We start from the raw sequence: 56648 nt of genomic DNA, 5'->3' as shown, positions 1-56648 counted from the left end.
CCGTCTTTCGCTTCACAATGGCCTAAATTGGATATCATGAAATGTTCGTATATTTTATATTAAAGTGTATACCATTACCAAAAACTACTAATAATAATTTTATTTACAATTATTATCCTGTATAATTTGGCTATACAATTCTCTAAATTGATTTTGTGAGTCTACAGCAATGTAAATAATTACAGTATAGGTTTAATATAAAAATGAATTTAGGAGTTGATTGTATGAATAAAAATGATCACGATAAAAACCTAGATCCATACAACCCGTTGCAGGATGAACAAAGGACAATGGGGCAACCTGAATCAATTAAAAGTTGGAATCTAAATAATCAGCCATTTGGTATTCGAATAATGGGATATATTATTCTGTTGTTTATTTTTTTCTCATTAGTATTTGTCATAGTGAATTTTATTGAAAATTAGAAAGTAATACTATAAAGAGGATTGAACTCAAGGTTCGATCCTTTTTCATTTAAAATGCTTGTAGTGTTTTAATGGCTTAATAATTATCTGATAAAATAGAAGTTTAAAAGGTGTTATTTGGAAATTTAATAGTGTTAGCGTCTAAATGAATATGGAGGTGAAAATTTATGAAGCGAATAGTATTAATATTTTCTATATTGTCGTTTTTGGTAATAGGTAGTTGTAATAACATTTCAGAGCCAAAAATCTCTGAAGAACAAGCAAAATCAATTGTGTTAAAAAATCACATTAAAAACATTGGTGAAGTTAAAATAATATCAGTTAGCCTCAAGGGTAATGAATATATTGTTAAATGGGAATATAAAGAAAACTGCGAGAACGGAACTGACTATGTTGATATCGGAAATGGCGAAATAACAAAAAGTGAAACATCTATATGTTAGTTTGTATTTATCACTTGAAATCGACCTCTTATTTTGAGGCCTTTTATTATGTTCTTCTTAATTTTAGGGAAGGAATAACTATCCATCTCCATTATTTCAATGTAGTTCACCCACTTTACAGGATACCGAGAACCTGAAAATGAAGCGTCATATTGATATACTTGATGATAGGTGAAAAAAACTAATGCCATTATGTCAAAAATAAAATTTGACTGGACACTATTTGGTGTCCTATAATAAAGGCACCAATTGGTGTCCAATTAATAAGGGGAGGTTGATTTTGAACGAGAATAATCAAGAGCGTGATGTTTATGTAGCCATTGCTGACCCAACAAGACGTAAATTGCTAGGTTTGTTGTCAGAAGCAGATGAGTTACCTCTTCACGAATTAACTTCACAATTTCAAATGGGGCGTACAGCAGTTTCTAAACATTTGGCTATCCTTAAAGATGCTGATCTTGTAATTGCTCGAAGGGTTGGTAGGGAAACGAGGTATCGGTTAAATGCCAATCCGTTGAAAGAAGTTCAAGATTGGGTATCTTTTTACGAAGGATTCTGGAAAGAAAGAATTGCTAAATTAAATCTTTTATTGGAGGAAGAAAAATGAAACCAGATGTAACATTAGATTTTCAATTTACAAGTTCAATTGAGCAAGTGTGGAACGCTTTAACAGATTCGGATACTCTTGCGAAATGGATATGGGAAAATGATTTTAAACCAGTCGTTGGACATAAATGTCAGTTTCGGGCAAAGCCTTCCGACTGGTGGGATGGAATTGTAAATTGTGAGGTGCTCGTAGTAGATGCGCCTCATACATTATCTTACACTTGGGAAAGTGCTGGAGAAAACACTACTGTTACATGGACAGTGAAAGAAGGTTCAGATGGAATAATCCATTTACATCTAGATCAAACTGGATTTAGCGAAGAAACAAAAGCCCGCGAAGGAGCTATCGAGGGAGCTAAATATGGTTGGACGAATATGGGTAATCAGCTCGAAAAAGTGTTAGCATAAATGGAAAAATAATTACTTCATTCTCAAGGATGCATTTGTTATGCAAGTGGCATCAAAGATGAAGGCCGAAAGGAAATTGTCGAAGGCATAGACGTGCAATCATGGATATCTGGCAAAGTGAGTGATGCTATTACAGAAAGTTTAAATCTTGAAGCTGTTTCAGATATTCCGATTTTCAATCGTATTCGTGAGTTGAATAAACAAAAAATGATGGCAGTTTACCAATTCCTTGAGGAAAATAATTAAATTAGAAATATTAAAATAAGCGATGGAAAGAAAATCCTAAATATATGTTCGGGTGCTTTAATGAAGTAATGGAAAAGCCCATTTTCTCTATTTTAATTTGCAGAGAAGATGGGCTATTTTATTTTCCTGACGATGCCCCTAATAGGCCGAATAATGTTATGACCTATCAAATTTATTACAAATAGACTAAAATTATTTTTTAATTATATAATTTTATTATGTAAACTAATTGTGTAACAGTATGTAATTAGTCATTGATACTTTTCTTTTCTTTATTAAATAAGTAAAATAGAACAGTATTCGATTTATTTGAAGGGGAGTAATTATGAACGATAAGCGTTTTAAAGTAGCTAATCGTGAAGCAATAATTGGTATTGTATTAGTTATTATTAACTTTGCAATCTGGTTTGGCTTTGCATATGGGCTTGGCTCAGGGGATCCGAAAGATTATACATATGTTTTCGGCTTTCCAGCATGGTTCTTTTATAGCTGTATAGCTGGAACACTTTTTATGATTGTATTAATTTTTGTTGTCATCAAATTCTTCTTTAAGGATGTACCGTTTGATGAAGAAGAGGATGGTGAACGCAAATGATACACTGGCATGTCATTATACCGCTAGTCATTTTTCTAGTTATTATCTTTGTAATAGGATTTTGGGCTAATAAACATGTTATGAATTCCAACTCATTCTTACAAGAGTATTTTTTAGGCGGACGAAATATGGGCGGTTTCCTTTTAGCTATGACAATGATGGCTACTTATGGTAGTGCGTCAAGCTTTATCGGAGGACCTGGTGTTGCCTATAATAAAGGCCTTGGATGGGTACTATTATCGATGGCACAGTTACCTGCTGGTTATTATGTGTTAATGGTGTTAGGTAAGAAATTTGCAATTATTTCACGAAAATTAAAAGCGATTACATTAATTGACTTTCTCCGTGAACGTTATCGTAGTAATGTAGTTGTCATAGTTTCTGCAATAAGTATTATCATTTTTCTATTCTCATCTATGGCTGCACAATGGATTGGTGGTGCGCGATTAGTTGAATCATTGACAGGCTGGCACTATTCGACTGCACTCTTTGTCTTCGCAATCGTAGTACTAATATACGTAATTATTGGAGGTTTCCGTGCTGTTGCACTTACGGATGCAGTGCAAGGTACTGTAATGTTGCTTGGAAGTATTATCATATTAGTAGGTACGATTATTGCAGGTGGCGGTATTTCGAACATAATGGCAGATCTTGTTGCTGAAAATCCAAAACTTGTTTCTCCATTTGGTGCTGATGATTCATTAACACCACTTTATGTATCAACATTTTGGATATTAATTGGTATTGGTGTTATAGGCTTACCACAAATCGCCGTACGTGCTATGGCATATAAAAACTCTAAAAGTATGCACACAGCGATTATTATTGGAACAATAGCAATTGGTACGGTGATGTTCGGAATGCATTTGACAGGTGTATTAGCAAGACCTGTAATCCCAGGTATTGAAATCGGCGATAAAGTAATGCCAATGCTAACATTAAAAGTTTTACCACCATTCTTGGCTGGTATTGTACTTGCTGCTCCAATGGCTGCCATTATATCAACAGTAAATGCCTTGTTAATGCTTGTAAGTTCTACTATTGTAAAAGACATTTACTTAAACTTTATCAAACCAAATGCGAAAGATAATGAAATCAAAAAAATTAGTTTCATGGTTACAGCTATCATAGGTGTTATTGTTATCATTGTTTCACTTAGACCACCTGATTTACTTGTTTGGCTAAACTTATTCTCATTTGGTGGATTAGAATCTGTATTTGTATGGCCTGTTGTTTTCGGACTTTATTGGAAAAAGGGCAACAAATACGGGGCGATTACTTCCATGATTATTGGCTTAACAAGCTATATCTTAATTGATCAGCTTTGGCCAAATGTATTCGGTATGCATACTGTAACATTACCGATTTTATTCTCACTCCTCACTTATGTATTAGTAAGTCTTTCGACACATAAAAAATTTAAGGATTTTGAACATATTATTTAAAGAAAAACCCAAACTTCTGAAAAGTGAAGTTTGGGTTTTATGTTTATATAACTCTGCTAAATTTATATTTTGCATTACATTCTTCATATCCGCTTTTTATATAAACTCATTGCAAAGATATAAGCTACTATCATAATCCCAACACACCACGCAAGAGCAATCCATATATCATTACCCACTGGCTGACTTGTCAACAACGCACGAATGGATTCCACTATTGAGGTTACCGGTTGATTTTCGGCAAAGGCGCGAACTGCGGAAGGCATAGAATCGGTTGGTACAAACGCTGAACTGATAAACGGCAGGAAGATTAACGGATAGGAAAAGGCGCTTGCACCTTCCACCGATTTTGCAGACAGTCCAGCAATCGCCGCAATCCAAGTCAGGGCGAGCGTAAACAGCACGAGTATACCGGCTACGGCGAGCCATGACAGCACCCCCGCCGATGATCGAAAGCCCATAATAAGCCCAACGAGAATGATAACGACAATAGAAATGGCGTTGGATACAAGCGAGGTTAGCACATGCCCCCACAGCACGGTGGAACGCGAAATCGGCATGGAGTGAAACCTCTCAAATATACCCCTTTGCTTATCTAAAAATAGGCGGTATGCCGTATAAGAAATACCACTTGCAATCGCTATTAGCAATATGCCGGGCATCAGGTAGTTCACATAGTTATCTGTACCGATTTCGATTGCACCACCAAACACATAGACGAACAGTAGCATAAGTGCAATCGGCATGATAGTAACCGTAATGATAGTGTCCATGCTTCGCATAATATGGCGCATGGAACGTCCAAGCATAACGCACATGTCACTGAAAAAATGTTTATTCATTGTTACTTTTCCTCCTTTTTATTTATGATTGCGAGGAATATCTCCTCCAATGAAGGTTGTTTTTCCACATACTCCACCTTTGCAGGTGGAAATAGTTTTTTCAGTTCCTCAAGAGTGCCGTTGGCAATAATCCTACCCTCATGCAGAATGGCAATTCTATCAGCAAGCTGTTCAGCCTCCTCCAAATACTGAGTGGTCAAGAATACCGTTGTGCCGCTGTCAGCAAGTTCTTTGACTACCTTCCAAACCTCGATTCGAGCCTCGGGGTCTAACCCGGTAGTCGGTTCGTCGAGGAAAATGAGTTGCGGTTTTCCCACAAGACTCATGGCGATATCAAGCCTGCGGCGCATACCGCCAGAATAAGTAGACGTCCTGCGGTCAGCGGCCTCGATCAAACCGAAGCGTTTTAGCAACCCATCTGCAACTTGGCGTGGATGTTTAAGGTGCCGTAGCTTGGCAATCATTATAAGATTTTCCCGCCCAGTCAAAACCTCATCTACGGCGGCGAATTGTCCGGTGAGGCTGATCGACTCTCGCACATTATCGTCCTTTGACACAACCTCGAATCCGTTTACGAAGGCAGTCCCTCCATCCGGTTTCAGCAATGTGGTGAGGATTTTGACAATCGTTGTCTTACCGGCACCGTTTGAGCCAAGCAGAGCAAAAATATTTCCCTTTTTCACCTCAAAATCTACACCCTTTAGAACCTGAAGCTTCTTGTAGGACTTTTGCAAACCTTTTACTTCAATTGACTTGTGTTGCATATTCTTCTCCTCCTTATATAACTGTAACCTTTGATAAATCTACTTCCATGCCTCTTAGCGCAGCGTAGGTCAGTTTATCCATCATTGCGCCATCAAAACAGATGGATTTAATAGCACGGTAATATTTCTTAGACAAGGTAAACCCTGAAATGAATGACACATTTTTGAGTGTTGCGCCTCTAAACGAAACTTCTTTTAGCGCCGCCTTGTCAAACTTTACGCCGATAAAGGTCTGACCATCTAAACACAACCCTGTCAGGTCGGAATATTTGAAGTCCACACCGTCAAAGATACAATTTTCAAAGATTGTTTTTCTAAGGTCGGTCATGGTTAACTTGACGTCGGTCAGTTTTACATCTATAAATTTTGTTCCGGCCATCCACGACTTGCTAAAGTCGGTACGTACAAGAATGGATTTGTTGAAGCTCGAATCCGCAAGGTCAATAGCAGATAGGTTGCAGTCAGTCAGATTTGCATTGTCAAAATTGGCTTCACGCACATCGCTTGAATTAAATAAGCTGCCGGTCAGGTCTGCGCCGGAAAAGTCGGAGCCGTGCAATGCGCTCGCCACAAATTTTCCTTTATGTGCGGTAACACCCACGAAGTCACTATTTGTTAAATTGCTTGCGCTGAAGTTTGTTAGTACCTGACGCTCAAGTGAGCGGGAGAGGTTGGCAACCTCCTGTACCGTTTGTTCGATGTCCCCGATGCTATAAATAGTCATCTCAAAGGCTGTTTCATCGTCCTTACCTTCTTTTTTTAGTTCACTGAACCGCTCCTGTAAATCGGAGAGCAGATCAACTTTTAGTTCGTCAACACTTTTTACCCCATTATATGGCGCAAAAACGCCATTCACATATTGAGTTAATTTCTCTTTCATAACATCACATCTCCTTATAATAATTTTTCTAATACGCGCTTTGCATACTCCCAATTGCTTTTGTTGTTGGCGTAAATAGATTTACCTTTTTCGGTAATCTTAAAATACTTACGCCGCCCTCCCTGAGATTCATCGCCCCAATACCACTCGATATCGCCATCTGCTTCAAGTCGCCGAACGCTTGAGTACATCGTGGCTTCCTTTAACTCATACTTGCCGCCAGAGCGTTCGGCAATCAGCTTAACAATCTCATATCCATAGCGATCAGCTTCAGATAAGAGCCGTAAAATCATTGTATCGGTATGGCCACGCAGCAGGTCGGATGTGATTTTGTTTTCTCTCATTTAATCACCTCCATATCGTATAATATGCAACACAGCATACTACTGTGACTGTCAAGGTAATATGATAATTATAATAATTTGATTAAAGAGCCATAAAATCATCGTATCAGTATGGCCACGAAACAGATCGGATGTGATTTTGATCTTGCTCATATAACCACCTCCATTCATACAATATGCAACACAGCACACTACTGTGACTGTCAAGGTAATATGATAATTTGATTAAGAAGTTTAGTATTTGCTAATGAAAACTAAATCTAATTTTGGTAATCATCCTCAAAAGGGCTGTTGTTATAAGATTATTTAGACATAAAAAAAAGGCCCCAAATCCTTTAACAGGGCATGCCATGAACCAATACACGAATATCCAAGGAAATATGAATTTTGTTACCCATTCAATTAATTGTGAAAGAATGAATGATTGAAATTCAAAAAAATCTAGAACAAATAGAAGTATTAAAAAGAATGTGGCATCACCTCTGTTGTAAACAAAAAATCATGCGACAATCATTTAATTTATAAATAATTTTCAGATAATTCAGTTGACACGGACCTCTTTCTGTTATATATTATTATCAATAAATTAATTTGTTATATAACAGGAGGAGATAAAATGGAAATGTATCGAGAAAGCTACGAACGATATTGTAACGCTTGCAAAGAATTTGGATTAGAATCGAAAGACTATTTCTTTTTTATTAACAATTTAACGGAAGAACAACTCAATGCATTTAAAGAGCATACAAAAAGGAGAGAAGAAATAAATGCCTGATGTCGCCGCGAGTCACTTATAAAACCCCTGCTAATCAAATCAATGATTGGTAGGGGTTTTATAGCATTTAAATCAATATATTTTTGAAAAGTGAAAAAATCATTTACATGTTTAGTTGATTATGAAATACTAAATAATATGACAATTACATAATAAAAAGATAGAAGTGCCTAAGATTTGCTTGGGATAATAGGGAAATCGGTGTGAATCCGATGCAGCCCCGCTACTGTAAATGTGTTGAAATCGCGTAAACCACTGGCTGAAATGAAGTGCTGGGAAGGTGAGAGAGTAATAGATCACATAAGCCAGGAGACCTGCTTTTATCAATCGTTTCTGATCTTCGAGGGGGAGGTGTGGAAAACTGAAATGCATTACATATGATTTACTTACATTTCACGTCCAAACACTCTTTACATATCACTTATGTAAAGATTTTTTTATGGCTAATTTCGATTGCCTCCATTCCTACAAGACAGTATTTCAATGATTGTCCAAAAGAATGGAGGCTTTTTCATGTATTCAAAAAAATCAATCAAAAAATGGGTAGCACCAGTCTCATTAGCAAGCTTGTTAGTATCATCACAACTACCAGCATCACTTGTAGCACATGCGGAGGAAAGTACTCAAGTTACAACAACTAATGATACAAATGTTGTTGGTAAAGATGTTAGCTATAAAAACGCTCTTAAAAACTCAAGTGCTTTCTTGCTAAGTATTACACCAAATCCTAATTTAGGCGATGAATATGTCGTTACAAACTTAGCTCGTTCTAATTATCCAGTAGCGAAGGATTATTATGCGCAATATTACAATAACATCGTAAAAAACACCAAAGAAAAAAACGGGAATATTGGAAAATCGTATTCCGATTATGCCAATATTATTATAGCTTTAAGCTCTATTGGTAAAGATCCAACGAATGTTGCTGGAGTCAATCTAGTTGATAAAATGCTAGACTCTTATAATGAAACAAAAGCGGATTATCGTACTTTTACTCAAACATCTACTATTTTATTAGCTCTAGATGCAAATAATTATACAATTGATCAAGAAAAATATAAGAATTTAAATAGAGATTCCATTATTGATGAACTATTAACTGCTCAAACAAAAGATAATGGTTACGGGTGGGCTGTTGGTGCGGATGCAGATCCAGATACAACAGCAATGGTGGTGACTGCTTTAGCTCCATACATGAATCAAGATAAAGTATCAATATCTGTTAATAAAGCACTTTCATATTTACAAAAACAATTAAACGGTAAAGCAGGTATTTATTCGGATTGGTTAAAAGGTGATAATGCTGCTTCAATTTCTCAAGTTGTAATGAGTCTTCTAGCATTGAAAATTGACCCAAAAACAGAAGCTGGATTTGTGAAAACTGATGGTTATTGGACTATCCAAAACTTACTTACTGCAGTTGATTCAAAAACTGGTGGTTTAAAGATGAGTTCAAATCAAAAAGCCGTTGATCCTTCTTATGCTACACCTCAAGGTAATAGAGCATTAACAATGTATGATCGATTCGAACAAAAAGAAAAAGTATCACCATTTTATAACATGTCTGAAGTTAAGGCTGAAAACCTTGCCTATGACACAAAAGCACCTGAAAAACCATCTGTAAAAACAGTGGCTGACAACACGACTACGATTACTGGTAAGACAGAATCATACGCTACAGTTACAGTTAAAAACGGTTCTAAAGTAATCGGTACTGCTAAAGCAGATTTTAAAGGTGCATATTCTATCAAAATTAAAAAACAAAAAGCTGGTACAACATTAAAAATCGTTGCAACAGACTTAGGTAAAAACAACAGCAAAACTGTATCTGTAAAAGTAGTTGATAAAACAGCTCCGAAAGTACCAACAATTAATAAAGTAACAAAAAATTCTACAAAAGTAGTTGGTACTGCTGAAGCTAAGGCTACCGTTTACATTGTAAAAGATAAAAAAGTCATAAAAACAGGAAAAGTATCAACTAAAGGGAAATATTCATTATCTATCAAAAAACAAAAAGTTGGTACAAAACTAACAGTTTATGTGAAAGATGCCGCAAAAAACAAAAGCGCTTCTAAAACGATTACTGTTAAATCTAAATAATTCTACAAAAATATAGATTTTACCCAAGGGTGTTAGAGCCAATTTCTAACGCCCTATTGCCATCTATACGGAGGTGTCATCAATGAAAAAAGTACATTTTTATATTCTTTCTTTAATTATTGCGGTTTTGTGCCTTGCTGGTTGCAAAATCCAAACAGTCGAACAATACAACAATCAAAATGCAGACGAAAAAAGCATTAATGCCTCAAATGAAAACGTTATTCCTGTAAATGGGAAGAATCAAGATCAACAGTCTAAAAAGACCATTGATAATTCAGATAAACCAACCGAAAAAAAACAGAATACAAAAGATAGTACGAAAAAAGCGGATGAAACAAAACAAATAGATATAAATTCAGAAAATTCAACCTTAAATAATGAGAAAAAAGAAGTAAAATCATCTGTTAAAGAAACAAAAACAATTGCTTTAAAAAAGAATGCAAACCAAGAAAAACAACAAACACAGCCATCTGAAAAAAAATCTACAAACAATAAAACAAACCAAGCAAAGAAAGAAACAATAGCATCTAAGAATAATGACTTAAATAAATCGAATTCTACATCAAAAGCAACAGATAAAAAAATAGTTAAAAAAAAGAAAAAATACGTTACGATTTCAGTACGAGTAGATACACTTTTGAAAGCTGAAAATTACGCTAAACTTGAAAAACCATTACAGAACGAAAAATACGTACCAAAAAATGGAGCAATTGTTACAACCTCGAAATATGAAATATTAAGTGATGATGATACAGCTTGGAGTATTACCTTAAGGGCTTTAAAAGAGCATAATGTTCAATTTGAATATGAAGGTGCTGGAGTTAACAAATATGGTATGGTCTATATTCAAGGAATCAACCACTTATATGAAAAAAATGCAGGACCATTATCTGGTTGGATGTATAGTGTAAACGGTAAAAAACCTGGCGTTGGATGTGACGGGTATAATGTAAAAGATGGTGATCAAATCGTTTGGCAATATACGGTGAACCAAGGGAAGGACATCGGTTGGTATTAAAGGAGGAAAAACATTGAAAGCTTTTGCAAACTATCATCCGATTGTTCTTTTTTGTTATTTTATATTGGTAGTAGGATTCACAATGTTTTATATGCATCCAGTCTATTTAATTATTTCACTTATACTATCTACTATTTTAAGTATTCAAGTAAATAAGGAATCATTTTTAAATGGACTAAAATGGATGATTCCACTGTTTCTAATTGCAGCATTAATTAATCCTCTTATTACACATGATGGGGAAAAAATTATTTTATATATTGATAATAACCCGATTACAATTGAAGCAATTGCTTATGGGTTTGCGATGTCTATTATGATTTGCTCCGTTATTTTTTGGTTCGGGTGTTATAGTGCAGTTATGACTTCAGATAAGTTTCTTTATCTATTTGGAAAGATCTCACCAGCATTTGCATTGGTTATTTCTTTGACGTTGCGTCTGTTCCCTCGATTCAAGCATCAAATAGGTGTGATTTCTAATGCTCAAAAAACAATCGGAATGGATATTTCTTCGGGTAACTTATTTCACCGTATTAAATGTGGAATTCGTATTATTTCTATCCTGATTACTTGGGCATTGGAAAATGCCATTGAAACAGCTGATTCGATGAAAGCTAGAGGCTATGGTTTACCGGATCGTTCTACATTTTCATTATTTACATTTGAAAAAAGAGACGGCATTATGTTATCACTCTTACTGATCTTAGCCATCACCAACGTTTCGGGTAGTTTTTTAAATAATAATGACTTTTATTTCTATCCAACGTTTAGTGAAATTACATTCGATGAAATTTCTATACTTTTATATGGATCCTATACTTTGTTATTAGCGATACCAAGCATCATTGAACTTTGGGAGGCATTAAAATGGCGTTCGTTGAAATCAAACAACTAACCTTTAGCTATCCACTAGCACAACAACCCGTATTACAACAAATTGATATATCAATTGAAGAAGGTGAATTTGTTGTTCTATGTGGTACATCTGGCTGTGGTAAAAGTACCTTATTAAGACATTTAAAAAGAGAAATCACTCCGCACGGCAATACTTCGGGTGCAATTTACTATGATGGTACTTTGTTAAACGAACTAACGGAAAGAGTTGCAGCATCTGAGATTGGCTTCGTTATGCAAAATCCCGAAAATCAAATTGTAACAGATAAGGTCTGGCATGAACTTGCATTTGGATTAGAAAATCTTGGTTATGATACGATGACCATTCGTAGAAAAGTTGCCGAAATGGCTAATTTCTTTGGAATCCAAACTTGGTTTAGAAAAAGCACAATGGATCTTTCAGGAGGGCAAAAGCAACTATTAAATCTAGCAGCTATTATGGCTATGCAACCTAAATTACTAATTTTAGATGAACCGACTTCTCAACTTGATCCGATTGCTGCTAGTGAATTCATTACTACTTTACATAAGTTAAATAAAGAACTTGGATTAACAATTATTTTAGTAGAACATAGATTAGAAGAAATCTATCCTATTGCTGATCGAGTTGTTGTTATGGATGAAGGTAAAATCATTTGTAATGGGGCCCCACATCAAGTGGCAAATGAATTACGACATGTTTCACAAGATCACCCAATGCTTCTAGGGCTACCAACACCAATTCGTGTTCATCATGCTTTAAACAGTCTGACTAAGGCTCCTTTAACAATTCGTGAAGGTCGACAATGGTTATCTGAGAATTTTGAACCTGGACACGAAATACATGTTGAAACAGATCTCGAGAAGAATACTGAAAAACCTATTCTTGATATACAGGATACTTGGTTTCGTTATGAAAAAAACGGTATGGATATTTTAAGAGGCCTTTCATTACAAGTTTATCCGGGGGAATTAATTAGTATCTTAGGTGGGAACGGTACTGGGAAAACTACCTCACTTGGAGTCATGTCCGGCATTTATAAACCATACAGAGGAAAAATATTGATAGATGGCAAATCGATGAAAAAGTTCTCTAATCAAGATTTATATCATGAATGTTTAGCTGTCCTTCCACAAGATCCACAAACTATTCTAGTCTCTAAAACTGTGAAACTAGAATTAGAAGCAGTAGTAGAAACATTAAAGCTTCCGAAAGAACAAGCAATAAATGAAATCAATTCAATTGTTGAAGCATTAGATTTAGAAACTCTCTTAGCTCGACATCCGTACGATTTAAGTGGAGGGGAGCAACAAAAAGTTGCACTGGCAAAAGTACTATTATTGCATCCACGTATTCTATTATTAGATGAGCCGACAAAAGGAATGGATGCAGCTTCAAAAGAAGTGTTGTCTAAGATTTTAGAAAACTTGAAGAAACAAAATGTTGCAATTGTAATGGTCACACATGACATTGAATTTTCTGCATCCAATTCGGATCGTTGTGCGCTGTTTTTTGATGGCAATATCGTTTCTTCTGATAATACAAGAGCATTTTATAGTGGAAATCATTTTTACACTACTGCAGCTCATCGAATGTCTCGTCATTTATTCTCAAATGCCATTACTAGTAAGGATGTGATAACGTTTTGCAAAAAACATCAGAAAAAACATCTAATCGAATCATAAACAAGAAATTTCTTGTGACTTCAATTATTGTCTTAATTGTTATTCCACTTTGCTTAGTAATGGGCGTAACATTATGGGAAGATCGTCGATACAACATACTTTCATTGATTATCGTTTTACTTGCATGTATTCCTTTTCTCATGTCTTTTGAGCGCAAGAAACCAAAACCAAGAGAAATCTTAATCATTGCGGTAATGTCCGCAATAGCAGTTGCTGGAAGAGCAGCATTTGTTTGGGCGCCAGCTTTTAAGCCTATTACTGCAATTGTTGCTATTACGGGCTTTGCTTTTGGACCTTCTGCTGGATTTCTTACTGGAGCAACTACAGCTATTGCATCTAATATTTTTTTTGGCCAAGGTCCATGGACACCCTTCCAAATGTTTACTTGGGGACTAATAGGCTATATTGCAGGCATAGTAGGAAAATCCGGTTGGATGGACCATAAAATCCCTTTAATTCTGTTTGGATTTTTTAGTGGAATACTATTTTCACTTATAATGGATATTTGGACTGTGATATCCTATGATGGTGAATTTACTTGGCGTCGTTACTTGGCTGCAGCAGGTACTGCCATACCATATACCGCTATGTATTCTATTTCAAATATTGTCTTTTTACTAATTCTCGCTAAACCAATTGGTGAAAAATTAACTCGAATAAAAATAAAATATGGCATATTAGAATAATAGTAGAAAAAGGCTGTTTTTTATGTTCAAATACATATTAACGGTCTTTTTTCTATTAATTAGGGCATAATATAGTATAAATAGATATTTTATTATATCGCCTTAAGTTTAATTTATTTCTTTCATAGAAATGGAGAGTGATGGTTTGTTTAACTGGCAATTAACAACGAAATTGAAAATTAAATTGCTTTCTGCCATCTGTTTAACTAGTTGCTTCTTTATGTTACAAATCCCTAGCGTGAATGCAAAAGAAACAGCTAATACGTCTACTAATGTTTTGATTTCCTACAAAAACGATACAGGGAAGCAGTATATATTGAAGCATGTTTCCAAGGTTGAAAATGTATTGGGTAGTGTAAGAATGGTCAGTGCTTCTATTAATCAAAAGGAATACAAAGAATTATTAAATAATCGCAATATAGAATTTATCAATAATAGTACAAAAAAGATGAAACTATCGAATGATCAGTCCGTCGATGCATCTATTCAAATTCCGACCTATAAATCCTATTGGAATTTAAATTATGTAAAGTCACCAACTTATTGGAAATATGGCTATCTAGGTAAAGGTGTTAAAGTAGCCGTAATTGATACAGGGATAAATGATGTACCTGATTTACCAAATGTGGTAAAGAGAGTTTCTTTTGTAAAAGATAATCCGAAAACCAAAAGCATTGATGAATCAGATAATAAGGATAGAGGAAATTATGGGGAAGGTCACGGTACTAGCGTAGCAGCAGTTCTAGGTGCACAAATCGGTGGAGCAACATTTGATAATACTATTTCAGATGTTATCGGTGTAGCACCAAATGTCCAGATTTATTCTTTAAAATATGCCGATGGAACAAGGGATGGCCGTATAGCTGAAGTAATAGAGGCATTCAACTGGTCAATTAAACATAAAATGGATCTTATTAATATTTCATCTAGTATTTATGAAGATGATCCTTCTCTAAAAAAAGCAGTTGATTTAGCAGTAAAATCAGGAATTATTATTGTTGCTTCAGCTGGGAATGATGGGAATACAAATAAGCCGACTTACCCTGCTCGTTATAATAATGTTATTGCTGTTACATCAATCGGAAAAGACAAAATATGTAGTAGTTTTTCAAATACTGGTACAACGGTTGATTTTGCAGCGCCAGGTGATTATGTACCAACGATTAATAGCAATGGGGAACTGTTTTATGCTTCAGGAACCTCTTTTGCTGCTCCACATGTTACGGGCTTACTTGCAATATTAAAAGAAAAGTATCCTTATAGTACTTCAAGTGAACTTATACAAAAATTGAGCGATAGCGCACTGGATTTAGGTACTAAAGGGAAAGATTCTAAATACGGTTATGGATTGGCTCAATTGCCAAAATTTACAGAAACAAAACTTGAAGAACTGAAAAACGTAACTATTTCTAAAGTAAAAGATCACAGTGCAAAAATCTCATTCAATCTACCAGATGATGTTTCTTTCAACAAAGTGGCAATCATTATAAATAACAAAAGTATAAAATATACGACAAGTTCATCCTATACATTAAAGAATTTAGACTCTGACACAGATTACAAAATAAAATTAAAAGTCATCAATAAAAACGGCGATAGTTCCGATGGCGTGGAACAAACAATTCGAACATTAGATGATGTAACACCACCCGGTGAAATCGATGGACTAAAAATATCAAAACTTAAAATTAATTCACTGAATCTATCTTGGATCAATCCCGTTGACGATGATTTTTATGAAACACAAATTTATATCAACAATAAATTTGTAGATAGCACAAATAACGATCAATATTCAATTAAGAAATTAAAACCAGATACAGATTACGAAGTTAAATTAATTACCGAAGATACAACAGGAAATATTTCGGAAGGTATTAAAGCAAAAATTCACACACCAAAAGTTAAAAAAATTGAAGTTCCTTCAGTAGATTCCATTACGACAAGTAACCATACCATTTCTGGTAAAGCAACACATCATACTTCTATCGTTGTTAAAAATGGAGCAAAAACAGTGGTGAAAGGACAAGTAAGTGAAGACGGCAAATTCCAATTACCCCTTTCATTTCAAGCAGTTGGTACAACCTTGAAGATATATGCTGTAGATCCAGTTGGGAATATCAGTAATCCGAAAGAATTAACTGTTAAACAAGCTAAAACCACTGCACAGCCAATGGTTCATAAAGTCTATACAACAACAAAATTTATTCGTGGTGAATCTGAGCTATATTCAAAAGTTTCCGTTTATCGAGGTAATACATTATTAGTTTCAGATAAAGTTGATTCAAAAGGGTACTTTTTCTTATATATTGGAAACCAACAACAAAATACAGTGTTAACTGTCTATGCTACCAATAAACAAGGCGTAAAAAGTAAAGGTTTAAAAATGACAGTGAAATAATACTTTCGGGGCAGATGTAAAAGTGCAGAAATTCACTTTTACATCTGCCCTTCGTAATAGTTCAGACCATTTTAATAATTCCCCTTAAGTATACTTGTTGAAATATTGAATTTTTGCTGTTTTAAGTAGCATTTTCCTACAATTTAACAATATTTTTGGTATAATATTGTTAATAGCCCAAAAGGAGGTTTTCATCCATGAAAGAAAAGAATTTTCAACAAACAGTAGGCTTTAGTGTAAAAGATACATTAGCTCTCTATTGGCTTTATTCAACTCAAAATACTGAAAAGTACTCTGTAGAAATCCATCAACAATTTCAAGATGAATTCCCAGGGCGGAAGGTTGGCTATGAGTATGTTGCACGGATAGCAAAACAACTTGAGGCAGAAGGTGCTCTTTCCTCTAAACAAATTCACAAAAAGGTTTTGTACACAACTACAGAATTAGGCTCAAATCGATTGAATCGTTATAATGAGCTCTATTTTGAACGCTTTCATGAAATCATTCTTGTATTAGATCGCTTTTATTATGAATTAACTAGAAATGGAGAGAAGCCTCCTAAGCCAGAACATCCATTGCCTGAAGACTTTCGAAGTTACTTTTCAAAACTGATTTCGGTAAAAGATGCTGTTCGATACTTAGCACTAAAGCTTTCACAAACTCGTTCTAGTTTTTATATGGCAGAGGTTGGCCAACAATTAGAGGATCTATTTGGCTGGTCCCCATCAAATGGCTATTTATATCAAATAGCATGGGAACTTGAAGAAGAAGGGTATTTAGTCGGTTCATGGCCTGATGAAAAGAGAACTGTCCGCAATTTAAGAGGAACTGACGAAGGGGTATCGTTTTATCGAACAATTGCTTCATCACTTGAAGAACGAATTACAACAATTCGACGTTATTTACGCTATATGTTAAAGTTCTTTACAAGAATTCATGTTGAACAATAATTTATTGAATATTCCTATATCTTTCATTATAATATGTAACATACTTACAATTTCAAATTGAAATCGTTGAGCAGGAGTAGTAAATAAGCGCAAAATGGTACAGAGAGTCGGCGGTGGTGGAAGTCGATCCATTTCCTTATTGAATGGACCTGCGAGTGATTACTTGAACAGAGTAGGGTAATCCGGCACATACCGTTAAATGTGAGTGGTAGTGAAATCGCTACAATCAAGGTGGTACCGCGGAATTCCCGTCCTTCATAGAATTTTTTCTATGGAGGCTTTTTTATTATTAATAGGCTTAATTAAATTGCTTCTATACACTTTGTAGGGCGATTACATAATTTAGCTGAAAGTTGTAGAGAAGCGGATGTTAATACTCCGATACTCCGGCCGAAAAACTGGGAAGTGAAAGGATTTTTACGACAAGTAACCGCAGGAGCAAGCACCGAAATGGATACGGTACAAAAATGCCGGATATTTGAGTTGAGAAGAGCAGAGAAAAGGAGAGTTTATCAAATGACAGTTGAGACGAGAAATTATGAAATGAAAACAATCCAAGGTGATATGTTAACACCTATTTCCATTTATCATGCTTTAAATGGATCGAAGAAAATGCTATTTGAATCTTCCGCTAAGCATGAAGAAAGCGGTAGGTACTCATTTATTGCTATCAATCCTATAGCAGAAATGATTGCTACCAATAATGAATATCAATTATTTAATGAAGACCATCAACTTATTAGTCGTGACACAAATGCTTTCGAGAAACTTAAATCTTTACTTCCCACTGAAGTTGAAAAATTACCTTTTTCATTTTTTGGAGGAGCTATTGGCTATTTCGGCTATGAAACTGCATTTTATCATGAAAAAATAGGTGACATATTAAAAGACGATTTACACATGCCTGATATGCATGTGTTATTCTATGATACCTTTGTTGTTGTGGACCATTTAATGCAAAAAGTGCATATCGTAGCAGTTGATTTATTACAAAAAGGACATTCACAGAAAGAACTACAAGATCGCGTGAATGTTATTGAAAAGCAACTAATGACATTCGTGCTAACTCAAACAGATGATGATCAAAGTACAATTCAATTTCGATCTACAATTAAAAAAGAGGATTTCTGTACAATGGTTCAACAAGCAAAGCATCATATCGAGCAAGGAGATATCTTTCAAGTTGTCTTATCTCAACGATTCGAGGCAGATTTTACAGGTAATTCAATGAATCTCTATAGAAGACTTCGTACTGCAAACCCTTCACCTTATATGTTTTATATGGATTTTGAAGACTATGTCATTTTAGGAACATCACCAGAGAGCCTTGTCAAAGTAGAAGGTCGATTCGTTACAACAAATCCAATTGCAGGTACTAGACGGCGTGGAAGCTCTTTAGAGGAGGATTTAGCATTAGAACAACAACTCCTTCAAGATGAAAAAGAACTTGCTGAGCATCGAATGCTAGTAGATTTAGGACGAAATGATATAGGGAAATTATCAAAAATTGGATCAGTCAGATTACTCAAATTTATGCAAATTGAACGTTATAAACACGTTATGCATATCGTTTCTGAAGTGACAGGTGAGTTAAAAGACGAAATTCATCCCCTTGATGTTTTGGCTACAACTTTACCAGCAGGAACTGTATCAGGTGCTCCGAAAATTCGAGCAATGCAAATTATCAACGATTTAGAACAAGATAAACGAGGCGTTTATGCTGGAGCAGTTGGTTATATTTCTATTTCTGGTGATATGGATATGGCACTTGCAATTCGTACAATGGTGATTACAAAAGGAAAAGCCTATGTTCAAGCAGGAGCTGGCGTTGTGTATCATTCTATTCCAGAAAATGAATATGAGGAAACACTAAATAAAGCCAAAGCATTGTTGGAGGTGCAATCATGATTTTACTTATCGATAATTATGATTCATTTACTTATAATTTGTATCAGCAAATTTGTAGTCTCGGTAAAGAGGTAAAAGTAGTTCGAAATGATGCTATAACAATTGAAGAGATTCGTAAACTCCAACCAGAAGGAATTGTAATCTCTCCTGGCCCTGGAACTCCATCAGAAGCAGGGATATCTATTAAAGTTATAAAAGAATTACACAGTGAATTTCCTATTTTAGGTATTTGCTTAGGGCATCAGTCAATCGCAGAAGCATTTGGTGCGAAGATTATTCGAGCACAACAAATTAAGCATGGCTTATTTTCAACAATTAACCACAATCAAAATGGGCTTTTTGAAAAATGCTCAAATAATATTTCCGTCATGCGTTATCATTCCTTAGTAATAGATAAAGAAACAATCCCCCCTGAACTACAAGTTTCAGCATTTTCAGAAGATGATCAGGAAATCATGGCAATACAGCATCAGAAATATCCAGTTTTCGGTTTACAATTTCATCCAGAATCAATCGGCACAAAAGATGGAGACTTGATGATTCAACTATTTTTAGATTCATTTCACAAACAAGTTGTTTGATCTTAAATGCTAATGTGCACACTTATCTATGAATTTCATATTCTTAATTAAAACATCTGCACTATTGTTGAATAAAAAGTTAAGGCAATTAACAATTATTAGTAACTGTTAATTGCCTTTTTAATTGAAATGGATTTTATATTATTTAAATGAAGCACGTCGTTTTTCGATTATCGAAGAAACTCCTTCTTGATAATCTGGTAATTCAGTAATTATCCCCATAGCAGAGGAAATATAGTCGAGTGAAGAACGTAGGCTCATTGACTGGCTTTGGTAAACTGCTCGTTTCATAAATTGGATCGTAGCAGTAGGTCCATTTGCCAATTTTTCAGCATAGGCATTTGTATAATCTTCTAAATCTTCATCTGGAACAACAAATGTCACAAGCCCTTTTTCTTTTGCTTCTGTTGCAGTTAATACTCGACCAGTCCAAAGCATATCGAGTGCTTGATCGATGCCTACTAGCTTGGGTAAATAGTAAGCTCCGCCATCTCCAGGTACAATCCCTACATTGACATAACTTTCAGATAGCTTAGTGGATTCTGCGACAATGCGGATATCACACATTAGTGCCATATCAAGACCCGCTCCAAAAGCAAAGCCATGAACTTGAGCAATCACTGGCTTATCAATTTCCTCTAGCAATAAAGGAATACGTTGCACTTTTTTCCAAAGAGAATTTTTTCGAGCTAGGGCAGTAGAGGTGACGTCGTCTGAGCTTTCGAAGAAACCTTTTCCAGCCCCCATTGCTTTAATATCTCCACCCGCACAAAAACATTTTCCGTTTCCTTTCACGATCAATACACGAATTATTTCAGAATCGCGTACTTTTTCTAATGCATGAATCCATTCAAGAATCATCTCTTCACTAAAAGCATTCATGCTAGTTGGACGATTTAATGTAATTGTCGCAATATGTCCATTTGTATCAAATAGTAAATCAGCCATTTTGTGCCTCCTTAATCGGTTTGATAGATTCTTGTGGATTGGTTAAATAAGTCCAAATATCTGTTGTTTCTGTTTGAAGGAGTTTTTTCGCTATTTCTTTTTTCCAATAGTTCACAGTGTATCCTTCATCACGCCAAGCCCATAAACGACGTGTGTATTGATGTAAACTGTGTTCATGTGTTACGCCAATTGCTGCATGTACTTGATGTGCTGAAGCAGCAACCGTTTTCGCAGCTTCATCTATTCGAATTCTTGTGTAACCTACTTCATTGAAGCCATCATGAGATAAAAGGGCAGTGATCATATTTTCAACTGCTGCGTTTGTAATAACTACTTCTCCAGCAAGGATCGCTAAATGTTGTTGGACTAATTGAAAACGGTGAATTGGACGACCAAATTGTTCACGTTCTTTTGTATATTTCACCGTTAAATCATTGGCTTTCGTGAGTGCACCAGAAATTATTGCATTCTTTGCAGCAGTGTCTAATACGATAAATTGCGCACTTTGTTGTAGTGATAAAGGTGATGATACTTGAATCACTTTTGCATCTTTTAAAGTAACCTTGTCTCTTGGTTCACCAGCTAAATTTGAATGTGGTTCAATGAAGGCTTCTGAAAGGGAAATATGAACAAGTTGACCTTCTACCATAATCACAAGTTCATCCACATGGCGAGCCCATGGAATCTCGTAAAGGATTCCGTTTATTGCATCATCATTTCTGGTCACTTGCTGTGCTTTCACGCTATATGTCACTTTCTTATTAGAAATAGAAAGTCCAGCTGATTCAAGAAAGTAATTTGCTAATGTCGTTTCAACAAAAGGAATGGGTGCTGCATATTTGCCAATAAGGGAATACAAGGTCAGTAAATCATCTAAATCGCCACCTGCTCCACCAGCATGTTCACTACTTGCAATACGAAGGAGATCCTTTTCTTCTAGAATATCCCAAACATTTTCTGCCCAATTTCCATCATCTACTAAATCTACTGATTCTTTTGTAAAGTGTTTTTTAAAAATCTTCTCTACAACTTCAACAATCATCTCTTTCATTTCGCTCATTGTGCTACAACCCCTTTCGCAACAATGCCATATAAAATTTCGGAAGTACCTCCACGAATCGTAAATCCTGGAGAATGCAAAATTGATTCAGCAAGCAAACGATCTAATTTTCTCTCGGCATCTAATCTAGGATAGCAATCAATGAGCAATCGAGTAATTTCAGGGATACTCTGTTCAAATTTTGTACCAATACTTTTTACTAGTGCTGCTGGTATTGCTACTTCACCACCTTCTTCTAGCACTTTCGCAACGCCAATTGACATATTACGTAAACTCCACAGTTGTGAAACCAATTTTGCTGCCTCTTGTAACCCTTGCTCGTTTCCTTGTTTTTTCAGTTCCTCAATTAACTCCATCAATAGGGGAAGAGTGCTCAAAATACGCTCTGGTCCGCTTCGTTCAAAAGCAAGCTCAGCTAGTCCTTGTTTCCATCCTTGTCCAAGTTCACCAACAACCATCTCATCTGGAACAAAGACATTTTCGAAGAATACCTCATTAAAATGGCGCTTGCCAGTTAAATATTGAATCGGTGTAATGGACACACCTTCTGCATGTAAATCGATTATTAGTTGGCTTAAACCTTTATGTTTATTGCTGCCATCAAATGGTTCCGTTCGAATCAAAGTGATCATATAATGGGCATCATGTGCATTGCTTGTCCATGTTTTTGATCCATTAACAATCCATCCACCATCAACCTTTTTCGCATGCGTACTAACAGAAGCTAAATCTGAGCCGCTATTAGGTTCACTCAAACCAATTGCAAAATAGCATTCACCTTTAATGATTTTAGGAAGGAAAAACTCTTTCTGTGATTCTGTTCCAAAACGTAAAAGAAGGGGACCAGTTTGACGATCTGCAATCCAATGCGCAGCTACCGGAGCACCTGCCGCTAAAAATTCTTCTGTTAATATATAGCGATCCAGTGCACTTCGTTCAGCGCCACCATATTTTTTCGGCCATGTTAAACCAATCCATCCTTGTGAACCAATTATTTTTGAAAATTCAGGGTCACAGCCACTTAGCCAAGAATCACACTTAGTTTGGAATGTACCTTTTTCTTGCTCTTTCTGCAAAAACTCTCTGATTGCTAATCGAAATTTATGTTGTTCTTCAGTGAAATGAACAGTAGGTAACTTCATATTGAGCCTCCTCTTTGTATTAAATTATATGAATTTCAAAATTATTAAATGAGAGTAATTCTGTTAATATGCTGAAGATTCAAGGAGTCTATGGTGATAATTAAGATGTTTATAGAAAGATATAATGAAGGTATTAGAAAAGAATCTTACATTTTAAGAAATTGGTGAAAAAACAATTATTCACATAATAAAATTATGTAAACTAATATTGATTGAATAATTAATAGTGATCTAATGACAAATTAATATCTACTCTAAGAGAATAAAAGTGAAAAGATTAATATTCTCTTACAATAAATTCGATACCTTAATTTTACAATATCAAGATAATCTTTACAAAATCATTTAATTTTTTTCAATGATAGATTTAAAAAAGGTATAGCATGTGTGAAAAATACACTGCTATACCTTTTCCATTTTATTAAAAATATAAATACCCAACATCTAAACTTGCAAGATGATCCCATTTAATCCAAGAGAGTGCAAGTTCTTTCCCGATTTGAATGTAAAAAGTGGATTCTTGATGGGTATAATCATTTTCATCACGATTATAAATTGCTAAAATCTCTGCTAATTCTTGATCACCTTTAAGTTGCGCTGTATAAATTTCTTTATATGCGACAAGTTCGGGTTCTTGATTTAGTGCGTTTTCGTCAAAATCAGCGATCGCATGGGCTAAGTGTCGTAATGTATTCGTATCATAGTATATGATAAATGCACCTTTCACTGGTAAATCCTTCGTAAGTGCTTCAGGGAGCTGATCATACATTTTTTGAGTTTCATCATTCAATCCAAAATGCTCAATTTTGGCAATCTCAATATGTAATGCAGATAAATATGCGGAAACAGCAAGTTTACTTTGTCCCATCAGGTAAGCAATTTTACCAATACCTCGATAAAAATTACTATTAGATGGCTCTACTTGAATTGCAGCTGTATACATATTTAAAGCTTGATCGTATTGACCCAAGCGTTTTAACTCAAGTGCGTGTTCAATCATTTTTTCAACATTCGACATAATACTCAAACCTTTCTCGTTAGATGTAACTATTATATATTATTTGAAGTGAATAGGGGAAATGCACCAAAACGAACATTTGTTCCATATAATGAAAAATAGCATTTTTAATACCATTCAATCTTTATTATACTTTTATATCAATTTTTTATTAAAAATAAAGATATTTATGATTTGATAAGCGTTGCTTTTTACAACCAAGAACGTTTGTTCCTATTCAGATGAAAACGTTATTTAAATTTGGTGTAGTATCCTTTCGTTAAATTTCAACAAATATTTCACACTAGTAATCCTTCTCATTTGTTTTAAGTAGCCCCTTTAGAAATATAGACACAAACATTTTTGCTTCTTTATTCAAATCAAAATCATCCCCGAAAGATAACCAGTCATAAAGAGTTCCTCTCATACATCTTGAGATAAGCATACCTGTTTTTTCAATGTTTGTTGAAGGGGATAACTCACCGTTATTAATAGCTTCTCGAACAAATGCATTTAAGATTTTATATAAACTTCGTTGTGAATTAGCAAAGAAGTTTTCTTCATTTTTGATTAATCCGCTTGTATAAACACTTCTCATTAGATCTTCACCTAAATCCTCTTTTAAGTACGTCATCTGTGCATCAAAAAGAGCCATAATCTTTTCTTCAAATTTCAATTCAACTGATAATGTTTGAACAAATGCTTCATAAAATGAATCAATTTCTTTAAATTTTTCTAAGAAAATATCGTATTTCGAAGAAAAGTGACCGTAGAATGCCCCTTTAGAGCTTTTGCTTATTCGTACAATTTCATCTACACTCACTTGATTAAACCCCTTTTTTTCAAATAATTTTAGCGCAGTAGTGTAGATTCTCTGTTTAGTTTCTTCTGCTTGTTGCTCCCGAGTTTTCTTTATCATTTTCAAACACCTACTCATATTATTCTTTTAAAACACTTTAACATAATTCTATCTTAATATTATTTTTTAAATTTACTAAATAGTCTGAATTTTGTATTGACAATTAAAATACAATTATATTATCTTATAGACTATAGTCTATAAAGATGTAAGCGCTTAAACAAAGGGGTGTGTTTAGAGTGGATATTATAGGTAAGAGAACGTTACGTACTTTATTAACTGACAAGGTTAAACAACACCAAGAGAAAGTATTTATTCATTTTGAGGATGCAAATGAGCAACGTTACCAAAAAACATACAAAGAGTTTCAAGAGGAAGTAAATAAATTAAGTAATGCATTTATGAATTTAGGGCTTAAAAAAGGAGACCATATTGTTTTACATTTACCAAACAACATGGAATTTTTGTCTACTTGGTTTGCTTTAGCAAACATTGGAGCGATTATGGTTCCAACAAATATTTTATCAACAGCTGATGAAATGAAATACATAATTAATCATTCAGAAGCGGCTATTTTAATGACTGAAATGGAATATTTAGATAAATTTAACGGGATACGTGAAGAAATACCAACTATTCAAAAGACGATTGTTACACGATGTGATTTAAAAATGGAGCATGTGCTAAATTTTAATGATTTATTAGCAAGTACATCTAGTAAGATAGAAAATTTACCTACGATTGTCTCAGAAGATGTCGTAGCTATGCTTTATACATCAGGAACGACTTCCAAACCTAAAGGTGTACAAGTTACAAACGCAAATTATATTTATGCTGGTGAATTATTATCAAAGTCCATCAATCTGAATGAAAATGATCGACCGTTTATCGTTTTGCCATTATTCCATGGCAATGCACAATATTATTCGACCATGTCTGCACTTGTTGTAGGTGCCAGCATTGCGCTAACAGAGAAGTTTAGTGCATCGAGGTATTTTAAACAAGCAAAAGCTTTAGGTGGAACAATTGGCTCTCTTTTTGCTGCACCAATACGAATGATCCTGGCAAAAGAATATGACAAAGCAGATCAAGATAATTCGATTCGTTTAATCCTATTTGCACAGTCAATAGCAGATCATCAAATTAGTTCGTTTGAAGAAAAATACAATTTAAAGCTGTTACAAATGTACGGTATGACAGAAACAATTGGTGTACCCTTAATCAATCCAATAAACGATTTACGAAAAAATATGAGTATTGGTAAACCAAGTATTGGATATGAAGTCAAATTGATTGATGAAAATGGTTATGAGGTCACAGAAGGTGAAGTTGGTCAAATAGCGGTTAAAGGTGTCCGAGGTAGAACCTTAATGAAGGGGTATTTTAAAAATGAAGAAGCAACAAATCAAACTTTCCAAAGGGATTGGTTATTAACTGGGGACAATGCTCGAGTCGGAGAAGATGGTTATTTCTATTTTGTTGATCGTATGAAGGATATGATCAAACGTTCAGGGGAGAACGTAGCTGCAAATGAAGTAGAAAGTGTTCTAGTAGAACATGAAGCAGTTTATGAAGTAGCTGTGATTGGTATTCCAGATGATATGCGTGATGAGGCGATTAAAGCCTTTGTCATTTTAAATAAAAATGCAAAGGTAACTGAAAATGAGCTAATTGAACACTGTAAAGAAAGATTAGCCAAGTTTAAAGTTCCGGATGTCATCGAATTTGTAGAGGATTTTCCACGGACACCTGTAGGGAAAATTCAGAAACATATTCTGCGAAATTCGATTTCAATATAAGAAAGAAGGGGATTGTATGAAAAATTTAAGGGTTTTATTAGCAAGTGTGGCTGGTTCTATTATTGAATGGTATGACTTCTACCTTTACGGTACTGCAACAGGACTTGTATTTACTACATTATTCTTTCCAGCATCAGACCCGTCTATATCTATATTAATTGCCTTTGCTACTTTTGGTGCAGGTTACGCAGCGCGACCTATTGGAAGTATTATTTTCGGCCACATGGGAGACAGGATAGGAAGAAAGGCATCGTTAATGCTGACCTTGATTGGGATGGGCGGAAGTTCATTTTTAATTGGGTTACTTCCTACTTACGCACAAGTAGGGTTAGCCGCTCCCATTTTGCTCGTAGTATTACGGTTACTTCAAGGGATTGCACTTGGTGGTGAATGGGGTGGAGCTGTTCTTCTTGCAACTGAAACTGCTACAAAAGGCGTTCGCGGATTCTTTGGTTCTATTCCACAATTAGGGGTACCAATTGGTTTAGTATTAGGAACTTTTAGTTTTACATTAATTAGTTCATTAACAACAGAAGCACAATTTATGTCATGGGGCTGGAGATTACCGTTTTTATTTAGTGCTGTACTGATTATTTTAGCTGTTTGGATTCGTAGTGGTATTGAAGAGACACCTGAATTCAATCGCAAAAAAGAGCAAGGCGAGCTTGCAAAAGTACCAATTTTGGATGCGTTCAAATATAACAAAAAGGATATTTTTCGCTTGATTGGTTTAAAACTTGGGGACGGTCTATTCAATGTATTCTTAATGTCCTTTATTTTGGTTTATGCAACTACACATCTAGGATATACCCGTGATGTGGCACTATTCGCTTTGACAATTAGCTGTGCAACGATGCTCATTTCGATTCCATTAGCGGGATACCTATCTGATTTTATTGGCCGAAAAACAATTTATATCAGTGGTATTGTTGCGATGCTATTATTAGCTATTCCATATTTTACATTGATTCCTCAAAGTACAACTTTGTTTTACGTTATGCAAATTATTCTACTAGGTGTAATATGGGGTGCTATTTTCTCAACACAAGGAACACTTTTCTCAGAACTATTCCCAGCTAATGTTCGTTATACAGGACTTTCACTTGGATACCAAATAGCTGCTGCAATCTGTGGATTTGGTCCAATGCTATGGACTGAATTAGGTGCTAAATACGGTGCATCACCATATTTATTTGGTGGATTGATGATTGCTGGGTTGGTGCTTTCTCTTATAATAGCTATTTTTGCACCAGATACTCGTAAGGTTACGCAATATACGGATCAGCAAGAAGTTGAAGAGAACTCGCATCAATCAATAGAAAAAGTATCCGTGTAATCTTTTAAATAAAAGTAGAGAATGTCCTTCTACTTAAATTTCGGGGTGAGAATATGTCAAAACAAGTAGCCATAGTAACGGGCGCTGCAAGTGGAATTGGTCAAGGTATTTCTATAGCTTTAGATCAATTAGATATTCAAGTCGTTTTAGTAGATAAGAATTCATGCGAAGAAACATTAAAACAAATGCATGGAGATGGGCATGTTGAACAGAAAGGTGATATACGTGATGCAGAATTCATAAAACATGTTGTTAAGGATACTGCAAATACTTTTGGACATATCGATATTTTAGTTAATAACGCTGGTACTGCTAGCCGCTTAAATCTTGAAACGATGACAATTGATGATTGGGAACGGGATATTAACACGAATTTATTACCAACTTTCTTATTTACACAGGCAGTCGTTTATCCTTATATGAAAAATCAAAAAGCAGGTCGTATAGTGAATATTAGTTCTATTTCTGGTATGAATGGTGGTGCCAAATCTGGTGATGCAACAATCGGAAGATCTGGTCCTGCCTATGCAGCATCAAAAGGTGGCGTTATTGCGCTAACCAAGTGGGTAGCGAGAGAAATCGGACAATACAATATTACCTGTAATTCAGTCGCTCCAGGCGCTACAGAGACAGGTATTACAGAAGGTGTTCCATATGATACGAGCCACCAATCTATTGATCGCATGGGACAACCCTTTGAAATTGCTTCAGCTGTTCGTTATTTAGTTTCAAAAGATGCTAGTTATATTACCGGCCAAGTAATTGTAGTAGATGGTGGCGCTTATATGTAACACGAATGATTGCAACTTATTTGTAAACTGGCAATATTCCTTAAGTAAAGCAATCTAAAGTTATTACAAACATCTAGTAATCAAGGAAAAACTATAATTCAACACGCCAATGAAGTTCTTAAAAGCTTCATTGGCTTTTTTTGTTAACCTTCTTTACAGATTTATCTAATTCTTCTTCATCCATTAGGCTTTAAAATGTAATTTATTTAAATTGTGTAGTGTCATACTTCAAGCAAGTCGCGAAGTTTCTCAACTAGTATCTGACATAATGATGCGTCATTAGATATATAAATATATGTTTTTGTTGAGATAATGTAAATTATCGATAATATATTTTGATTTGGTATTTCTTTTTTTATAAAAATATTATATTATCTAATCTGTGTTAGAAAAAACTATGTAAACGCTTCCTAATTACATCATAGAACTGGAGAATATTATTATGTTAACGACAGAATTTCGTATCGAAAGAGATTTTTTAGGGGAAAAAGAAATTCCGAAAGATGCCTATTATGGTGTTCAAACAACGAGAGCAATTGAAAACTTTCCGATTACAGGATATCGAATTCATCCTGAACTAATAAAATCTTTAGGTATTGTGAAAAAAGCAGCAGCACTAGCAAATATGGAAGTTGGTATGTTGGAAAAAGAAATAGGGCAATTCATTATTCAAGCATGTGATGAAGTTATTTCAGGAAAATGGAATGACCAATTTATTGTAGATCCTATTCAAGGCGGCGCAGGTACATCGATTAACATGAATGCAAACGAAGTAATTGCCAATCGTGCGCTTGAATTGATGGGAGAAGAAAAAGGGAATTATAAATTAATTAGCCCAAATAGTCATATTAATATGTCTCAATCAACAAATGATGCCTTTCCAACTGCAACACATATCGCAGTTTTAAGTTTAATGAATCAATTACTTGAAGCTACAAAAACAATGCAAAATGCATTTGTTTCTAAAGCTAAAGAATTTGCAGGTATTATAAAAATGGGCCGTACACATCTTCAAGATGCTGTTCCAGTCCTACTAGGACAAGAATTTGAATCATATAGTCGTGTAGTTTCTCGTGACATTGATCGTATATCACTCTCAAGACAACACCTATATGAAGTAAATATGGGAGCAACTGCCGTTGGTACAGGATTGAATGCTGATCCAATATACATTGATGCAGTCGTTCGAAATCTTAGCGAATTAAGTGGTTTACCATTAAAAGGTGCTGAACATTTAGTTGATGCAACTCAAAATACGGATTGTTATACAGAAGTTTCAGCAAATTTAAAAGTTTGTATGATTAATATGTCAAAAATCGCAAATGACTTACGTTTAATGGCTTCTGGACCACGTGATGGTTTATTTGAAATTGTACTACCTGCTCGTCAACCAGGTTCATCAATTATGCCTGGTAAAGTAAATCCTGTTATGGCTGAAGTTATGAACCAAGTTGCTTTCCAAGTTATGGGTAATGATTTAACCATTTCAGCAGCATCTGAAGCAGGTCAATTTGAATTAAATGTAATGGAACCTGTATTATTCTTTAATTTAATTCAATCGATTTCTACAATGAGTAATGTATTCACAGTATTTACAGAAAAATGTATAGTAGATATTAAAGCAAATGAAGAGCATCTAAAAGAATATGTTGAAAAAAGTGTTGGTATTATAACAGCAGTTAACCCACATATCGGTTATGAATTAGCTGCACAAATTGCTAAAGAAGCTATATCTACAGGTGCTTCTGTACGTGAACTTTGTATAAAATCTGGCGCTTTAACAGCAGAACAATTAGATAAGATTTTAGATCCTTATGCAATGACACAACCTGGTATTGCTGGTGGTAAATCTCTAGTTAAATAAGTGAACTCATAGGTTTAGATAAAAGATTTAGCTTAAAATATAAAAAAGTGAACGAATCATTTCGTTCACTTTTTTTGTAGATTATTATTTAATGAAAAAAGGCAATAAAATTTATTTAATTTAATAACCTATAACAAGCATAACCTCGTTCTTAATTTAGGACGGGGTTATGCTTGTTTAATTTTCGATTTATGATACTTCGAATGAATAACGAAAACGGTTAATCAATAATATTAAATAATAAATTAACATTATTGATTTTTTGAACAAAAAAATTCAACATTATAATTTACACTTTTAATTTCTTGTTATATAATCTAATCAACTAAAAGGAAGGGATTTCATTATGGCTTATAAAGTAATCACAAATTGTCCTGTCTGCAGTAAAACATTGAAAATTACAAAGTTGCAGTGCTCTCATTGTCACACTACGATTGAAAATGAGTTTGAATTATCTAAGCTGGCATCCTTATCAAAGGATCAGCTTCATTTTGTGGAAGTATTTTTAACATGTAGAGGGAATATCAAGGAAGTTGAAAAGGAACTAGGTATTTCGTATCCAACGGTTCGAGGCAAGCTAACAGACATCATTTCATCCCTTGGATATGTGCAGAAGAAGAAAAATGAAGTAGACGAGAAAAAAGTTGTCACCATGTTGGAAAATGGCGAAATCACACCAGAAGAAGCCATAAAGCTTTTAAAAGAGGAATAGGGAGGAAATTATCATGAAAGATGAAATTACAAGAGTGTTAACAATGGTTCAAGAAGGGAAAATTGATGCAGATAAGGGAGCTGAGCTGATTCAAGTATTACAAGAAAAAGATGTAACAGATAATAAACTTGTTGAAAAATCTACTAACTATTTAGAGAAAACTTTAAAAGTCCGTGTTGTATCAGCCGAAAATGATAACGTCACGGTTAATTTGCCTATAAAACTTGTCAAAGTAGTATTAATGGCTGGACACAGCATCGCAGCGAGTATTCCTCAATCGGAAAAATACGTTAAAGATATAGACATAAACCTTATTATTGAAGCAATCGAAAACGAATTAGATGGCCAAATTGTTGATATTAAATCGGCAAACGGGGATACCGTTTCGGTCATTATTGATTAGTGATTTGCTTATGATGCATGTAAAAGTGAAAGCAAAAGAAGTTCGTCTTACCATCCCAATTCCTTATGCTATTTTAAACATTGCTGTTTCAATTTTGTCTTCAAAATTTTTACAGAAAAATTTAAACAAATGGACAAAAGAACACTTCGAAAGAAAAAAACTGGACTTTACCTTTCCACAAATAGACAAAAAAACGCTAAAGCCTATCGTCAAGGAACTAAAAAATTATAAAGGGATCGTGCTAGTAGATGTAAAAGCTAAGGACGGTACTGAAGTTAAGGTCAGACTATAATTTATTATAGAATCACACCGACCACCAACTGGCATTTTGAAGAAAAAGCCTTATTTCTCCCTTACAATACCGAGAAAATTGTAAAAAGACAATAAAGTTTTATTTAATTTTAAAAGCTCAAACAAGAAACCCCGTTCTAAACTTAGGACGGGGTTAAAAATATAGTTGGGTTGCAAATCAGCTTATTTTCTTGTACTAATGATCTCCGTTCGTTGAGCTGTATAACCAAGAAAGTTGGCTTGTTTGTTAATGTTAAAAAGACTGGGCAAGACGAAATCCAAGGTCATCTATACAAAATAACGGATGGCTACGACGACGACAAGAAGCCCCACAACCCCTGGCTTCTTCAGCCCAGCTACCTCCTCGAAAAATCCGGTAGGAGCCGTACACTTGTTCATCATATAAATCCCAACACCACTCCCAAACATTCCCTAACATATCATACAGACCCCATACATTCGGTTCCTTTCTTCCTACTTCATGGATTTTACCACCTGAATTTTCACTATACCAGGCAATTTTATCAATCTCTCCGTATCTATAACCAGTAGTCCCTGCTTTACATGCATATTGCCATTCTGCTTCTGAAGGAAGTCGATAGCCGTCTGATTCCCAATCACAAACAATGTTTTCGCCATCATTACTTATAGAATAACACTCTTTCAGCCCAGCTTTCTGTGAAAGTAGATTACAAAAAGAAATTGCATCATTCCAAGAAATATTCACAACCGGTTTTAGATCTCTATCAAAAGATTTAGGTGATTTATTTGTAATAGCGTTGTATAGACCCATAGTGACAGGATACCTAGCAAGAAGAAACGGTCTAATTTCAGCCTTCCATTTATTTTTTATTCTATCGTCTCTTAATTCTATTTCTCCTCCTGGAATTTTTACCATTGGATAGTCATGATAACTCTTTGTTTCATTTGACACTCAACCTTCCTCCTATAGAATTCGACTTATTGGGTATTATTCAAGAATATGGCTCGATAGTTGAATAACATGACTATCGTTACTTAATACAGTATTTGGTAATTAGAAGAATTTTTATAAATGTAGACGTAAAAGAGAAGGGGATTAAAGACATTTGTATGAAATTAGAGAAAAATTGTTTAAAAGAAATAGTACAAAAGATAATTTACGAATTATTTCAGTAATAAAACTTCATAATATTCGTATATAATAGGGGGAAATGCGATTCATCCACCAGCTGGATACAACATTAATTGATCAAAACACGAATATTATACAAATTTTCGATATAAAACAAATAGATTTATGAATATTGTTTTTTCTAAATGCAAAGTACTATTAACAATCAAAAAAGTACAATGAAATCACTATGTATAGATTAAAGTTATGCTTAAATGATTATTGGAAACCTGTAGATTTTGTTTAATGATCCCAATTGATATTAAACAATACGATGTACGTAAATCCCTGTAAATTCATTTTAAACCGTTGTTGAACTATCCATGATCGGATAAATATATCTGCAAATCGTATCCATAAATAGTGACTGTATGATGCGAATAAAATTTTCAATCTTAATATACAAAGAAAATTAATCAATAGTAGCATACCGTTGAAAGAATCAATCTCCAGATAAAATATTAAACAATAAATCTTATCTACACAAAATCATGCAATTATCGTAAAAATGGAGAATTGTTGTTCACATGAAAATAATAAGGAAAGGAGCTTCACAAATGTAAGTCGAAAGTAAAGATATTATAGGGCATTAAAGTATTCAAGTCCTCTTTCCTTCTCATTATTTTTAGTTTACATAATATAAATTCTGAGAAGTTACGTTTCATTCAATAAGTATACTTGAAATAGTGAGATATTTTAAGTTTTTAAAATAAAATCATCATTTTAGCCAATAAAAAAACTTCAGCTTTAATCACTGAAGTTTTTTGTACTATTTAGATCTGGTTGTTGGATTTTTTAAACTGCGGTTCGTTCTTGTACTGTTTTTAACTTTGATTTCTTGATTCGGTACTTTCATTTTATTCCACATCGATTTTCCGACTCCTATACTGAACAAATATCCATTATTTAGTGTCTTTTTCGTTATTTCCGTTGCATGTATTAAGCTACTTTTTAGCTTCAGAAATCCCGTATTCCAATTAATGGTTTTATAACGTTCTAATATCAATTTTCGTCTTAAACGTTTTTCAGCAAGATCTTCTTCAGATGTTTCTAATGAACGAACAGCTAGTTCGAATTGTGTTTCTGATACCTTAATTCTCATGTCAACTAAAACAAGCGGTATCAACGCTAAAGATAAAACAAGTGCGATAAAAACAAATACCAATACTTCCCCTCCTAAATTTTGTTTCTACTACACACTATTTCCTATTTATATGCATTAAAAACACTTGAATCACAAAAATATTTGAATTTTTTAGTAAAAATAAAATCTTTTAAGGTTGCTTTTGAATTTGAATTAAATATTGATCACTTTATAGTAAAACTAAGATCTTTTTATACTGTATAATATAAGTTAGCTAACTTTACTAACTTACGGAGGAACCCTGTGAAAAATAAACTTTTGTATAGACTGGGTTGGTTATTTATTTTTATCTCCTGCTTATTCTGGGTACTTATTGTCATTGTCCCCTTTCTTTCATTTTCCGCAGGTGTAAAAGCTGCTGTTATCACAGCTTTTGTTGTTTTAGGTGAAATCTTTTTTTGGATTGGAGCTTTATTTGTAGGAAAAGAAGTGATAAGTAAGTATAAATCAAATCTAAATCCATTAACTTGGCGAAAGAAAAAAGAAAATGATTAATTTAAGGAACAACTTCATTTTTTAGCGTGAATTCACATAAGAATTCACGTTTTTTATTTCATTTATATACACCAGCTCAAAGATTGTGAATTGTCTTTAAACAATTTACGAAGGCTCTGTTATCTTTCGTTGTAAATTTAACGTTTTAAAGTAAGAGCATTTCTTAGTAATGAGAAATGCTTTTTATTTTTGTTATAATTAATAGGATATTTCAATAACAATAATAATATAATAAAAAACAATATGAATTTATTGTAAAACGATAAATCCTGTGTTAAAATCATTTTGTCATTAAATAAGTGAGGTGTTTTTAATGAATGTTAAACGAGGTTCAACCACTTTCTTAAAGGGTATTATTTTTCTGGCTGGAATTGCAGTGCTTGCTTTGTGTATCTATTGGTTGCCTGAGTTTGCCATTAGAGATGCAAGAGTACATCCAGATACGGCTTACTTCCTAATCCCCTTTTTAGTATGTGCATACGGATTCTGTATAACGTTTTCTGTTATGTTGTATCAAGCATTTAAACTATTAACCTATATCGAAAGGAACAATGCTTTCTCTGAGTTATCCCTTAAATCCTTGAAGGTTATAAAGAAATGTACTTTTGCAGTCATTTTCTTCATTGTGTTAGGGATCGTAAGCTTAATAGTGCTTTCAAAAGTTACAGGTGACGATGCAGCAGGTCCAATATCACTAAGTCTAATGGGTATTTTAGTGACAAGTACCGTAGCATCTATTGTAAGTGTTCTTCAAAAACCAATTAAAAATTTCCTAGAAATAAATGAAATAAAAATGTGAGGTGTTTATTTTGAGAAAAGTCACAACATTGTTTTTAAAAATAGCTGTTGTTATTATAGGACTACCGGTTATTGCTTTATGTATATTTTTAGTGCCCCATTTGGCGAATTTCGCAGCAGAAATGTATCCAAATATTACACCAATGAAATATCTCGTTTTCATCGTGATGTATGGATCGGCTGTGCCTTTTTACTTTTCTCTCTTTCAGGCTTTCAATCTCTTACGGTACATTGACGAGAACACAGCGTTCTCGGAATTATCTGTAAAAGCGTTAAAGTACATAAAGTGCTGTGCGATTACAATCAGTGGATTATATGTATTAGGAATGCCACTCTTTTATTTTATAGCGAAGAAAGTTGACCCTCCTATTGGAATAATGGGACTCATCATCATTTTTGCCTCGTTGGTTATCGCCGTTTTTGCCGCTATCCTCCAACGGCTTCTACAAGAAGCGATTAACGTAAAATCAGAAAATGATTTGACGGTCTGAGGTGGATGATATGGCAATTATTATTAATATTGATGTGATGTTAGCAAAACGAAAAATGAGCGTAACGGAGCTTTCGGAGAGTGTTGGAATTACTATGGCGAATCTTTCCATTTTGAAAAATGGAAAGGCAAAAGCGGTTCGTTTTTCAACATTAGAAGCGATATGTAAGACTTTGGATTGTCAACCAGGTGATGTTTTGGAGTACAAAAGCGACGAAGACATTCAATAAAAGCAGATAACAAATTTATTTAACGGGAGTCGATAGAGAATTTAAGGGATAGCCATTAAGCTATCCCTTCTTTGCGTTTATTGATGTTATTTTATCAGGAATTCTATTGAGAAAGAGAACCCATTAACTTGAATCTGCTCCCTTTTTCTAACCTTATTAATTCCATTCAGCTGCCATTCTGTCGATTTTCTGTATAAAATCATGCTTTCCTTGTATGTATTTTTCAATATTTACCGGATTTTCTTTAGCTAATTTTTTCTTTAATGCACCATATTGAAGTGCTTCATGATGATTTGCTATTAAAAAATCACGAAAGGCCAAATGTCTAGAAATTTCTTTATCACCTGTTTGGAACATATGAATATGGTGCGTTCTATTCGATAATGTTCCTTTAATAAAAAAGCGCCTTCCTGGTATTCCATATTCACCGAATGCTTTATAACCATTAACTGCTAGCCGCTCCGTGAATTGATCAATCCTTTGAATATTTTTCACTTCAACAAGTACATCAATTATTGGTTTTGCAGGCATATCTGGAATTGACGTACTTCCAATATGATTGACACCGATGATTTCATTTGTTAACAACCTTCGTAACCCTTCCGCTTCTAAATTAAACATCTTTGGCCACTTTTCATCGTACGGAACAACTTTGACTTCACGCATCCTTTCATCTCCCTTAGCTCTTTTTATAAAACGCAGATCCTAATGAATTAAACGATATTGGTTTATAGGTCTCCCTACCCCACCGTATTGAATATCAATTTTCACCTTATTTTGCTTTTCGAGATAATCCAAATAGCGACGAGCTGTTACGCGAGCTAGACCTACACCATTTGCCACTTCTTCTGCAGAAACAGATTGCTCTTGTGTGCCTATAAAAGTAACAATTTTCTCAAGGGTTGAGGCATTAAGTCCTTTTGGCAACTTTGCATCTGGTTGATGAGGTGTTTGTTGATGATGCAACAAAGTATCAAGCTCAGTTTGTGTCATCTCATTCTTATCCTCGATCTTTGCTTTAAAGCTCCGATAATTTTGTAATGTATGCTTCATTCGTTCAAAAGAAAATGGTTTCATAATATAATCAAATACACCAAGTTGAAGCATTTTCTGAATTGTTTTCATATCATTTGCTGCAGTTACAGCAATGACATCAACTTTAAATCCTTTTTCGCGGATTTTTTTTAATGTCTCTATACCGTCTTGTTCTGGCATAAAAATGTCCATAAAGACGATATCTGGTTTTAGTTGTTTAATTTGTTGAATTCCTTCAACCCCATTTTTTGCTGTCCCAAGTACATGATAACCTGGTACTTGCTCAATAAATTGACGATTCACCTGACGAACCATTGGATCATCTTCAACTAATAATACTTGAATCGGTTGCATTTCCTACATCTCCTTCTATAAGTAAAACGTAACAAAGACGCTTGTCCCTTCACCTGGAGTACTCGTAACATCTATGGTACCATTTAATTTTTTGACGATATCTTGAATTAAATAAAGCCCAATTCCATGATTTTCATTCATCTTCGTTGTATATCCATTTGCAAAGATTCGCGAAATTACCTCTTCTGTCATACCGACACCGTTATCTTCTACTAAAATGGATAATGTTTCTTCATCTTGATCAATACTGATTAGTACTTTTTTCTCTTCTTTATTCGTCAATTGTAGTGCATCAAAAGCATTTTCGATTAAATTCCCAATAATCACCACAAAATCATTAAAGTCAAGTTGTTCTGGCAAGTAGGTTAGTTGGCTATTCATATCAATTTCAACTTCAATTCCAAGCTCTTTACCATGATTAATTTTGCTTAATAGGAGACCGGAGATATTTTGGTTTTTTATTCGCTCATCTAAGAAGTTTGCGATTTCATCTTGCCTATCTTTTACTTCCTCAATATAGCTCAATGCTTGTTGAAAATGCCCCAGTTGTAATAAGCCCGCAATTGTATGGATTTTGTTTTTGTGTTCGTGATTTTGAATACGCAATGCTTGTACAAATTCTTTAACCCCGGTAAGTTCTTCCGCAAGCTTTTTCACTTCTGTACGATCTTGGAAGATAGCAATCGCACCAACAGTATTACCTTCAACTTCAATTGGCACACGATTACTCATAATATTATGCTGATTGATAAATAATTCTTTATTATAGATTGGTATATTATAATCCAATATTTCAGGTAATCGGGTATCAGGTAAAATATCATAAATTTTTTTACCGATTAAATCATCCTCTTCTACACCTAAAATTCGCTTAGCTTTTGTATTAAAGATCGTTACAGTGAAGTCGTTATCAATAGCAATAATACCTTCATGCATTGCATTAAATGTTTCTGTGCGCTCAATGTACAGTTTGGCAATTTCATGTGGTTCTAAATCAAACATTTGCTTTTTCATATTTCGCCCAAGCATCCATGCACCCCACGCACCAAATAAAAGAGATAGTAAGGTCGCGACTAATATTTCGTTTCGAATATTATATAAAATTTCAAAGATTGTTGGGAGACTGTAGCCAACAATGACAACTCCTATTTGTTGATGTTTATCATTCATAATCGGTACAAATGCACGTATTGTATTTCCAACTTCACCTTTTGCTTTAGACAAATAATAGTGTTCAGCAAAAGCAGCATTTTCATCACTTGTATTCGATTTTTTCCCTATTAAGCTTTTTACCGGATGTGATAAACGGATGTGATCCATATTTAACACAACAATATATTCGGCTTTGTTAATGATACGTATGCCTTCTATCGTTTCATTGATTACTTTTGCTTGTTCTATAGGTTTTTTATCTGAAGATAGTTCTTTTTGAACTTCCGGAAGCTTTGCAACCGTTCTTGCAATTAACATTGCTTGATTTCCTAGTTCTTTTTCTTTTGTAGACAAAATATTACCGAGAACAAAAATGCCTGCGACTAAAAATGAAAATACGATGATGAAGAAGGTGAGCGACATAATTTTGCCGTTCATGGACAGATGGTTCTGTTTCACCGTTCTTCCTCCAATCTGCTAGTATACGCATATTGTATCATTTGGAATTATGATAGAATAGAAAGAAAATGTCAGAATGTTGGTGATTGCATGAAAGTTTATATTACAACCGCCATATTTACTATTGTGCTGCTTCTAGGTGCTATCGGCTATAAGCATCAATTTTGGCAAAATGGTTCTTTACCGATAGATCAAGAACAACATGGGCTTAACGAACAGATTGTTATTAATTTTAGCCATGTAGTCGCAGAAGATACACCAAAGGGTCAAGCTGCCATTAAATTCGCTGAACTTTTAGAACAAAAAACAAATGGACGAATACATGTTATTATCTATCCGAACGGTATGCTTTATAATGATAATAACGAGTTAAAAGCATTGCAAAATGGTGATGTTCAAATGATTGCTCCATCCATTTCTAAAATGACAAAAGCGATTCCCACTTGGCAAGTATTAGATTTACCTTACTTATTTCACACAGATGAAGAAGTAGAAAAAGTATTAAATGGTCGTATTGGTGAACAATTACTTAACCAATTAAATCATGCAGATATTAAGGGTCTAGCTTTTTGGAATAATGGTTTCAAACAAATGATTTCCGAAAAAAACCGACTAGTTCGAACAGAAGATTTTAAAAACCTAAAAGTACGAGCAATGCCAAGTAGTGTATTACAGGCACAATTCGAACTACTTGATGCAACTCCAGTTACTACCTCTTTCGATGAATTATATTCTGAAATAGAAAACCATGGAATAGATGCACAAGAAAACACCATTTCGAATATCTATTCAAAAGGTTTTTATAAGGTTCAAAACCATATCACATTATCAAACCATGGGTTACTAGGATATGCAGTTTTGATGAATGAAGACTTTTGGAATAGTCTCCCTCAAGATTTGCAAGAAGATGTGGAAGAAGCAATGGCTGAAGCAACTAAATGGAATTTCCAAATCGCGAAAGAAATGAATCAGGTAGACTTAGAAAAACTAAAAAAAGAACCGAATGTTGATCTAACCAGTCTTTCTGTTGCAGAACAGAAAAATTGGGAAAAAAAATTCAAGCCCCTATACACGTCCTATAAGGATGAAGTGGGTTCTGTATTTTTAAAAGAAATTCAATCCGAGTTGAATCATTAAGATCTGTATTAGTACAAAATGGTCTTAATTATCCTTTGCATAAAAAAATTTTTTAACCGAGAATTTATTCTCGGTTTTTTCTTATTTAGCGCTATGACTGGTTTTATCCGACAATTCAGTACTTAAATCAAAATCGAGACCAAAATGACCAAAAAGAGTTTTATCACCATAATATTAGCATCTCATTCATAAGGAGTATCATGGTCCATGTAAGCGATAACATAAAGCAGTAATAAACTACACACAAAGAAGGCATGGCTATGAGAATTAACTTTAAAAACTTAACTGTTCAAGTAATTTGTGCAATTATTTTAGGGGTAATCGTTGGTGTATTATTCCCTAGCTTCGGTGCTCAACTAAAAGTATTAGCTGATATCTTTATCAAGCTTATTAAAATGTTAATTGCGCCAATTATCTTCCTAACCGTTGTAACTGGTATAGGTGGAATGGGCAATTTGAAAAAAGTTGGGTCAATCGGTGGGAAAGCACTTATATATTTTGAAATTGTTTCATCAATCGCATTAGCAATCGGTTTAGTTGTTGTTAACATCATTCAACCTGGTAAGGGTTTAGATACTTCACATGTTAAAGGTGGAGATATCACACAATTTACAAAACAAGCTGCAGAAGCTGATCATGGTTTTGCCGCATTTATCTCGAATATTATTCCAGATAACTTCTTTGGATCACTAGCGAACGGCGAATTATTGCCAGTATTATTCTGTGCCATTCTATTTGGGGTAGCCGCAGCATCAATCGGTGATCCTGTAAAACCAGTTATTAAACTTTGTGAACAAGTTTCTGAAATCTTCTTCAAAATTATCAGTATGGTTATGAAATTGTCTCCAATCGGTGCATTTGGTGCAATGGCTTTCACTATTGGAAATTTTGGTCTTGGTTCTTTAAAATCTTTAGGATTACTTATGGTTTCAGTGTATATCACAATGGGGCTATTCGTTATTGTAGTTCTAGGCTTAATCGCAAAATTCTTTGGGTTTAATATTTTCAAATTCATTGCTTACATCAAAGATGAGCTGTTCATCGTATTGGGGACTTCATCTTCAGAATCAGCATTGCCATTAATCATGCGAAAACTAGAAAAATTCGGATGTTCAAAACAAGTAGTAGGTTTAGTAGTTCCTACTGGTTATTCATTTAACCTAGATGGTACATCGATATACTTATCAATGGCAGCAATGTTCATTGCTCAAGCTTATAATGTCGATCTGTCATTATGGCAACAGATTTACTTATTAGGAATTTTGATGATTACTTCAAAAGGTGCTGCAGGGGTAACCGGTTCAGGGTTCATCACATTAGCGGCAACAATTACAGCATTCCCTATGATTCCTGTTGAAGGTATCGCTTTACTAATCGGTGTTGATCGTTTTATGTCTGAAGCACGTGCAATTACCAACATCATTGGTAATTCAGTTGCTACAGTCGTAGTAGCTAAAATGGAAAAAGAATTCGATCCTGTTAAGCATAAGGAATTGGAAAAAGAAATTGCCTTGGCACATCAACAAACACACTCTCATTAATAGCAGAACGTCATAAAAGGAATTCGATCTCCTCGACAATGACTTTCGATATAACCACCCGCTCTCCTCGTTGCGGGTGGTTTTTTATTCTTTTAGATTTGCTTTAAACTTAACTTTTGTAGCAACTCAGATAACTCTATCTCAGCCATAGAATTAATTCTCAATGCAACTTGATGATCAAAATCTAAATTTTGAGTTGTAGCATTCGGGACTACAACACATGGAATATTCGCGCGAATTGCTGCAAGTGAGCCATTTGGTGAATCTTCAAAAACTACCGCTTCATTTGCCTGAATCTCAAAATGCTCTAATACCCTTAAATAAAGTTCAGGATTAGGCTTTACCTCACTTACATCATCTGCTGTAAGAATTAAATCAAAAAACTTTTCCAAATTAAGCATTTCTAAAAATTTATATATCCAATTTTTTGTGGAACTTGAAGCAAGTGCAACCATTAACCCCAGTTCTTTTGCTTTTTCAAAGTAATTAATAACACCTTCTCTAGGCGATTTCTCTTGAATAGAATCCTCAAATATAGTTGTACGTTCTTTCTTGATTTCATTTTCGTCTAAATATGTATGGCTACTTAAAAGTTTTTCGTAAGGATTGAAAACGAAATTGGTTCCTATTGACTCGTACCATCTTTGCAACGGAAATTCTACATTGTATTTTTTATAAATACTTTGATAAGATTCGAATTCAAATGTCTCTGTATCAAAAATTAATCCATCAAAATCAAAAATGACAGCTTTTATCATCTAATCTCTCCCCTATTTTTTCTTCTTAAAATAACCACGATATAAAATTTTATTCCTATAATCGTAATACATTCTAAATCGTTCTATTTGAATGTAGAACTCTATAAAAAGATTGTACGCTATGAAGCACTTCTTCATAGATAAAATTTTCTATTAAGTCAACATTTTTCAACTGATATGAAAATACAATAGTAATTAAGTGAAAAAATATGCTATGGGAGATGATTAAATGTTAGTAACCACTACAAACAATCTTGATGGCAAAAGAATTCTAACCTATCATGGGATTGTTACAGGTGAAGCGATTATGGGTGCCAATATTGTACGTGATATCTTCGCTTCTATAACAGATGTCATTGGAGGACGAAGTTCAGCATATGAAGGGAAACTTGCTGAAGGGCGTGAAATAGCTATTTCTGAAATGACAGAGCGTGCTGAAAAACTAGGTGCTAACGCAGTAATCGGTGTGGATCTGGATTTTGAAACAATTCGGGATGGTATGTTAATGTGTGTCGCTACTGGTACTGCAGTGACTTATGCGTAATACTGAGATTTACGTTCATCTACAAGGTGGCGTTATATTCGTTTAGAGAGCCATCCACTCGACTTTTGCGAAAAAAGCAAGACAGACGACGAAATCCTACTTGAGCTTAACGAAGAAGCAGCTCGGGCGCTAATTTGATAGAAATAAATAGACCTCATTTTGATTAAAGATTAATCAAAATGAGGTCTTACTAATAAATTCATCATTACTTTTTATAAAAGGATTAATTATTATTTAATGTTAATTTTTTAGGGGGAAAATCAAGATTACAACCAAATTTTTGCTAGTTGAGATACTCCTTTTATTATCTCTTCTTCACATAAATTACCCAATCCAAGTTGAATATGCGGATATTGTGGTATATATTTCGAGAAATATTTTGAGCAAGGATAAACTACAATTCCGTGATCATATGCCCTTTCAATTAGCATTTTTTCACTCATTTTTGTTTTAACTTCAATAATAACGAAAATTCCGGAGCTACCACCTTTTATTTCAACATAATTCTTAAAGTGTTTTAGTAACTCCCTATTCAATAGATTCATTTTACGTTTATACAAAGCTTTCATCTTCCTTAAGTGTGAGTACCAATATCCTTCATTCATAAAGGCCGCCAGTGTTCTCTGATGAATAGATGAGGATGTTTGCTCAAGCAAAGGGAGTATCTTTTTATATTCACTTACTAGCCTCCTAGGCAAAACCATATAACTGACACGGATAGAAGGTAGCAGTGCTTTTGAAAAAGTTCCTAAATAAACCACCCTTTCATTAGAATCTAAACTTTGAAGAGACGGTATTGGTTGATGGATGTATCGAAATTCACTATCGTAATCATCCTCAATAATATATCCTTCCACCCTTTCTGCCCATTGAATTAACTTTAATCTTTCATTGACGGGGATTGTTACTCCGTATGGAAAGTGGTGAGTAGGAGTGACATATAAAAGTCTGGAAGGCGACTTTAAAAGGCGATCGACTTGGATGCCTTGTTCTCTTACCGGGATCGGATCAATGATGAATGACTGAAGAGCAAATAGTTCCCTTGCCACATTATATCCAGGGTCTTCTACTGCTAGATAATGATAGTCTTGCTTTAACAACAGCGACAAAAGTAGTAACAAGTGTTGTGTGCTACTGCCAATAATAATCTGTTCAGTAGAAGTATTAACCCCTCTTGATTGAAACAAGTAATCTGCTAGTGCCTTTCTTAATTTAATATCGCCTTGTTTTTCTCCGTATGAAAACATGCTAGAGTCTTTAACTATTTTGTTTGTAAGCATTCTCCATTTTTTCAAAGGGAAGTTCTCTTGATCTACTGTCCCAATCTTAAAGTCAATAGTTTTTATGTCAGTTTGATTTTTTTCATGATGCTGTTCTCTAATGGGTTCATAATTAAGCGTCTCATCAGATATAGTTGCCTCTACAAAAAATCCCTTTTTATTCTCACTTCGAATATATCCTTCCGATTGCAATTGTTCATAAGCTACCTGAGTTGTATTTCTGCTGACCTCTAATTGGAGAGCAAGTTGTCTAATCGATGGCAACTTTGTATTCCATTCTAATTTTCCAGATAAAATTTGAGTACGTATGTATTGATAAACTTGTTGGTACATAGGATTGTTACTTTCCCGATTGATATTAAATATTAGTTCATTCATCATTGGAATACCTCATCTGTCATTTGTTTTTATTGTAAACTGTACCTTTTTGAAATGACAGTATAAATGAATAATGAATTTAGAAAAAATTTAATCTGGGAGATAACTTATGACAATATTCATGTACATATTTTGTTTGATTGTATGGGGACTCAACTTTATAGCAGTAAAAATTCAAGGAACTCCTGTTAGTTTGGAATTATCCTTAACTTATCGTTTAGTTATGACAGCCTTTTTATTTTTTATTCTTGTTTTGTTCCTTCAACCAAGAGGACGGCCAACAAGAAAAGATATCCCATTTGTAATAGTTTTTGGTGTATGTAACTTTGCATTAAGCTACTTATGTCTTTATTACGCCACAATTTTGAGTTCTGCAGCAATCGTAACATTGGTTTTTTCATTAAAGGTGATTTTGACCCCGATTACTCTCCGGATTTTTTTAAAAGAAAAGTTACATTTACGAGTTTTGTTTGGGGGGATTTTTGGTGTATTAGGCGTATGTATTCTCATCTATCCGAATTTAAACAGCTTTCAAGGATCCAATGACATAAAAGGAATAATGGTTGCAATCTTAGGTACGCTTCTTACAGCAGTAGGTGATGCCAGCTCAGCACGAAATGCAAGTCGTAAGGTGAATCCTATCTACGCAAATGCTATTGGATTTACAGTGGGTAGTATATTGATGGGAGTAATTGTATTATTTCAAGGGCAAGAATTTATATTTCCAACATCGGTTTCATACTTATCTATGTTGTTATATTTAACTCTGGTTGCTTCATTCTTAGCATGGTTATTCTATTTGAAGCTTGTAGAAAAAATTGGAGGAGCTCAAAGTAGCTATATGGTTGCTCTTTTCCCGGTAATTGGAGGAATAGCATCAGTTTTAATCGGTGAGTCAGATCCATCATTGTATTTGTTTGCTGGTTGCATTTCTAGCTGTATTGGCGCTGCCATCGCATTAGGGTTTGGAACTCGAAAGCAAAATTCGAAATTACCTCTAAAAAGAGCTATTTAAGAAGGAATAATTCTTGTGAACTTGAAAATAGAGCTAATTTGTTTGGCTCTCAGGTTATTGACCACCAGCAATTCGGTGATTCCCTTTTCACAAGTTTTATACAAATTTAAATAACAAAACACATTATTAGATTTTTAAAAAGGTTAAACAAGAAAAATAATTCTTATGCTTATTTTCAGATTACGATCAAACATCTGATATAATAAGCTAATTGAATAACATATGGATGGTGAACTAATTGAAGATACTTGAAACCAATCGACTTATCCTTCGCCTGCAAACAACCGATGATGCGGCGTTTATCCTTGAGCTTATGAACGATCCCTCCTGGTTACGCTTCATAGGTGATCGTGGTGTGAGGACGCTGGATGACGCAAGAGACTATATTTTGAATGGACCTGTTCGCATGTATGAGCAATTTGGTTTCTGCCTTTATTTGGTGGAACGAAAAGAAGATCATGCCAAGATTGGAATTTGTGGTTTGGTAAAAAGAGATTCCTTGAAAGATGTTGATATTGGATTTGCCTTTCTCCCAAAGTATTGGTCAAAAGGATATGCTTATGAAGCTGCCTCCGCAGTAATGTCCTATGGAAAAGACATATTAGGGTTAACACGCATTGTGGCAATCACGTCTCAAGACAATAAAGCTTCAGAAAGTCTGCTCGAAAAAGTTGGATTTCAGTTTGAAAAATTGATTCAGTTAGCCGATGACCCCGAAGAGCTTAAGCTTTTGATATTTGACAAAACAGAAAATCCTATCAAAAAACAACAATAACTGCTTAAGGAGAAGTAGGTTGAGTAGCAAGTGATTAATCTTAGAATTGGGCGGTTATATGAATTTTATTATAAAAGAAGCCTTTCAACTATTTTTCATTACTACCCCTTTCTCTAATTATAGATAAAGAAAGATTGTAACTTTACTTTAAAATCACTACGATTAGCTTCGGAAAACCTATGATAACCTTTATAAAAATAAAAAGACGGTAAATACCGTCTTTTTTACTTTTTGCAAAATCTTAAGAGTGGTTTATGAATGTTCATAGTAATATCCAAAGATAGCCAAAATAGCACATGCAAGAATCACAGCAATTGCTACTCTTATTGGCGAAATAGGTGCTCGACCGCCAACTTTACCTGTCTGCCCATTGACCATAAATTGATACACTTTGTTTTTATATTGGAAAGAAGATAACCAAATAGGTAACATCAAATATTTATATGTTATGTTATCGTGCGTAGTAGAAAACTGAATACTCCCAACTTGATCTGCTCCACATTCGAAGCGAATCTTTGATGCGATTTGTTGACGAATGTGATCCTTAATATCTTGTTGTGCGATTTTCCAGCCATCTTCAAGACCAATACTATATCGTTCTGCCAAAAATCCGGAAACATATTCAGGTTTATAGGATGTATTATTCATTAAATTAAAAGGTTCTATTTTTCTCATCATATCATGATCATAACGTGTTGTTGCACTCACTAATTGATCATCTATGAATTCTTGATAAAAACCTGAAGTTGAATACCAATCCGTCTCGATATATGTATCTCCGTCTTTATCTCTTACGACACGGTTAATACCATAATTCGCAGAATAATAGGATCCTGTCTTTGTATCAAATGTCCAATAAGGTAGGTAAACCCCTTTAAAAGCATCTGGCTTTGCACTTAATTTAGCTTCACGAGGAGTAAACCATCGCCCTTTAATCCATCGTTGAAAATTAAAACCTGCCTCTTTATCAGTAACTTCAAATTTACAAACACCGTTTGGAGCAAGTGTATCTACTGTATCTGCTTCCATTATTTGATGAGAACCGCAATAGGGGCAGGTATCTGCAACTTGCAATGCATCATAAATTGTCTCAGATGCACATTCGCTACAAATAACCGTTTTCTTTTCTATTCCCCAGTCAAAATTTCCACGTTTCTCAGCTGAGTAGAAATCCATTTCTTGAGCCACTTTGTCTTTTTCATCTTCAGGCTTTGCGATTTCTGTCTCGTGCCCACAATAAGGGCAAGTTAATTTACCATTTTCAGGATTAAATTCAATAGAGGCCCCACAGGAAGGACATTCGGCATCAAAATCAATCTTTGCATGTTTCACACTTTCATCCATACTGATTTTGCCCCCTATTGCTTGTCGTTATCATCAAATAAGTCACCACATTCAGGACAGAATTTTGGTGGATTCGTTGGATCTTCAGGTTTCCATCCACATTTATCACATAAATATGTCGGTGCCCCTTTTGGTTTTGGTGTTCCACAATTTGTACAGAACTTTCCTTTATTTACAGTGCCACAAGTACATGTCCAACCATCATTTGTTGGTTTTGGTGTTCCACAGTCAGAACAGAATTTACCTGTATTGGTTTGACCACATGCACAATTCCAAGTATTTAATGATGTCTCGTTATTATGTGTTTCTTGGTGGTTTTGTTGAGTTTGTTGAGAAGCCATTTGATAAAGCTGACCTGCATTTACACCACCTGCTTGAGAAGCCATATTCATTCCCATAAATCCGCCAAGTGCTCCATTTTCATTTTCTGCAGCTTTAATCATAGCATCTGCTTGAGCTCCAGTAATTTGAGCAGCAGCCATTGATGTATTACGAAATACAGCATTTTTTTGCAATTGCTTAATCATCGCTTCATCTTCTTCAGAAGCTTTTAGCGAGTTAATACCAAAGGTCCCTACAGCTAAACCACGTGATTCCAGCCATTTTTCTGATAAAACTTGATTTAGTGCTGATGCCAATTCGATTGTATGAGCTGGAATTTCACTGTAACGAACACCAAGTGCTGAAATTTTAGCAAATGCTGGTTGTAATGCTGTCATTAATTCTGTTTTTAATTGACTATCGATTTCACCACGATTATATTCACGTTCGACATTTCCGCACACATTTTTATAAAACAATAGCGGGTTGATAATACGATATGAATATTCTCCATGGCATCTGATTGAAATATCAATATCTAATCCGATATTTCGATCGATTACTCGGAAAGGAACTGGACTTGGAGTACCGTATTTATTGCCCATGATTTCTTTTGTATTAAAGTAATAAATACGTTGATCCTTGGCCGGTTCACCGCCAAATGTGAAACGCTTGCCAATTTCTTTAAATGTTTGAAGAATATTTTCTTTGAAATCTCCATCAAAGAAGATGCTCGGTTCAGTTGAAGTATCATATACATACTCGCCAGCTTCTGCACTGACCTCTACAACTTTCCCCTGCTCTACAATCATCATACATTGACCTTCATTAACGGCGATAATTGAACCATTGGAAATAATGTTATCATTTCCTCTGTTTGATCCACGTTTTGTATTACGCTTTACACCTTTTGTAACTAATACTTCTTTCGAAAGTCCTTCACAATAAAAGTATTCACGCCATTGATCTTCTAAAACGCCTTTTGCAGCGCCGATTCCTGCTTTAATTAAGCCCATAACTATCCCATCCTTTATGTAATAAATTTCATTCTTTCAATATGGGAATATAGAAAATATCCTATTTTTTAATACGTTTTAGTCTAAAAAAAGTTTCAATCTATGCACGAATTAGTTTTCAATTCTTACAAAAAATAAAACGACGTCCAATTTTGAACACCGTTTTATTTGACTACGATCTAGAATATATTTGCATCTAAATTAATGAGTAAACCTATATTTCTTTTTCGTTCCGTCGGAAAATTTCACTTCTAAATCAATTGTTTTATATGAGTTATCAATATTAAATACATTCAATATTTGTTTTTTCACTTCTTCGTCTGAAGTGGAAGGGGTGATGGTTAACTTTTTAAAGTAGTGTTCAAGCTGTGTATAAGCATTATTACCTTCCATTTTTTGATTTTTACGCTCGTCTGAAATAGAAACATCGGCTCCATTGTTTCTATTCTCAAAATCAATCTCAAAAGCTTGATTTGCTCCATAATCTACATCTAATTTAAATTCAGAAAAATTAAATGCTTTGTTTTGAGTATTATCAATCGTGCTAGTCGTATCGTTTGATCTATGTGTTGAATCATAGGCACTGCCTTCTGAAGTTGGTACATCTTTTTTTACATTTGATGCATTATCAGACTTATTTCCACTTCCACAACCAGCTAAAATAACCGTTAAAATTGATACCGCTAAAAAAGTTGACCATTTCAACATTTTGTAATCTCCTTTCATATAAGTATTTATAGCATTCCCGTTTCAAAAGCATTAATTCCAAATTGATATAAGAAAAAGTGAAATATGACCTTAAAAAATGACAAAAAAGCAATATGCTTTATCTTTGCATACTGCTTCAAAATATTATTCACTATATTTAAAATCTTGATTAAATGGTTTTAAGCGTATCATTACTTTGGCTTGGATTTCTTTATGGTAATCGATTGGTCCAAAATCTCTTGAATCCATAGAATTGTTGCGATTATCCCCCATCACAAATACTTTACCTTTTCCTACTTTTACATCTAAATTATTTGTGACCATTGGTTCCTTTATATAGGGTTCTTTGATCTCTTTACCATTTCGAAAAAGCACATTATCTTTTATCTGGATATGATCTCCTGGTAAGCCAATCACTCTTTTTATAAATAAATCATGTCCTGCTACCAATTCCGCATCAAAACTCACTATGTCATCGTAGTTAGGTTTTTGATACTTATATGCAAGTCTATATGAAATTAAATAATCTCCTTCGTGTAAACTATTTTCCATACTATGACCAATAACTATTTCAGGAGAGATAAGAGCACGGAAACTAATTGCTAAACATACCATCACAATCAATGTGAAAAAAAAGCGCCGTAAATCTTCCCATAAAGTTGAAAACTTCCCCATAAATTATTCGCCTAATTTCTCTATTAATTAATGAATCTAATATAATCGAAATCATCATTTCCATAAATCAATTTTAACATATTCTCTCAATTTAATTTAGCTTCGTAATTAATTTACTATAAATAAAAAAGATTCCATTTTGAAAAAAGATTGATCAAAATGGATTCTTTTTTAGAAAATTTAAGTATTGGTTTTATGTTTTATCATTTTCTACCTATGTTTCTCAATATTCGTGCCCTTTATTGGAATAACGAAATTGAGGGCTAAAGCGTAAAATAACTCACAGCTAGTTTAGCTAACGCACCTGTTCAATGAGAATATACTAATCATTTAATCCTTTTCCATCGAGAATTTGCTGCATATATTTTTCAACTCTTGACACTCGAGTTTTGGATTGTTTGGCTTGAGAAAAATAAAGAATGTATGCTCTTTGTCGTCCCGGTGTCAATTCTTCAAAAGCAGTTTTCAACGCAGGGATTTCATCGAATTTATTTTGAAGTTCTTCAGGTATTGTGTATTCTTTATGCTCTTTCATAATGACTTCTAAACCTGCTTTTTCTACTTCAATGGCTTCATTAATATAGTCTTTCAAGATTGTTTCCATTTCAATTATTTCTTGAACGTTGGTGAATCGAATCTGGCGCGCTGCCTGTACATTCTCCGTTTGTTGAATTAGAATCCCATTGGCATCCCGTAACAAGGCACCTTTGTGAAACAGAAGCGCACAATATTCTTTAAATCCATGTATTAAAACTATGTTTTTATTCTCAAACGTGTAACAAGGATGCATCCACTTAAATTCTTCGGTCAACTCACAGTCAAGAACGATACTTCTCAACTTCTCATATTCTTCCTTCCACTTTTTAGATTTACTTAAAAATTCATCAACCTTAGGGTTCATTCTACTATTTGTCATTAAAGAACACCTCTCTTCAATTTTTCGAACAGATTACTGTTAAGCAAAACTAGCTTGATAAGATACATTGAGCTTCTGTCGCTATTTTTTCTCCTCGATTAATCATATCATTCATTCGGTCTAATTCGAACATAAATACTTCTTCATGAATTCGACCGATGTCTAATGTTAACCAGTAACCATCAACAAAAGGACATTTGCATTTTCGTTATCCCAATAATAGTCACAACCATTGGACCTTTTATCCATACTGAAAATATAAAAAACCTGCATTCAAATAAAATGCAGGTTTTCATTAATAAAAGATTATTCAAAATTAATTAACTAAGTATGTTAAAACTTGTTTGGGTGTTTCGACTGTTACTTCCATTCTTTAAGCGTTTTTTCGAATTTCACTTGATTCATTAATCGATGAATCCCTCTTGATTGATCAATTGCAAGTTGCATCTCTTCTTTATAGCGTTCAAGTTTATGTTGTTTTTGGGCGATGACTGCTTCGATAGAGTGTGACATCCAAGGTTGATAGAACGGATGATTTCTTGCATTTCCGTATTTTCCTGATAATGCTTCAACATATGCCGTATTATACGATTTAAGTGGACCGTTTTTCATTGAATTAACAATGTCTCTAGCGTTAGAGAGTTCACCTAAACGAACTGCTCGTTGAAATTCATAATCTTTCTGTCCATCAGGTTGGTTTTTGAATTTTTTAATCAGACGATCAAGCGCTTCTATTTCGTCTTCCTTCGTCCCATCTTTAATTGCAAAAGCATAAGCATAGGTTGGATTGCTTTTTTGATAACGAGCTTGGCGTAATATCGCTTTTGTATTTTTTGATGATGTCATCGTAAAAGCGTAATAACCTACAATTGCTACCGCAAGTATCGTAAAAAAGGCAATCGAAAAACTTGTTGGTACTTTTAGCCAAATAAAAATAGCCCCTATTCCCAACACAATTAGGTAAAAAAATAATAGTCTCAAAATATTCATAACAATTCTCCAATACATTTAAAATGGTGGATTAACCATCATTACTATCTTAACAATGACCTTTAGTTTGGGCAATTAATAGGGTTACTCTTTTTCACATGAATTTCGTATCGTTCAATAAATTTTCATTAATAATTTTTAACTGAAGCAATTTTATAAATCATTTATGGTAACATATTTCCTTTTCCATATTCATATTTGGAAGTTCCGCTACAGACGCTGCTTTCCACGGGCTTGGCTTCAATCTCCTCGGGCCAACACGATGTTGGTCACAAAGTCGTTACCACAGGACGTGGCGATCTTAGGCTTTGTTCTTTAAAAGATGTACTCCTGCATCGCTTCGTCGCATGAAAATGCGAATGCATTTTCGAGGAATCGCCGTCTTTCGCTCCACTATGAACAAAAGTGGAAATCTTGAAATTAGAATACTTTATATAAGTTTTGCATTATGAAATTATTATTCAACTGATTCAATTTCATAAATACTTTTTGAATAATTCTCTTATTAGTAAATGAATAAAGACGCTGCAAGAAATACAGCGTCCTTCTTTTTATACAATATCTGACTTTGTTGCAACTATGATCTTCCTTACATCTGTTTTTAACCGTACCTTAGGCAAACCATTTCCATAGATAAAGTTTCTTCCTGACTGGCCGAATACTTCAATTTTCCCCAAATCAGAATCAGCCTGTATATGTCCATTTGTCATCATTTGATCCGTTACTAATTGGATAAGTCCCAAATTTGTTTCAAGACTAATATCACTTTCTATTACAGGTATATACATTTCTATACGCCCGTTATCTGTTTTTGCGTCCACTTCGCCTTGTAATGTTTTCAATTCAATACGTCCATTGTCTGTACGCAGTTTTGAAAAAGATGCGCGCGAATTTGTTATTTCAATACGTCCATTATCGGTCTCGGAAAAGAATTTTGTGAATTGACTTTGGTCAATTGAGATACGACCATTATCTGTTTTGGCATTTGCTTCGTTTGCCAATACTTTTTCAAACTCTATACTTCCGTTATCTGTTTCAACTGTTATCATTTTCGATTGTTTGTTACATAATTTAATATTGCCATTATTATTAAAAATAGAAATTTGATCATATAATCGTTCTGGTATTTGTATCGTTACTGTAGCATCAGAGTTTATAATCCCGATTCTAAAGAAAAATAATTTGCGAAAGCCCTCTTCTCTATCAACTGTAATATGTAAAATTCCGTTAACATTGTTTATTTGAACTTTTGTTTTTCCATCATGATCTTTTACACTAGAATAAACTTTTTGATCTGAAGACGGCATCACTATCACATTTGCGTCCTTGACCTTAATATTCACTTGCTGAAATTGTTCCGAATCTACAGGTACTATTTCATTATTAGTAACAAATTCATCTTCCGAATAAGCTTTTAATAATTCCTCAGCAATTTCTTCTGCAGAACCAAATGATGAAATAATTTCATCATTGCTTTTACCTTCTTTTCTTCCGTTTTCAAAATAATCTTTGAAATCTCTTAATATATCATTTCTTTCTTTAGGGTTTAGTTTCTGTAATGCTACCTCAAGTTGAATTAAATATTGTTGTTCAGTCATAAATATCCCTCTTCTCTTTTTCTTTTAAACTAAACAGATAATTGATATTTTCCGTGCATATACTGCTTTGGAAAGAGATGATGAAAATCTAAAATACTTTAAATCTTTATTCTTCTTAAATATATTCAATTTAAACTTCTCTTTCTGAATATGATTCAAAGGAGAAAGCCATGAAAATTTCCCTCAATTATTCTGGAAACTATTCAAATCTTCTATCCCCTGAGTTAAAACTAAAAATTCAGACTATTCATGATGGTATCTATACCAAAACAGGTATTGGTTCTGATTATTTAGGCTGGATTGATTGGCCAAGCTCTATAAGTCAAGATTGGCTAAAAAATTTAAACGATACTGCTAAGGATATTCGGGATAAATCAAATGTTTTAGTCGTAATTGGAATAGGTGGATCCTATTTAGGAGCGAAAGCAGTTTTAGAGGCATTATCAAAAAATTTCCAACCTTTTAAAAAGTTAGAGGTGATTTTTGCTGGTCATCTGGTAAGTGGAACTTATTTAAAACAATTAATGCAATATTTAGACAGTAAAGAAGTCACCATCAATGTGATTTCTAAATCAGGCACAACAACAGAACCTGCAATTGCCTCACGCTTCTTAATACAGTATATGGAAAAACGATATGGAGAACAAGCTTCATCTAGAATAATTGTGACGACAGATGGAAAAAAGGGTGCTTTACGCTCTTTAGCGATTGCAAAAGGATATAAACGGTTGGTTGTACCAGAAGATATAGGTGGTCGATATTCCGTCTTTACTGCAGTTGGACTTTTACCGTTTGTAGCAGCTGGGTATGACATAGAAGAATTGTTACTTGGTGCAAAAATTGCTCAACAAGAATTCCAAATAGTTGATGTCGAAAATAACCCTGCTATTCAATATGCTATTATTCGAAAAAATCTTTATGATTCCGGTTATCCTGTTGAAATTCTCGCTACTTTTGATGACAAATTAAAATATGTACAAGAGTGGTGGAAACAACTATTTGGTGAAAGTGAAGGAAAAGATGGTAAGGGAATCTTCCCTACTTCAGTTCTCTATTCAACTGATTTACACTCATTAGGACAATATATTCAAGATGGTAAACGAATGTTATTTGAGACATTTCTATTAGTTGACAAAGTAGATGAAGATTTGACGATAGTTGAATCATTCCAAAATGGTGATGACTTAAATTATTTAAGCGGCCTTTCATTACATGAATTTAATCATGTTTGCTACGAAGCAACTTCTATTGCACATCTTCAAGGAGGAGTACCACAAATTGCAATCACCATTGATCAACTAGATGAAAGACATCTAGGGCATCTTTTATATTTCTTTATGATAGCTTGCGCATATAGTGCTTATCTTCTTGATATAAACCCGTTTGATCAACCAGGTGTCGAAGAATATAAAATGAATATATTTAAATTTTTGAAGAAGCCAGGGTATTGTTGAGGAATCAAAAGCTCTGAAATGATCTAAACCATTAAAAATAAAAGCATGGATTGAAATGATTCAAACCATGCTTAATACCTGATATGGATTTTGCTTAAAAAAGAATCTTTTTCATCTTTCATTTGGAAATGAAGAAGATGTCCTGAGCTAACCTGGTTATAATTTCGTTTAAAGTAGTTGAATTCCCTATTCTTCAGACTTGTTATATGTTTTATCGAGTAGTGATATTAATTCTTCTGAATTAATATACTTATTACCGATTTTTGAACTCGTAAACTCGTATTTCGTTGTATTAGTTTGAAGAATGACTCTATAGCGATATCCTTCTTTTGTTTCTTGATTATCAGATTCCTTAATTTTAATGCTGTTTAATAAATTCAAAAAGGACTCTATTTGTTTTTGGTCGGTAAGAATCTTTTCGTTTCCTGAAGTGCCATCCATTAGAGTTATTTTATTTATATTTGATTTGATAGATAAAGAGTCACTTTTCCCACTACAACCTGCTAAGATGATTAAGAAAATTAGTATAATTAATGCTTGCAATTTTCTCATTCAATCACCTCGGTATAAATTTTAATAACAATTATTTCAGAAGGAGTATCGTTTAAAATAGTCCTTACTGAACCTTTGTATCTTGATGAAATTCCATTTTCATATTCAGATTTGGATGTTCCGCTACAGACGGCGCTTTCCACGGGCTTGGCTTCAAT

The 56648-nt window shown here is 34.2% G+C and carries 57 protein-coding genes, 1 pseudogene, 1 riboswitch and 1 other annotated feature; of the genes and pseudogenes, 34 read left to right on the top strand and 24 right to left on the bottom strand.

Translation table 11 applies throughout. The features are described from left to right. Positions 1 to 224 precede the first annotated feature (224 nt). The 7 genes and pseudogenes from ABE048_RS18805 to panF all read left to right on the top strand — a co-directional run bounded on the left by ABE048_RS18805 (position 225) and on the right by panF (position 4168). Positions 225 to 425: a hypothetical protein gene (locus ABE048_RS18805; RefSeq protein ID WP_430312806.1), complete on the top strand. Its 201-nt coding sequence runs from the start codon at positions 225 to 227 to the stop codon at positions 423 to 425. A gap of 167 nt (positions 426 to 592) precedes the next feature. Continuing rightward, the gene (locus ABE048_RS18800) at positions 593 to 868 is read left to right on the top strand and encodes a PepSY domain-containing protein (protein ID WP_430312805.1); all 276 of its coding nucleotides are present in this window, start codon (positions 593 to 595) and stop codon (positions 866 to 868) included. A 280-nt stretch (positions 869 to 1148) separates the two neighbouring features. After that, positions 1149 to 1475 carry an ArsR/SmtB family transcription factor gene (locus ABE048_RS18795; RefSeq protein ID WP_430312803.1) on the top strand — a complete coding sequence of 109 codons (327 nt, stop codon included), beginning with the start codon at positions 1149 to 1151 and terminating at the stop codon, positions 1473 to 1475. After that, positions 1472 to 1882, top strand: coding sequence for an SRPBCC family protein (locus ABE048_RS18790; RefSeq protein WP_430312802.1), 411 nt, complete (start codon positions 1472 to 1474; stop codon positions 1880 to 1882). Before ABE048_RS18795 ends, ABE048_RS18790 begins: the two co-directional genes overlap by 4 nt. A 36-nt stretch (positions 1883 to 1918) precedes the next feature. Next, a pseudogene (locus ABE048_RS18785) lies at positions 1919 to 2128 on the top strand (ABC transporter); the annotation flags it as partial. 325 nt (positions 2129 to 2453) lie between these two features. Further along, positions 2454 to 2723, top strand: coding sequence for a YhdT family protein (locus tag ABE048_RS18780; RefSeq protein WP_430312801.1), 270 nt, complete (start codon positions 2454 to 2456; stop codon positions 2721 to 2723). Continuing rightward, positions 2723 to 4168: a sodium/pantothenate symporter gene (gene panF / locus ABE048_RS18775; protein WP_430312810.1), complete on the top strand. Its 1446-nt coding sequence runs from the start codon at positions 2723 to 2725 to the stop codon at positions 4166 to 4168. Before ABE048_RS18780 ends, panF begins: the two co-directional genes overlap by 1 nt. A gap of 83 nt (positions 4169 to 4251) precedes the next feature. On the opposite strand, the gene ABE048_RS18770 is transcribed toward panF, so the two are convergent. The 4 genes from ABE048_RS18770 to ABE048_RS18755 are packed head-to-tail and all read right to left on the bottom strand — an operon-like array spanning position 4252 to position 6998. Continuing rightward, a complete protein-coding gene (locus tag ABE048_RS18770) occupies positions 4252 to 5010 on the bottom strand; it encodes an ABC transporter permease (protein WP_430312800.1) in 759 nt (252 codons plus the stop codon). A 2-nt stretch (positions 5011 to 5012) separates the two neighbouring features. Continuing rightward, entirely contained in the window at positions 5013 to 5774 is a 762-nt protein-coding gene (locus ABE048_RS18765) for an ABC transporter ATP-binding protein (protein ID WP_430312799.1), read from the bottom strand. A 13-nt stretch (positions 5775 to 5787) separates the two neighbouring features. Continuing rightward, the gene (locus ABE048_RS18760; RefSeq protein WP_430312797.1) at positions 5788 to 6654 is read right to left on the bottom strand and encodes a pentapeptide repeat-containing protein; all 867 of its coding nucleotides are present in this window, start codon (positions 6652 to 6654) and stop codon (positions 5788 to 5790) included. A gap of 14 nt (positions 6655 to 6668) precedes the next feature. Further along, a complete protein-coding gene (locus tag ABE048_RS18755) occupies positions 6669 to 6998 on the bottom strand; it encodes a PadR family transcriptional regulator (RefSeq protein ID WP_430312796.1) in 330 nt (109 codons plus the stop codon). Positions 6999 to 7614: 616 nt separating this feature from the next. On the opposite strand from ABE048_RS18755, the gene ABE048_RS18750 reads away from it, so the two are divergent. From ABE048_RS18750 to ABE048_RS18705, 10 genes are all read left to right on the top strand, one after another. Then, positions 7615 to 7773 (top strand): transcriptional regulator, encoded by a 159-nt coding sequence (locus ABE048_RS18750; protein WP_430312795.1) that lies wholly within the window; start codon positions 7615 to 7617, stop codon positions 7771 to 7773. Between the two features lie 147 nt (positions 7774 to 7920). After that, a riboswitch (cobalamin riboswitch) is annotated at positions 7921 to 8109 on the top strand. 177 nt (positions 8110 to 8286) lie between these two features. Further along, positions 8287 to 9873: an Ig-like domain-containing protein gene (locus ABE048_RS18745; RefSeq protein WP_430312794.1), complete on the top strand. Its 1587-nt coding sequence runs from the start codon at positions 8287 to 8289 to the stop codon at positions 9871 to 9873. Between the two features lie 82 nt (positions 9874 to 9955). Beyond that, positions 9956 to 10891: a DUF4430 domain-containing protein gene (locus tag ABE048_RS18740; RefSeq protein ID WP_430312793.1), complete on the top strand. Its 936-nt coding sequence runs from the start codon at positions 9956 to 9958 to the stop codon at positions 10889 to 10891. 13 nt (positions 10892 to 10904) lie between these two features. Continuing rightward, positions 10905 to 11786, top strand: a complete 882-nt coding sequence (locus ABE048_RS18735) for an energy-coupling factor transporter transmembrane component T (protein WP_430312792.1) — start codon at positions 10905 to 10907, stop codon at positions 11784 to 11786. Continuing rightward, positions 11759 to 13450 (top strand): ABC transporter ATP-binding protein, encoded by a 1692-nt coding sequence (locus ABE048_RS18730; protein ID WP_430312790.1) that lies wholly within the window; start codon positions 11759 to 11761, stop codon positions 13448 to 13450. The genes ABE048_RS18735 and ABE048_RS18730 overlap by 28 nt, the downstream gene beginning before the upstream one ends. Further along, positions 13411 to 14136: an ECF transporter S component gene (locus ABE048_RS18725; protein WP_430312788.1), complete on the top strand. Its 726-nt coding sequence runs from the start codon at positions 13411 to 13413 to the stop codon at positions 14134 to 14136. The genes ABE048_RS18730 and ABE048_RS18725 overlap by 40 nt, the downstream gene beginning before the upstream one ends. 145 nt (positions 14137 to 14281) lie before the next feature. Further along, positions 14282 to 16537, top strand: coding sequence for a S8 family serine peptidase (locus tag ABE048_RS18720; RefSeq protein ID WP_430312787.1), 2256 nt, complete (start codon positions 14282 to 14284; stop codon positions 16535 to 16537). 197 nt (positions 16538 to 16734) lie between these two features. After that, positions 16735 to 17487: a hypothetical protein gene (locus tag ABE048_RS18715; RefSeq protein WP_430312786.1), complete on the top strand. Its 753-nt coding sequence runs from the start codon at positions 16735 to 16737 to the stop codon at positions 17485 to 17487. 57 nt (positions 17488 to 17544) lie between these two features. Next, positions 17545 to 17746, top strand: a binding site (T-box leader). 257 nt (positions 17747 to 18003) lie between these two features. Then, a complete protein-coding gene (gene trpE / locus ABE048_RS18710) occupies positions 18004 to 19395 on the top strand; it encodes an anthranilate synthase component I (RefSeq protein WP_430312785.1) in 1392 nt (463 codons plus the stop codon). After that, complete coding sequence (locus ABE048_RS18705) at positions 19392 to 19976, top strand: anthranilate synthase component II (protein ID WP_430312784.1); 585 nt, start codon at positions 19392 to 19394, stop codon at positions 19974 to 19976. The genes trpE and ABE048_RS18705 overlap by 4 nt, the downstream gene beginning before the upstream one ends. Before the next feature lie 141 nt (positions 19977 to 20117). Here the strand turns inward: ABE048_RS18705 and ABE048_RS18700 are convergent, their stop codons facing one another. From ABE048_RS18700 to ABE048_RS18680, 5 genes are all read right to left on the bottom strand, one after another. Further along, positions 20118 to 20924: an enoyl-CoA hydratase/isomerase family protein gene (locus tag ABE048_RS18700; protein WP_430312783.1), complete on the bottom strand. Its 807-nt coding sequence runs from the start codon at positions 20922 to 20924 to the stop codon at positions 20118 to 20120. Further along, entirely contained in the window at positions 20917 to 21984 is a 1068-nt protein-coding gene (locus tag ABE048_RS18695; protein ID WP_430312782.1) for an acyl-CoA dehydrogenase family protein, read from the bottom strand. Before ABE048_RS18695 ends, ABE048_RS18700 begins: the two co-directional genes overlap by 8 nt. Next, complete coding sequence (locus ABE048_RS18690; protein ID WP_430312781.1) at positions 21981 to 23126, bottom strand: acyl-CoA dehydrogenase family protein; 1146 nt, start codon at positions 23124 to 23126, stop codon at positions 21981 to 21983. Before ABE048_RS18690 ends, ABE048_RS18695 begins: the two co-directional genes overlap by 4 nt. Positions 23127 to 23547: 421 nt before the next feature. Next, positions 23548 to 24144: a tetratricopeptide repeat protein gene (locus tag ABE048_RS18685; protein WP_430312780.1), complete on the bottom strand. Its 597-nt coding sequence runs from the start codon at positions 24142 to 24144 to the stop codon at positions 23548 to 23550. 283 nt (positions 24145 to 24427) lie between these two features. Then, complete coding sequence (locus tag ABE048_RS18680; RefSeq protein ID WP_430312779.1) at positions 24428 to 25042, bottom strand: TetR/AcrR family transcriptional regulator; 615 nt, start codon at positions 25040 to 25042, stop codon at positions 24428 to 24430. Between the two features lie 179 nt (positions 25043 to 25221). On the opposite strand from ABE048_RS18680, the gene ABE048_RS18675 reads away from it, so the two are divergent. The 7 genes from ABE048_RS18675 (at position 25222) to ABE048_RS18645 (ending at position 32179) form a co-directional block, all read left to right on the top strand. Next, a complete protein-coding gene (locus ABE048_RS18675) occupies positions 25222 to 26781 on the top strand; it encodes an AMP-binding protein (protein WP_430312778.1) in 1560 nt (519 codons plus the stop codon). Positions 26782 to 26797: 16 nt separating this feature from the next. Further along, positions 26798 to 28117, top strand: coding sequence for an MFS transporter (locus tag ABE048_RS18670; RefSeq protein ID WP_430312777.1), 1320 nt, complete (start codon positions 26798 to 26800; stop codon positions 28115 to 28117). 53 nt (positions 28118 to 28170) lie between these two features. Beyond that, positions 28171 to 28908 (top strand): SDR family NAD(P)-dependent oxidoreductase, encoded by a 738-nt coding sequence (locus tag ABE048_RS18665; RefSeq protein ID WP_430312776.1) that lies wholly within the window; start codon positions 28171 to 28173, stop codon positions 28906 to 28908. Positions 28909 to 29350: 442 nt separating this feature from the next. Beyond that, a complete protein-coding gene (gene aspA, locus ABE048_RS18660) occupies positions 29351 to 30772 on the top strand; it encodes an aspartate ammonia-lyase (protein WP_430312775.1) in 1422 nt (473 codons plus the stop codon). A gap of 346 nt (positions 30773 to 31118) precedes the next feature. Then, complete coding sequence (locus ABE048_RS18655; RefSeq protein WP_018393054.1) at positions 31119 to 31484, top strand: DUF2089 domain-containing protein; 366 nt, start codon at positions 31119 to 31121, stop codon at positions 31482 to 31484. A 13-nt stretch (positions 31485 to 31497) separates the two neighbouring features. Continuing rightward, positions 31498 to 31887, top strand: coding sequence for an SHOCT-like domain-containing protein (locus ABE048_RS18650; protein ID WP_430312774.1), 390 nt, complete (start codon positions 31498 to 31500; stop codon positions 31885 to 31887). A gap of 10 nt (positions 31888 to 31897) precedes the next feature. Further along, positions 31898 to 32179, top strand: coding sequence for a hypothetical protein (locus tag ABE048_RS18645; RefSeq protein WP_430312773.1), 282 nt, complete (start codon positions 31898 to 31900; stop codon positions 32177 to 32179). Between the two features lie 252 nt (positions 32180 to 32431). On the opposite strand, the gene ABE048_RS18640 is transcribed toward ABE048_RS18645, so the two are convergent. Further along, positions 32432 to 33076 (bottom strand): formylglycine-generating enzyme family protein, encoded by a 645-nt coding sequence (locus tag ABE048_RS18640; protein ID WP_430312809.1) that lies wholly within the window; start codon positions 33074 to 33076, stop codon positions 32432 to 32434. A gap of 1024 nt (positions 33077 to 34100) precedes the next feature. Continuing rightward, positions 34101 to 34496, bottom strand: coding sequence for a hypothetical protein (locus ABE048_RS18635; RefSeq protein WP_430312772.1), 396 nt, complete (start codon positions 34494 to 34496; stop codon positions 34101 to 34103). Positions 34497 to 34718: 222 nt separating this feature from the next. Between ABE048_RS18635 and ABE048_RS18630 the strand changes: the two genes are divergently transcribed. The 4 genes from ABE048_RS18630 to ABE048_RS18615 all read left to right on the top strand — a co-directional run bounded on the left by ABE048_RS18630 (position 34719) and on the right by ABE048_RS18615 (position 36488). Then, positions 34719 to 34970 (top strand): transporter suffix domain-containing protein, encoded by a 252-nt coding sequence (locus tag ABE048_RS18630; RefSeq protein WP_430312771.1) that lies wholly within the window; start codon positions 34719 to 34721, stop codon positions 34968 to 34970. Between the two features lie 313 nt (positions 34971 to 35283). Further along, the gene (locus ABE048_RS18625; RefSeq protein WP_430312770.1) at positions 35284 to 35769 is read left to right on the top strand and encodes a DUF2975 domain-containing protein; all 486 of its coding nucleotides are present in this window, start codon (positions 35284 to 35286) and stop codon (positions 35767 to 35769) included. A 10-nt stretch (positions 35770 to 35779) separates the two neighbouring features. Then, positions 35780 to 36259, top strand: a complete 480-nt coding sequence (locus tag ABE048_RS18620) for a DUF2975 domain-containing protein (RefSeq protein ID WP_430312769.1) — start codon at positions 35780 to 35782, stop codon at positions 36257 to 36259. Positions 36260 to 36269: 10 nt separating this feature from the next. Then, a complete protein-coding gene (locus ABE048_RS18615; RefSeq protein WP_430312768.1) occupies positions 36270 to 36488 on the top strand; it encodes a helix-turn-helix domain-containing protein in 219 nt (72 codons plus the stop codon). A 156-nt stretch (positions 36489 to 36644) separates the two neighbouring features. Here ABE048_RS18615 and ABE048_RS18610 read toward each other — a convergent pair whose 3' ends face one another. From ABE048_RS18610 to ABE048_RS18600, 3 genes are read right to left on the bottom strand one after another with little or no spacing between them, the layout of a single operon-like run. Next, positions 36645 to 37154, bottom strand: a complete 510-nt coding sequence (locus ABE048_RS18610) for a GrpB family protein (protein WP_430312767.1) — start codon at positions 37152 to 37154, stop codon at positions 36645 to 36647. Positions 37155 to 37193: 39 nt separating this feature from the next. Beyond that, positions 37194 to 37877, bottom strand: coding sequence for a response regulator (locus tag ABE048_RS18605; RefSeq protein WP_430312766.1), 684 nt, complete (start codon positions 37875 to 37877; stop codon positions 37194 to 37196). Between the two features lie 15 nt (positions 37878 to 37892). Continuing rightward, positions 37893 to 39467 (bottom strand): ATP-binding protein, encoded by a 1575-nt coding sequence (locus tag ABE048_RS18600; protein WP_430312808.1) that lies wholly within the window; start codon positions 39465 to 39467, stop codon positions 37893 to 37895. A gap of 111 nt (positions 39468 to 39578) precedes the next feature. Between ABE048_RS18600 and ABE048_RS18595 the strand changes: the two genes are divergently transcribed. Next, positions 39579 to 40625 (top strand): DctP family TRAP transporter solute-binding subunit, encoded by a 1047-nt coding sequence (locus tag ABE048_RS18595; protein WP_430312764.1) that lies wholly within the window; start codon positions 39579 to 39581, stop codon positions 40623 to 40625. 260 nt (positions 40626 to 40885) lie between these two features. Then, on the top strand, positions 40886 to 42166 hold the full coding sequence (locus ABE048_RS18590; protein ID WP_430312763.1) for a dicarboxylate/amino acid:cation symporter: 1281 nt from the start codon (positions 40886 to 40888) through the stop codon (positions 42164 to 42166). Positions 42167 to 42258: 92 nt separating this feature from the next. On the opposite strand, the gene ABE048_RS18585 is transcribed toward ABE048_RS18590, so the two are convergent. Further along, positions 42259 to 42924 carry an HAD-IA family hydrolase gene (locus ABE048_RS18585; RefSeq protein ID WP_430312762.1) on the bottom strand — a complete coding sequence of 222 codons (666 nt, stop codon included), beginning with the start codon at positions 42922 to 42924 and terminating at the stop codon, positions 42259 to 42261. Between the two features lie 229 nt (positions 42925 to 43153). Here ABE048_RS18585 and ABE048_RS18580 point away from each other — a divergent pair, with 229 nt between their 5' ends. Continuing rightward, positions 43154 to 43468 (top strand): YbjQ family protein, encoded by a 315-nt coding sequence (locus ABE048_RS18580; protein ID WP_397538634.1) that lies wholly within the window; start codon positions 43154 to 43156, stop codon positions 43466 to 43468. A gap of 266 nt (positions 43469 to 43734) precedes the next feature. Here the strand turns inward: ABE048_RS18580 and ABE048_RS18575 are convergent, their stop codons facing one another. After that, positions 43735 to 45126: a PLP-dependent aminotransferase family protein gene (locus ABE048_RS18575; RefSeq protein ID WP_430312807.1), complete on the bottom strand. Its 1392-nt coding sequence runs from the start codon at positions 45124 to 45126 to the stop codon at positions 43735 to 43737. A 109-nt stretch (positions 45127 to 45235) separates the two neighbouring features. Here ABE048_RS18575 and ABE048_RS18570 point away from each other — a divergent pair, with 109 nt between their 5' ends. Together ABE048_RS18570 and ABE048_RS18565 are read left to right on the top strand one after the other, a co-directional pair. Further along, complete coding sequence (locus ABE048_RS18570) at positions 45236 to 46141, top strand: DMT family transporter (protein WP_430312761.1); 906 nt, start codon at positions 45236 to 45238, stop codon at positions 46139 to 46141. A 238-nt stretch (positions 46142 to 46379) separates the two neighbouring features. Further along, a complete protein-coding gene (locus ABE048_RS18565) occupies positions 46380 to 46916 on the top strand; it encodes a GNAT family N-acetyltransferase (protein WP_430312760.1) in 537 nt (178 codons plus the stop codon). A gap of 252 nt (positions 46917 to 47168) precedes the next feature. Here the strand turns inward: ABE048_RS18565 and ABE048_RS18560 are convergent, their stop codons facing one another. The 7 genes from ABE048_RS18560 to ABE048_RS18530 form a co-directional block, all read right to left on the bottom strand. Continuing rightward, positions 47169 to 48260, bottom strand: coding sequence for a hypothetical protein (locus ABE048_RS18560; RefSeq protein WP_430312759.1), 1092 nt, complete (start codon positions 48258 to 48260; stop codon positions 47169 to 47171). A 14-nt stretch (positions 48261 to 48274) separates the two neighbouring features. Beyond that, the gene (locus tag ABE048_RS18555; RefSeq protein WP_430312758.1) at positions 48275 to 49597 is read right to left on the bottom strand and encodes an SPFH domain-containing protein; all 1323 of its coding nucleotides are present in this window, start codon (positions 49595 to 49597) and stop codon (positions 48275 to 48277) included. Positions 49598 to 49798: 201 nt separating this feature from the next. Further along, positions 49799 to 50305: a YusW family protein gene (locus tag ABE048_RS18550; protein WP_430312757.1), complete on the bottom strand. Its 507-nt coding sequence runs from the start codon at positions 50303 to 50305 to the stop codon at positions 49799 to 49801. 144 nt (positions 50306 to 50449) lie between these two features. Continuing rightward, entirely contained in the window at positions 50450 to 50980 is a 531-nt protein-coding gene (gene lepB / locus ABE048_RS18545) for a signal peptidase I (RefSeq protein WP_430312756.1), read from the bottom strand. 322 nt (positions 50981 to 51302) lie between these two features. Beyond that, positions 51303 to 51896: a YdeI/OmpD-associated family protein gene (locus tag ABE048_RS18540; RefSeq protein WP_430312755.1), complete on the bottom strand. Its 594-nt coding sequence runs from the start codon at positions 51894 to 51896 to the stop codon at positions 51303 to 51305. A gap of 360 nt (positions 51897 to 52256) precedes the next feature. Continuing rightward, on the bottom strand, positions 52257 to 52886 hold the full coding sequence (locus tag ABE048_RS18535) for a hypothetical protein (protein ID WP_430312754.1): 630 nt from the start codon (positions 52884 to 52886) through the stop codon (positions 52257 to 52259). A gap of 551 nt (positions 52887 to 53437) precedes the next feature. Beyond that, the gene (locus tag ABE048_RS18530; RefSeq protein WP_430312753.1) at positions 53438 to 54484 is read right to left on the bottom strand and encodes a DUF4097 family beta strand repeat-containing protein; all 1047 of its coding nucleotides are present in this window, start codon (positions 54482 to 54484) and stop codon (positions 53438 to 53440) included. Positions 54485 to 54654: 170 nt separating this feature from the next. Here ABE048_RS18530 and ABE048_RS18525 point away from each other — a divergent pair, with 170 nt between their 5' ends. Then, entirely contained in the window at positions 54655 to 55938 is a 1284-nt protein-coding gene (locus ABE048_RS18525; RefSeq protein WP_430312752.1) for a glucose-6-phosphate isomerase, read from the top strand. A gap of 186 nt (positions 55939 to 56124) precedes the next feature. On the opposite strand, the gene ABE048_RS18520 is transcribed toward ABE048_RS18525, so the two are convergent. Further along, entirely contained in the window at positions 56125 to 56490 is a 366-nt protein-coding gene (locus tag ABE048_RS18520) for a hypothetical protein (RefSeq protein ID WP_430312751.1), read from the bottom strand. Between the last annotated feature and the right edge of the window lie 158 nt (positions 56491 to 56648).

Origin of the sequence: Rummeliibacillus pycnus, assembly GCF_050459865.1 — a bacterium.
GTDB classification, from domain to species: Bacteria; Bacillota; Bacilli; order Bacillales_A; family Planococcaceae; genus Rummeliibacillus; species Rummeliibacillus pycnus_B.
Note: the sequence above shows the minus strand (reverse complement) of the source record. Positions and strands in the feature narration are given on the sequence as shown.

Bases quoted from the DNA above. Each gene is read 5' to 3' on its own strand.
- ABE048_RS18805 (WP_430312806.1), top strand. From the start codon at position 225: ATGAATAAAAATGATCACGATAAAAACCTAGATCCATACAACCCGTTG.
- ABE048_RS18800 (WP_430312805.1), top strand. From the start codon at position 593: ATGAAGCGAATAGTATTAATATTTTCTATATTGTCGTTTTTGGTAATA.
- ABE048_RS18790 (WP_430312802.1), top strand. From the start codon at position 1,472: ATGAAACCAGATGTAACATTAGATTTTCAATTTACAAGTTCAATTGAG.
- ABE048_RS18780 (WP_430312801.1), top strand. From the start codon at position 2,454: ATGAACGATAAGCGTTTTAAAGTAGCTAATCGTGAAGCAATAATTGGT.
- ABE048_RS18770 (WP_430312800.1), bottom strand. From the start codon at position 5,010: ATGAATAAACATTTTTTCAGTGACATGTGCGTTATGCTTGGACGTTCC.
- ABE048_RS18765 (WP_430312799.1), bottom strand. From the start codon at position 5,774: ATGCAACACAAGTCAATTGAAGTAAAAGGTTTGCAAAAGTCCTACAAG.
- ABE048_RS18760 (WP_430312797.1), bottom strand. From the start codon at position 6,654: ATGAAAGAGAAATTAACTCAATATGTGAATGGCGTTTTTGCGCCATAT.
- ABE048_RS18755 (WP_430312796.1), bottom strand. From the start codon at position 6,998: ATGAGAGAAAACAAAATCACATCCGACCTGCTGCGTGGCCATACCGAT.
- ABE048_RS18750 (WP_430312795.1), top strand. From the start codon at position 7,615: ATGGAAATGTATCGAGAAAGCTACGAACGATATTGTAACGCTTGCAAA.
- ABE048_RS18745 (WP_430312794.1), top strand. From the start codon at position 8,287: ATGTATTCAAAAAAATCAATCAAAAAATGGGTAGCACCAGTCTCATTA.
- ABE048_RS18740 (WP_430312793.1), top strand. From the start codon at position 9,956: ATGAAAAAAGTACATTTTTATATTCTTTCTTTAATTATTGCGGTTTTG.
- ABE048_RS18730 (WP_430312790.1), top strand. From the start codon at position 11,759: ATGGCGTTCGTTGAAATCAAACAACTAACCTTTAGCTATCCACTAGCA.
- ABE048_RS18715 (WP_430312786.1), top strand. From the start codon at position 16,735: ATGAAAGAAAAGAATTTTCAACAAACAGTAGGCTTTAGTGTAAAAGAT.
- trpE (WP_430312785.1), top strand. From the start codon at position 18,004: ATGACAGTTGAGACGAGAAATTATGAAATGAAAACAATCCAAGGTGAT.
- ABE048_RS18705 (WP_430312784.1), top strand. From the start codon at position 19,392: ATGATTTTACTTATCGATAATTATGATTCATTTACTTATAATTTGTAT.
- ABE048_RS18700 (WP_430312783.1), bottom strand. From the start codon at position 20,924: ATGGCTGATTTACTATTTGATACAAATGGACATATTGCGACAATTACA.
- ABE048_RS18695 (WP_430312782.1), bottom strand. From the start codon at position 21,984: ATGAGCGAAATGAAAGAGATGATTGTTGAAGTTGTAGAGAAGATTTTT.
- ABE048_RS18690 (WP_430312781.1), bottom strand. From the start codon at position 23,126: ATGAAGTTACCTACTGTTCATTTCACTGAAGAACAACATAAATTTCGA.
- ABE048_RS18685 (WP_430312780.1), bottom strand. From the start codon at position 24,144: ATGTCGAATGTTGAAAAAATGATTGAACACGCACTTGAGTTAAAACGC.
- ABE048_RS18680 (WP_430312779.1), bottom strand. From the start codon at position 25,042: ATGATAAAGAAAACTCGGGAGCAACAAGCAGAAGAAACTAAACAGAGA.
- ABE048_RS18670 (WP_430312777.1), top strand. From the start codon at position 26,798: ATGAAAAATTTAAGGGTTTTATTAGCAAGTGTGGCTGGTTCTATTATT.
- ABE048_RS18665 (WP_430312776.1), top strand. From the start codon at position 28,171: ATGTCAAAACAAGTAGCCATAGTAACGGGCGCTGCAAGTGGAATTGGT.
- aspA (WP_430312775.1), top strand. From the start codon at position 29,351: ATGTTAACGACAGAATTTCGTATCGAAAGAGATTTTTTAGGGGAAAAA.
- ABE048_RS18655 (WP_018393054.1), top strand. From the start codon at position 31,119: ATGGCTTATAAAGTAATCACAAATTGTCCTGTCTGCAGTAAAACATTG.
- ABE048_RS18650 (WP_430312774.1), top strand. From the start codon at position 31,498: ATGAAAGATGAAATTACAAGAGTGTTAACAATGGTTCAAGAAGGGAAA.
- ABE048_RS18645 (WP_430312773.1), top strand. From the start codon at position 31,898: ATGATGCATGTAAAAGTGAAAGCAAAAGAAGTTCGTCTTACCATCCCA.
- ABE048_RS18640 (WP_430312809.1), bottom strand. From the start codon at position 33,076: ATGGTAAAAATTCCAGGAGGAGAAATAGAATTAAGAGACGATAGAATA.
- ABE048_RS18625 (WP_430312770.1), top strand. From the start codon at position 35,284: ATGAATGTTAAACGAGGTTCAACCACTTTCTTAAAGGGTATTATTTTT.
- ABE048_RS18615 (WP_430312768.1), top strand. From the start codon at position 36,270: ATGGCAATTATTATTAATATTGATGTGATGTTAGCAAAACGAAAAATG.
- ABE048_RS18610 (WP_430312767.1), bottom strand. From the start codon at position 37,154: ATGCGTGAAGTCAAAGTTGTTCCGTACGATGAAAAGTGGCCAAAGATG.
- ABE048_RS18605 (WP_430312766.1), bottom strand. From the start codon at position 37,877: ATGCAACCGATTCAAGTATTATTAGTTGAAGATGATCCAATGGTTCGT.
- ABE048_RS18600 (WP_430312808.1), bottom strand. From the start codon at position 39,467: ATGAACGGCAAAATTATGTCGCTCACCTTCTTCATCATCGTATTTTCA.
- ABE048_RS18595 (WP_430312764.1), top strand. From the start codon at position 39,579: ATGAAAGTTTATATTACAACCGCCATATTTACTATTGTGCTGCTTCTA.
- ABE048_RS18590 (WP_430312763.1), top strand. From the start codon at position 40,886: ATGAGAATTAACTTTAAAAACTTAACTGTTCAAGTAATTTGTGCAATT.
- ABE048_RS18585 (WP_430312762.1), bottom strand. From the start codon at position 42,924: ATGATAAAAGCTGTCATTTTTGATTTTGATGGATTAATTTTTGATACA.
- ABE048_RS18580 (WP_397538634.1), top strand. From the start codon at position 43,154: ATGTTAGTAACCACTACAAACAATCTTGATGGCAAAAGAATTCTAACC.
- ABE048_RS18575 (WP_430312807.1), bottom strand. From the start codon at position 45,126: ATGAATGAACTAATATTTAATATCAATCGGGAAAGTAACAATCCTATG.
- ABE048_RS18570 (WP_430312761.1), top strand. From the start codon at position 45,236: ATGACAATATTCATGTACATATTTTGTTTGATTGTATGGGGACTCAAC.
- ABE048_RS18560 (WP_430312759.1), bottom strand. From the start codon at position 48,260: ATGGATGAAAGTGTGAAACATGCAAAGATTGATTTTGATGCCGAATGT.
- ABE048_RS18555 (WP_430312758.1), bottom strand. From the start codon at position 49,597: ATGGGCTTAATTAAAGCAGGAATCGGCGCTGCAAAAGGCGTTTTAGAA.
- ABE048_RS18550 (WP_430312757.1), bottom strand. From the start codon at position 50,305: ATGTTGAAATGGTCAACTTTTTTAGCGGTATCAATTTTAACGGTTATT.
- lepB (WP_430312756.1), bottom strand. From the start codon at position 50,980: ATGGGGAAGTTTTCAACTTTATGGGAAGATTTACGGCGCTTTTTTTTC.
- ABE048_RS18540 (WP_430312755.1), bottom strand. From the start codon at position 51,896: ATGACAAATAGTAGAATGAACCCTAAGGTTGATGAATTTTTAAGTAAA.
- ABE048_RS18535 (WP_430312754.1), bottom strand. From the start codon at position 52,886: ATGAATATTTTGAGACTATTATTTTTTTACCTAATTGTGTTGGGAATA.
- ABE048_RS18530 (WP_430312753.1), bottom strand. From the start codon at position 54,484: ATGACTGAACAACAATATTTAATTCAACTTGAGGTAGCATTACAGAAA.
- ABE048_RS18525 (WP_430312752.1), top strand. From the start codon at position 54,655: ATGAAAATTTCCCTCAATTATTCTGGAAACTATTCAAATCTTCTATCC.
- ABE048_RS18520 (WP_430312751.1), bottom strand. From the start codon at position 56,490: ATGAGAAAATTGCAAGCATTAATTATACTAATTTTCTTAATCATCTTA.